Source organism: Enterococcus larvae (assembly GCF_017830045.1).
GTDB classification, from domain to species: Bacteria; Bacillota; Bacilli; order Lactobacillales; family Enterococcaceae; genus Enterococcus_L; species Enterococcus_L larvae.
In genome coordinates, this window is sequence record NZ_JAEDXU010000009.1 from 115,343 (window position 1) to 173,013 (window position 57,671).

Annotated in this window: 58 protein-coding genes and 2 other annotated features (2 of these 60 running past the window's edge); of the genes, 47 read left to right on the forward strand and 11 right to left on the reverse strand. The window is 39.6% G+C overall.

Annotated features, from left to right (window positions below):
• A protein-coding gene (locus tag I6N96_RS15725) for a dihydrolipoyl dehydrogenase family protein (protein ID WP_209558519.1) crosses the window boundary here: on the forward strand, nt 1–91 show its end. Its footprint begins 1,244 nt before the window's first position; 91 of the gene's 1,335 nt are visible here — the last part of the coding sequence; the start codon falls outside the window, past its left edge; its stop codon occupies nt 89–91.
• 53 nt (nt 92–144) lie between these two features.
• On the opposite strand, the gene I6N96_RS15730 is transcribed toward I6N96_RS15725, so the two are convergent.
• The gene (locus tag I6N96_RS15730; RefSeq protein ID WP_209558520.1) at nt 145–573 is read right to left on the reverse strand and encodes a GNAT family N-acetyltransferase; all 429 of its coding nucleotides are present in this window, start codon (nt 571–573) and stop codon (nt 145–147) included.
• A 203-nt stretch (nt 574–776) separates the two neighbouring features.
• Here I6N96_RS15730 and I6N96_RS15735 point away from each other — a divergent pair, with 203 nt between their 5' ends.
• Both I6N96_RS15735 and recD2 read left to right on the forward strand, forming a co-directional pair.
• A complete protein-coding gene (locus I6N96_RS15735) occupies nt 777–1,403 on the forward strand; it encodes a histidine phosphatase family protein (protein ID WP_209558591.1) in 627 nt (208 codons plus the stop codon).
• A gap of 36 nt (nt 1,404–1,439) precedes the next feature.
• On the forward strand, nt 1,440–4,052 hold the full coding sequence (gene recD2, locus I6N96_RS15740) for an SF1B family DNA helicase RecD2 (RefSeq protein WP_430650168.1): 2,613 nt from the start codon (nt 1,440–1,442) through the stop codon (nt 4,050–4,052).
• Between the two features lie 85 nt (nt 4,053–4,137).
• Here the strand turns inward: recD2 and I6N96_RS15745 are convergent, their stop codons facing one another.
• A complete protein-coding gene (locus tag I6N96_RS15745) occupies nt 4,138–5,106 on the reverse strand; it encodes a diacylglycerol/lipid kinase family protein (protein ID WP_209558521.1) in 969 nt (322 codons plus the stop codon).
• A 97-nt stretch (nt 5,107–5,203) separates the two neighbouring features.
• On the opposite strand from I6N96_RS15745, the gene I6N96_RS15750 reads away from it, so the two are divergent.
• The 11 genes from I6N96_RS15750 to I6N96_RS15800 all read left to right on the forward strand — a co-directional run bounded on the left by I6N96_RS15750 (nt 5,204) and on the right by I6N96_RS15800 (nt 14,358).
• Nucleotides 5,204–5,686, forward strand: coding sequence for a GNAT family N-acetyltransferase (locus I6N96_RS15750; protein ID WP_209558522.1), 483 nt, complete (start codon nt 5,204–5,206; stop codon nt 5,684–5,686).
• Between the two features lie 16 nt (nt 5,687–5,702).
• Nucleotides 5,703–6,098, forward strand: coding sequence for a GNAT family N-acetyltransferase (locus I6N96_RS15755; RefSeq protein WP_209558523.1), 396 nt, complete (start codon nt 5,703–5,705; stop codon nt 6,096–6,098).
• A 145-nt stretch (nt 6,099–6,243) separates the two neighbouring features.
• Nucleotides 6,244–6,444 (forward strand): PLDc N-terminal domain-containing protein, encoded by a 201-nt coding sequence (locus I6N96_RS15760; protein ID WP_209558524.1) that lies wholly within the window; start codon nt 6,244–6,246, stop codon nt 6,442–6,444.
• Nucleotides 6,444–7,355 (forward strand): ABC transporter ATP-binding protein, encoded by a 912-nt coding sequence (locus I6N96_RS15765; protein WP_209558525.1) that lies wholly within the window; start codon nt 6,444–6,446, stop codon nt 7,353–7,355. The genes I6N96_RS15760 and I6N96_RS15765 overlap by 1 nt, the downstream gene beginning before the upstream one ends.
• Complete coding sequence (locus tag I6N96_RS15770) at nt 7,352–8,119, forward strand: RNA-binding protein (RefSeq protein WP_209558526.1); 768 nt, start codon at nt 7,352–7,354, stop codon at nt 8,117–8,119. The genes I6N96_RS15765 and I6N96_RS15770 overlap by 4 nt, the downstream gene beginning before the upstream one ends.
• 189 nt (nt 8,120–8,308) lie before the next feature.
• On the forward strand, nt 8,309–8,896 hold the full coding sequence (locus I6N96_RS15775; RefSeq protein ID WP_209558527.1) for a helix-turn-helix domain-containing protein: 588 nt from the start codon (nt 8,309–8,311) through the stop codon (nt 8,894–8,896).
• Nucleotides 8,897–9,042: 146 nt separating this feature from the next.
• On the forward strand, nt 9,043–10,011 hold the full coding sequence (locus I6N96_RS15780; protein ID WP_209558528.1) for a sugar-binding transcriptional regulator: 969 nt from the start codon (nt 9,043–9,045) through the stop codon (nt 10,009–10,011).
• Nucleotides 10,012–10,421: 410 nt separating this feature from the next.
• Complete coding sequence (locus I6N96_RS15785) at nt 10,422–12,407, forward strand: BglG family transcription antiterminator (protein WP_209558529.1); 1,986 nt, start codon at nt 10,422–10,424, stop codon at nt 12,405–12,407.
• On the forward strand, nt 12,376–12,846 hold the full coding sequence (locus tag I6N96_RS15790; RefSeq protein ID WP_209558530.1) for a PTS sugar transporter subunit IIA: 471 nt from the start codon (nt 12,376–12,378) through the stop codon (nt 12,844–12,846). Before I6N96_RS15785 ends, I6N96_RS15790 begins: the two co-directional genes overlap by 32 nt.
• A gap of 84 nt (nt 12,847–12,930) precedes the next feature.
• The gene (locus I6N96_RS15795; protein WP_209558531.1) at nt 12,931–13,239 is read left to right on the forward strand and encodes a PTS fructose-like transporter subunit IIB; all 309 of its coding nucleotides are present in this window, start codon (nt 12,931–12,933) and stop codon (nt 13,237–13,239) included.
• Nucleotides 13,240–13,254: 15 nt separating this feature from the next.
• Nucleotides 13,255–14,358: a PTS fructose transporter subunit EIIC gene (locus I6N96_RS15800; RefSeq protein WP_209558532.1), complete on the forward strand. Its 1,104-nt coding sequence runs from the start codon at nt 13,255–13,257 to the stop codon at nt 14,356–14,358.
• A 201-nt stretch (nt 14,359–14,559) separates the two neighbouring features.
• On the opposite strand, the gene I6N96_RS15805 is transcribed toward I6N96_RS15800, so the two are convergent.
• Nucleotides 14,560–15,324 (reverse strand): DeoR/GlpR family DNA-binding transcription regulator, encoded by a 765-nt coding sequence (locus I6N96_RS15805; RefSeq protein ID WP_209558533.1) that lies wholly within the window; start codon nt 15,322–15,324, stop codon nt 14,560–14,562.
• 258 nt (nt 15,325–15,582) lie between these two features.
• On the opposite strand from I6N96_RS15805, the gene I6N96_RS15810 reads away from it, so the two are divergent.
• The 5 genes from I6N96_RS15810 to I6N96_RS15830 all read left to right on the forward strand — a co-directional run bounded on the left by I6N96_RS15810 (nt 15,583) and on the right by I6N96_RS15830 (nt 21,498).
• Nucleotides 15,583–17,928 (forward strand): formate C-acetyltransferase, encoded by a 2,346-nt coding sequence (locus tag I6N96_RS15810; protein WP_209558534.1) that lies wholly within the window; start codon nt 15,583–15,585, stop codon nt 17,926–17,928.
• Between the two features lie 15 nt (nt 17,929–17,943).
• The gene (locus tag I6N96_RS15815; RefSeq protein ID WP_209558535.1) at nt 17,944–18,726 is read left to right on the forward strand and encodes a glycyl-radical enzyme activating protein; all 783 of its coding nucleotides are present in this window, start codon (nt 17,944–17,946) and stop codon (nt 18,724–18,726) included.
• 218 nt (nt 18,727–18,944) lie between these two features.
• Nucleotides 18,945–19,625, forward strand: a complete 681-nt coding sequence (locus tag I6N96_RS15820) for a fructose-6-phosphate aldolase (RefSeq protein WP_209558536.1) — start codon at nt 18,945–18,947, stop codon at nt 19,623–19,625.
• A gap of 79 nt (nt 19,626–19,704) precedes the next feature.
• Nucleotides 19,705–20,802 carry a glycerol dehydrogenase gene (locus tag I6N96_RS15825; RefSeq protein ID WP_209558537.1) on the forward strand — a complete coding sequence of 366 codons (1,098 nt, stop codon included), beginning with the start codon at nt 19,705–19,707 and terminating at the stop codon, nt 20,800–20,802.
• A gap of 129 nt (nt 20,803–20,931) precedes the next feature.
• A complete protein-coding gene (locus I6N96_RS15830) occupies nt 20,932–21,498 on the forward strand; it encodes a hypothetical protein (protein ID WP_209558538.1) in 567 nt (188 codons plus the stop codon).
• Between the two features lie 391 nt (nt 21,499–21,889).
• Here the strand turns inward: I6N96_RS15830 and I6N96_RS15835 are convergent, their stop codons facing one another.
• Nucleotides 21,890–23,425, reverse strand: coding sequence for an AcpB/EbpR/MafR family transcriptional regulator (locus I6N96_RS15835; RefSeq protein WP_245187004.1), 1,536 nt, complete (start codon nt 23,423–23,425; stop codon nt 21,890–21,892).
• A gap of 334 nt (nt 23,426–23,759) precedes the next feature.
• Nucleotides 23,760–23,996 (forward strand) — a binding site (T-box leader).
• Nucleotides 23,997–24,066: 70 nt separating this feature from the next.
• Nucleotides 24,067–24,322 (forward strand) — a binding site (T-box leader).
• 118 nt (nt 24,323–24,440) lie between these two features.
• Here I6N96_RS15835 and I6N96_RS15840 point away from each other — a divergent pair.
• The 4 genes from I6N96_RS15840 (at nt 24,441) to I6N96_RS15855 (ending at nt 28,329) form a co-directional block, all read left to right on the forward strand.
• Complete coding sequence (locus I6N96_RS15840; RefSeq protein WP_209558540.1) at nt 24,441–25,511, forward strand: methionine ABC transporter ATP-binding protein; 1,071 nt, start codon at nt 24,441–24,443, stop codon at nt 25,509–25,511.
• 66 nt (nt 25,512–25,577) lie between these two features.
• Nucleotides 25,578–26,258, forward strand: coding sequence for a methionine ABC transporter permease (locus tag I6N96_RS15845; RefSeq protein WP_209558541.1), 681 nt, complete (start codon nt 25,578–25,580; stop codon nt 26,256–26,258).
• 22 nt (nt 26,259–26,280) lie between these two features.
• Complete coding sequence (locus tag I6N96_RS15850) at nt 26,281–27,114, forward strand: MetQ/NlpA family ABC transporter substrate-binding protein (RefSeq protein WP_209558542.1); 834 nt, start codon at nt 26,281–26,283, stop codon at nt 27,112–27,114.
• Between the two features lie 24 nt (nt 27,115–27,138).
• Entirely contained in the window at nt 27,139–28,329 is a 1,191-nt protein-coding gene (locus I6N96_RS15855; RefSeq protein ID WP_209558543.1) for an amidohydrolase, read from the forward strand.
• A gap of 214 nt (nt 28,330–28,543) precedes the next feature.
• On the opposite strand, the gene I6N96_RS15860 is transcribed toward I6N96_RS15855, so the two are convergent.
• On the reverse strand, nt 28,544–28,978 hold the full coding sequence (locus I6N96_RS15860; RefSeq protein WP_209558544.1) for a universal stress protein: 435 nt from the start codon (nt 28,976–28,978) through the stop codon (nt 28,544–28,546).
• A 403-nt stretch (nt 28,979–29,381) separates the two neighbouring features.
• On the opposite strand from I6N96_RS15860, the gene I6N96_RS15865 reads away from it, so the two are divergent.
• The 4 genes from I6N96_RS15865 (at nt 29,382) to I6N96_RS15880 (ending at nt 33,024) form a co-directional block, all read left to right on the forward strand.
• Nucleotides 29,382–30,215 carry a helix-turn-helix domain-containing protein gene (locus I6N96_RS15865; protein WP_209558545.1) on the forward strand — a complete coding sequence of 278 codons (834 nt, stop codon included), beginning with the start codon at nt 29,382–29,384 and terminating at the stop codon, nt 30,213–30,215.
• Between the two features lie 36 nt (nt 30,216–30,251).
• A complete protein-coding gene (locus I6N96_RS15870; RefSeq protein WP_209558546.1) occupies nt 30,252–30,707 on the forward strand; it encodes a VOC family protein in 456 nt (151 codons plus the stop codon).
• 321 nt (nt 30,708–31,028) lie between these two features.
• Complete coding sequence (locus I6N96_RS15875; RefSeq protein WP_209558547.1) at nt 31,029–31,541, forward strand: QueT transporter family protein; 513 nt, start codon at nt 31,029–31,031, stop codon at nt 31,539–31,541.
• A gap of 280 nt (nt 31,542–31,821) precedes the next feature.
• The gene (locus tag I6N96_RS15880) at nt 31,822–33,024 is read left to right on the forward strand and encodes an aminoacyltransferase (protein ID WP_209558548.1); all 1,203 of its coding nucleotides are present in this window, start codon (nt 31,822–31,824) and stop codon (nt 33,022–33,024) included.
• A gap of 140 nt (nt 33,025–33,164) precedes the next feature.
• Here I6N96_RS15880 and I6N96_RS15885 read toward each other — a convergent pair whose 3' ends face one another.
• From I6N96_RS15885 to I6N96_RS15900, 4 genes are read right to left on the reverse strand one after another with little or no spacing between them, the layout of a single operon-like run.
• Nucleotides 33,165–33,809, reverse strand: coding sequence for an ECF transporter S component (locus tag I6N96_RS15885; RefSeq protein ID WP_209558549.1), 645 nt, complete (start codon nt 33,807–33,809; stop codon nt 33,165–33,167).
• 11 nt (nt 33,810–33,820) lie between these two features.
• A complete protein-coding gene (gene coaC / locus I6N96_RS15890; protein WP_209558550.1) occupies nt 33,821–34,366 on the reverse strand; it encodes a phosphopantothenoylcysteine decarboxylase in 546 nt (181 codons plus the stop codon).
• Complete coding sequence (gene coaB, locus I6N96_RS15895) at nt 34,363–35,133, reverse strand: phosphopantothenate--cysteine ligase (RefSeq protein ID WP_209558551.1); 771 nt, start codon at nt 35,131–35,133, stop codon at nt 34,363–34,365. Before coaB ends, coaC begins: the two co-directional genes overlap by 4 nt.
• Before the next feature lie 23 nt (nt 35,134–35,156).
• Complete coding sequence (locus I6N96_RS15900) at nt 35,157–36,146, reverse strand: YhdH/YhfP family quinone oxidoreductase (protein WP_209558552.1); 990 nt, start codon at nt 36,144–36,146, stop codon at nt 35,157–35,159.
• Nucleotides 36,147–36,393: 247 nt separating this feature from the next.
• Between I6N96_RS15900 and I6N96_RS15905 the strand changes: the two genes are divergently transcribed.
• The 5 genes from I6N96_RS15905 to I6N96_RS15925 are packed head-to-tail and all read left to right on the forward strand — an operon-like array spanning nt 36,394 to nt 40,765.
• Entirely contained in the window at nt 36,394–36,936 is a 543-nt protein-coding gene (locus I6N96_RS15905) for a helix-turn-helix domain-containing protein (protein WP_209558553.1), read from the forward strand.
• A gap of 17 nt (nt 36,937–36,953) precedes the next feature.
• Nucleotides 36,954–38,042: an ABC transporter ATP-binding protein gene (locus I6N96_RS15910; RefSeq protein WP_209558554.1), complete on the forward strand. Its 1,089-nt coding sequence runs from the start codon at nt 36,954–36,956 to the stop codon at nt 38,040–38,042.
• A gap of 10 nt (nt 38,043–38,052) precedes the next feature.
• The gene (locus I6N96_RS15915) at nt 38,053–38,862 is read left to right on the forward strand and encodes an ABC transporter permease (protein WP_209558555.1); all 810 of its coding nucleotides are present in this window, start codon (nt 38,053–38,055) and stop codon (nt 38,860–38,862) included.
• Nucleotides 38,859–39,695 (forward strand): ABC transporter permease, encoded by an 837-nt coding sequence (locus I6N96_RS15920; RefSeq protein WP_209558556.1) that lies wholly within the window; start codon nt 38,859–38,861, stop codon nt 39,693–39,695. Before I6N96_RS15915 ends, I6N96_RS15920 begins: the two co-directional genes overlap by 4 nt.
• On the forward strand, nt 39,692–40,765 hold the full coding sequence (locus I6N96_RS15925; protein ID WP_209558557.1) for an ABC transporter substrate-binding protein: 1,074 nt from the start codon (nt 39,692–39,694) through the stop codon (nt 40,763–40,765). Before I6N96_RS15920 ends, I6N96_RS15925 begins: the two co-directional genes overlap by 4 nt.
• Before the next feature lie 316 nt (nt 40,766–41,081).
• Here I6N96_RS15925 and I6N96_RS15930 read toward each other — a convergent pair whose 3' ends face one another.
• Nucleotides 41,082–41,882 (reverse strand): MBL fold metallo-hydrolase, encoded by an 801-nt coding sequence (locus tag I6N96_RS15930; RefSeq protein WP_209558558.1) that lies wholly within the window; start codon nt 41,880–41,882, stop codon nt 41,082–41,084.
• Between the two features lie 337 nt (nt 41,883–42,219).
• On the opposite strand from I6N96_RS15930, the gene I6N96_RS15935 reads away from it, so the two are divergent.
• A complete protein-coding gene (locus I6N96_RS15935) occupies nt 42,220–43,113 on the forward strand; it encodes a MurR/RpiR family transcriptional regulator (protein WP_209558559.1) in 894 nt (297 codons plus the stop codon).
• A gap of 29 nt (nt 43,114–43,142) precedes the next feature.
• On the opposite strand, the gene I6N96_RS15940 is transcribed toward I6N96_RS15935, so the two are convergent.
• A complete protein-coding gene (locus tag I6N96_RS15940) occupies nt 43,143–43,736 on the reverse strand; it encodes a histidine phosphatase family protein (RefSeq protein ID WP_209558560.1) in 594 nt (197 codons plus the stop codon).
• A gap of 242 nt (nt 43,737–43,978) precedes the next feature.
• On the opposite strand from I6N96_RS15940, the gene I6N96_RS15945 reads away from it, so the two are divergent.
• The 14 genes from I6N96_RS15945 to I6N96_RS16010 form a co-directional block, all read left to right on the forward strand.
• Nucleotides 43,979–45,826 carry a beta-glucoside-specific PTS transporter subunit IIABC gene (locus I6N96_RS15945; protein WP_209558561.1) on the forward strand — a complete coding sequence of 616 codons (1,848 nt, stop codon included), beginning with the start codon at nt 43,979–43,981 and terminating at the stop codon, nt 45,824–45,826.
• A 62-nt stretch (nt 45,827–45,888) separates the two neighbouring features.
• Nucleotides 45,889–47,316 carry a 6-phospho-beta-glucosidase gene (locus tag I6N96_RS15950; protein ID WP_209558562.1) on the forward strand — a complete coding sequence of 476 codons (1,428 nt, stop codon included), beginning with the start codon at nt 45,889–45,891 and terminating at the stop codon, nt 47,314–47,316.
• A 106-nt stretch (nt 47,317–47,422) separates the two neighbouring features.
• Entirely contained in the window at nt 47,423–48,022 is a 600-nt protein-coding gene (locus I6N96_RS15955; RefSeq protein ID WP_209558563.1) for a histidine phosphatase family protein, read from the forward strand.
• Nucleotides 48,023–48,127: 105 nt separating this feature from the next.
• Entirely contained in the window at nt 48,128–48,982 is an 855-nt protein-coding gene (locus tag I6N96_RS15960; RefSeq protein ID WP_209558564.1) for a DUF3737 family protein, read from the forward strand.
• Between the two features lie 18 nt (nt 48,983–49,000).
• The gene (locus I6N96_RS15965) at nt 49,001–50,176 is read left to right on the forward strand and encodes a MalY/PatB family protein (RefSeq protein ID WP_209558565.1); all 1,176 of its coding nucleotides are present in this window, start codon (nt 49,001–49,003) and stop codon (nt 50,174–50,176) included.
• Nucleotides 50,177–50,315: 139 nt separating this feature from the next.
• Nucleotides 50,316–51,299 (forward strand): aldo/keto reductase, encoded by a 984-nt coding sequence (locus I6N96_RS15970; protein ID WP_209558566.1) that lies wholly within the window; start codon nt 50,316–50,318, stop codon nt 51,297–51,299.
• Nucleotides 51,300–51,573: 274 nt separating this feature from the next.
• A complete protein-coding gene (locus I6N96_RS15975) occupies nt 51,574–52,431 on the forward strand; it encodes an aldo/keto reductase (protein ID WP_209558567.1) in 858 nt (285 codons plus the stop codon).
• A gap of 312 nt (nt 52,432–52,743) precedes the next feature.
• Entirely contained in the window at nt 52,744–53,661 is a 918-nt protein-coding gene (locus tag I6N96_RS15980) for an ATP-binding cassette domain-containing protein (protein ID WP_209558568.1), read from the forward strand.
• 1 nt (nt 53,662) lies between these two features.
• Complete coding sequence (locus tag I6N96_RS15985; RefSeq protein ID WP_209558569.1) at nt 53,663–54,421, forward strand: ABC transporter permease; 759 nt, start codon at nt 53,663–53,665, stop codon at nt 54,419–54,421.
• Nucleotides 54,422–54,483: 62 nt separating this feature from the next.
• Nucleotides 54,484–54,819, forward strand: a complete 336-nt coding sequence (locus tag I6N96_RS15990) for a PadR family transcriptional regulator (RefSeq protein WP_209558570.1) — start codon at nt 54,484–54,486, stop codon at nt 54,817–54,819.
• Nucleotides 54,809–55,165, forward strand: coding sequence for a DUF1048 domain-containing protein (locus I6N96_RS15995; protein WP_209558571.1), 357 nt, complete (start codon nt 54,809–54,811; stop codon nt 55,163–55,165). Before I6N96_RS15990 ends, I6N96_RS15995 begins: the two co-directional genes overlap by 11 nt.
• Nucleotides 55,166–55,652: 487 nt before the next feature.
• A complete protein-coding gene (locus I6N96_RS16000) occupies nt 55,653–56,435 on the forward strand; it encodes an SDR family NAD(P)-dependent oxidoreductase (protein WP_209558572.1) in 783 nt (260 codons plus the stop codon).
• 3 nt (nt 56,436–56,438) lie between these two features.
• A complete protein-coding gene (locus I6N96_RS16005; protein WP_209558573.1) occupies nt 56,439–57,590 on the forward strand; it encodes a glycosyltransferase in 1,152 nt (383 codons plus the stop codon).
• Nucleotides 57,583–57,671 carry the start of a hypothetical protein gene (locus I6N96_RS16010; protein WP_209558574.1) on the forward strand. Its footprint extends 544 nt past the window's final position, so the window shows 89 of its 633 coding nt (coding positions 1–89); the start codon lies at nt 57,583–57,585; its stop codon lies beyond the right edge, outside the window. Before I6N96_RS16005 ends, I6N96_RS16010 begins: the two co-directional genes overlap by 8 nt.

A 57,671-nucleotide genomic window follows, 5' to 3' on the forward strand; every position in this document is an offset into this window, starting at 1 on the left:
GATGATCAATGATAAGGTGCAAGCGGATCGTCTGTCAGAGCAAATCCTGCTGTATCCGACAGTTGCCAGTGATATCGGTTATTTGTACTAAAGAAAAAAACGTGTTTGGAAGCTGATATCATTCCTGCTTCCAAACACATTTTTTTATTTATCATGATTCAACCGTTTTTCCAAATAGTATTTTGTAGTCCCTTTAAATGGGGAATCGGCTAATTGACCAAACACTGTGTATCCATGCTTCTCATAAAAATCTTTTGCTTGATAGTCCTGTGTGCTGATTGTAATGATTTCAGCTTTTTGCTCCTGAGCAAATTGTTCCGCTTGAAGCAGCAGCTTCGAACCTAAGCCGTGCTTTCGATAATTTTTATCTACTGCCAATAGCGAGACATGGGTTGTGTTCATCCAGTTAGTGGCAGTGACGCCTCCAATATAGGCACCAGCTTCATAAGCTACAAGCGAAAAATCAGTAGGCTTGTGCTGAGCGACACCTGTAACTTCTATCTGGTGCGCATCCAAAAGTGAAATCAGCTTTTTTTCATTGGTTTCTATAGCAAGTTTCTCAAATTCAATCATTTAACCACCTCCGCCTTTAGTATAAAGGATTTATATGGAAATAGAAACACTGTCTAGTGCTCTGTTGAAGAGAAGTACAACATCTTTATGATTTTGATGGAAAGTGTGTTTCAGGAGCTAACGCGCATGGATATTTTTGAGTGAAAATGATACACTGGATAGTATTGAACATGGAAACAATGACAGTGGGGGAATACAGAAAAATGGACTTATACTTTACTAGACATGGCAAGACAGAATGGAATCAGGAACTACGCTTTCAAGGAATGACCGGCGATTCGCCATTACTTCCTTCAAGCTATGAGGAAATAAAAAAACTAGGGAATGAAATCAAGGATGTTCCCTTTAAAAAAATATATTCAAGTACTTCTTTACGGGCAAGAACGACAGCTGAGGGATTGCAGGCGGAGTTGAGCAATCCGGTTGAGATCATTTATACAGATGACTTGAGAGAACTGGGACTTGGACAGTTGGAGGGACAGCTGATCAAGGAAATGCGTACCCGTCATACGGAACAGTTGGGAAATATGCGATATAATCTAGCGGAATATGACCCTAAAGGGTTTGAGGGTGAACGAATTGAATCAGCAATTGCCCGTATTTCAGATGTCGTAAAAGAGGCTGTGAAAACTGGTGAAGGTCCTTACCTATTTGTTGGGCATGGTGCTTCTTTGACAGCAGGAATTCAACATTTATCAGGAAAAAAACTGGCTGAGTTAAGGGAAATGGGTGGACTGAACAATAACAGTCTAACGATTTTAAAAACTGCTGAGCCGAAAAATGAGCTCCCATTTGAAATGATTCTATGGAACGATGATTCTTTCTTATGATCGGATAATCCCAGAGATAAGTAGGAGGTGACAGAAATGCTGATGGATGAACACGAGGAACAAAAATACATTGCGGGGAAGCTGGAGGCAATCTTTTTTCAAAACCCCAGTAATTTTTACAAGGTACTTTTAGTGACTGTGACGGATACCAATACAGATTTCTTAGAGAAGGAAATCGTCGTTACAGGAAGCTTTGGTGATATTCAGGAAGAGGAGCCGTATCGTTTTTTTGGCGAATTTATCGATCACCCTCGGTATGGCCGACAATTTCAAGTAGACAGCTATAGACAGGAGCGTCCAACTTCAGCAAACGGTGTCGTTGCCTATCTTTCCAGTGATAAATTTCCCGGGATCGGGAAAAAGACTGCTGAAAAAATCGTTGAAGTATTGGGAGAGGAGGCTATCGATCGAATCATCGAAGAGCCTGCTCTTCTTGAACAAATCCCTCAATTGAATGCAAAAAAACAGGCGTTGATTCTCGATACAATTCGTTTGAATCATGGAATGGAGCAGGTAATTGTTGGGTTGAGTCGCTATGGCTTTGGCAGTCAGCTGGCATTCAATATCTATCAAACCTATAAGGAAGAGGCAATGACGATTGTTCAGGAGAACCCTTATCAGCTAGTTGAGGATATCGAAGGTATCGGCTTCAAGCGTGCAGATGGGTTGGCAGAGCAGATCGGGATTCGGGCAGATTCGGATCAGCGTGTTCGAGCAGCTATTGCCCATGAGATTTTTCAGCATTCTGCCCGTTCTGGAAATACATATGTAGAAGCGGAAGTCTTACTGCAAGAGGTTATCCAGCTTTTGGAAGCTAGTAGACCTGTAGAAATCTCTCCAGATCAGGTTGCGAGTCAGATCATTGCTTTGGTGGAAGAGGGGAAAATTCAACAGGAAGAGACGAAGCTGTTTGAAAACAGTCTTTATTTTTCTGAATGGGGCATAGGAACTTCGATTCAACGACTACTGACAAGGAAAAAAGAAATATCTTATGAAACGGAAGAAGTGCAAAAAACGATCCGTATGATTGAAAAGCAGCTAGGTATTGTTTACGGAGAATCCCAGCAGGCAGCAATCGAAGACGCGATCAAATCACCGCTCTTTATTTTGACTGGAGGGCCGGGCACGGGGAAGACAACCGTTATTAACGGGATTGTCAATTTATTTGCAGAGCTGAATGGTCTATCTTTAGACATCAAGGATTATACACAGGATATGTTTCCTATACACTTAGCTGCGCCAACAGGGCGAGCTGCCAAACGAATGAACGAGACGACTGGACTGAATGCAAGTACGATTCATCGTTTGCTTGGGCTGACTGGTAGAGAAAAGAATCCAAGTATGAGTGCGAAGGAGCTTGAAGGGGGACTTTTAATCGTCGATGAGCTGTCGATGGTTGATACTTGGTTAGCCAATACCCTATTCAAGGCAATTCCGACAAATATGCAGGTCATTCTTGTAGGAGACAAGGACCAGCTGCCTTCTGTTGGACCGGGACAGGTGCTGCATGATCTCTTGGAAATTGAAGAAATTCCAAGTGTGGAACTGACGGAAATCTATCGACAGGGAGACGGCTCAAGCATCATCCCTCTTGCTCATGAAATCAGGCAGGGGTATTTGCCTTCAGACTTTACACAGAATCAAAAGGATCGCTCTTTCTTTCCTAGCGATGCCTATCATATTGAGACTTACGTACGGCAGATTGTGACGAAGGCAAAGCTGAAGGGGTTCACTGCGCAGGATATTCAACTACTGGCACCTATGTATCGAGGGGCAGCAGGCATTGATGCACTGAACAAAATGATGCAGGAAATCTTTAACCCGAATGATGGAACAAAGAAGGAAGTTGCCTGGAATGATACGGTTTATCGAATCGGTGATAAGGTACTTCAGCTGGTCAACTCCCCTGAGCTAAATGTATTTAATGGCGATATGGGAGAAATCGTTGGGATCATCACAGCGAAAGAGTCTGAGGATAAGGTCGATGAGCTCGTACTTCAATTCGATAATACAGAAATCAGTTATAAAAGAAACGAGTGGAATAAGATCACCCTTTCTTACTGCTGCTCGATCCATAAATCTCAAGGCAGCGAATTCAAGATGGTCATTTTGCCAATGGTCAGACAATATCACCGCATGCTGCAGAGAAATCTTTTATACACGGCTGTGACTAGAAGTAAGGATATTTTGATTCTTTTAGGGGAAGTCAGTGCTTTTCAGGAATGCGTGAAAAGAGAATCTGCCAGTCGCAAAACCGTTTTAAAGGAACGAATCGTTGAAGCAGGAAACATGTCTTTAACAATCAGAACACAGCTTGAGGCCTATGAAGAAGGTCTTGCAAGTGATTCGCCGTTTTCTGATGTTGGCGATACAGTTCATGAGGCTTCTGCTGCACCGAAACCAAAGGCAGTGATCAATCATGTGGTTGAAGAGGAATCGGCAGACTATGATTCTGCACCAGCTAAGAAAAGAGTACCGGAAAAACCAGCTGCACAGGAGATTTCCCTATTTGATGAGGCTCAAGCGACAGTTGAGGAGAAAATCGATACGGAGCTGGACTGGCTGCTTACAGAGCAGAATGTCAACCAGCAGACGATCGATCCAATGATTGGTATGGACGGTGTTACACCGATGGATTTCATGAATTGAATAAGGTCTAAGAAGAATAGCTATTAAATATAAAAGACCATTGGAAGAATAGGACATTTCCAATGGTCTTTTATAAATGATTTACTTAGCTGTTTGTGAACCAAAACAGGCCTTCATGAATAGTGAAGGTAATGTCCAGATTTTGATTACCCAGAATCTCACCATCTGCATGAACGAATTCCGGAATAGTAGAAACGATTCGCAGCTTGCTTGTCTGGTAATGATGAAAATACTTTGATTCCATATGTTTTTTTCGTGAAAGTAAAAAAATCAACCAGAAAATTTTAAAAATGTTTATCCGTTCCACTAATACAAGATCAATTATTGGTTTTCTTGGATCAGCAGTAGGCGCAATTGCTACTCCACCGCCAAAATAGGGATGGTTGGTAACTGTACATAAAAATGCTCGGCTGAAGTTCATACTTTTTCCATTCATGTCGATCAGGACAGGGAAGCCTTTTTGCGCAAATAAAACCTTTAGAATGGCTACAAGATAAGAAAGCGAGCCCATATTGAATTTATTCAATGTCTTTTTAGTTTTTGATGTGTTTGCTGCTTGAACAATCGCAGCGTCCAAGCCCACGCCTACGTTATTTACAGCGAAGCCCTTTTCTTCCTGAATCGCATCGTTATATTGAATGATTTGAATGGGTTGAGGCCCTTGCGCTCTAAGTATTTGAGATAAGCCTTTCTCCAACTGACGCTCGATTCCTGTTCCTCGTGCAAAGTCATTTCCTGAGCCGCAGGGCAGATAACCTACTGGAATGTTTGGATTGATTTCATAGAGAGCATTCACTGCACTATGAAGCGTACCGTCGCCGCCCATGATGACCAATAAGGGGAACTGTTCGTATTCCTGATCTTTTTTCCAGGGAATCAGTGTGTCTTCCGCAAGCTGCTGTACGATCAGCCGTTCATGTCCGGCGTATTCTGTATAAAAAATGGTATGTGTAACTGACAATAATTTTAATTGTTTTTTTAATTTATCCGCAACCTTTTTACCGTTCCCACTGCCGGCTTGCTGGTTGATGATGAGATATAGATGCTTCTCCATAACTACCTCCTGTACAAATGTTTATTATAACAGACTGAAGGAAGATTGTAAGTAAAAGGTGCTTGTTTATAAGGTTTGAAATAGTAAGGAGGAACAAATGAAGACGATTTTATTTGATAAATTTACAACAAATGATTTTTCCGATTATTACTGTCTGGTTTCTGATGAAAGAGTGATGGCTCAAATCACAGAAAGAGCAATTCCTGAGGTAGAAGCAAAGGAGAACTATGAAAAGCTGCTCATTAGAAATCAGGAAACAATTGATTTCGGTTCATTTAGGGTACTGGATAATGAAACAAACGAATTCATTGGTTTAGCCCATCTGACTCCTAAAGGAAACGATGAGGCTGAAATAGGTTATATGTTTTTGCCGAAGTATTGGCGGCAAGGGTATGGGAAAGTAGTAGTGAAGGAGCTTCTTCGGCTGGCTGCGACCTCTGATTTTACGGTGCTTACAGCGATGATCGACCCTGAAAACACAGCATCGAAAAGATTGTTGGAAACAAATGGATTTCAAACAGAATTTTTGGGTGTGATGGATGAATTATCGACAGAGATATTGAAAAAACGACTACACTAAAAAGGAGGGAACATTGATGACTGAAATTCGAAACTATCAGGAAGCTGATTGGCAAAAGCTGCTGCAGCTGATTTTGAGTGAAGGGGATGAATGGAGCGATTATTCATCTGAAGGAACAAGAGAAAGCTATCGTTTAGCAGTAAAGGAATCCTCAACTTTTGTTGCATTTGCTGAAGATGTTCTGGTCGGTTATTGTCGTTGTAGGATTGACGGGTCATTTGGTGTTTATATTTGTGACCTGTTGGTAAATCAACAGTTTCGCGGTAGAAAAATTGCGCAGCAGCTGATGGAGCAGGTGTGTAAAGAATATCCGGAGCAAATCATTTATGTCATGTCGGATGTTGACGGTTTCTATGAGAGCAAGGGATATCGAAAAGAAGGCAGTATTTTTGAAGTGAAAATAGTAGAATAAAAGTTTTTTTACTTTTATCCCATGACAGATAAGTTGATAATACGATTTTAAGAGAGTGCTTGCCTAAAGTGCTCTTTTTTGTTGCTATTTTATATTATTTGTATTAGTATTGATAATACAAATAATATAAAAGAAGGTGCGAACGATGAATGAACTTATCCAATATTTACCATATCTTATTCCTTATTTCCTTGTTTCTTTTAGTTTATCGATCATTGCTTTAATAAATGTGTTGAAGAATAGGCGCTTTCGCTTTGGAAATGTTTGGCTGTGGGTTTTGATTGTCTTATTATTACAGATCATTGGGCCGATCATCTACTTTTTAGTTGGAAAAGAGGACGAATAATGAATATTTTGGAAGTTAAAAATATCAGAAAAAGCTTTGGAAAGGAAGATATCCTTAAAGGGATCAGTATCGAAGTTCCTGAGCATTCTATTTATGGATTTGTCGGAGAAAACGGTGCAGGTAAAACGACAACGATGAATATTATTTTAGGCTTGCTGCAGGCAACTTCAGGAGAGGTGATCGTGGATGATAAGAAGGTGAACTATAATGATCAAATAACAAATAAGGAAATCGGCTACTTGCCAGATGTGCCGTCTTTTTATTCTTATTATTCAGCGAGAGAGTATCTCTATCTGATTGGTCAGCTTACAGGAATCGAAAAGAATGTGTTGAATCAACGGGTAGATGAACTGTTGCAGCTTGTGAATTTGAAAAGCGGAAAGCGACGGATCGGTAAGTTTTCCAGAGGAATGAAGCAACGACTTGGTTTGGCGCAAGCATTGTTGAATCGGCCGAAGCTGATTATTTGCGATGAGCCGACATCAGCATTAGATCCTATTGGAAGAAAAGAAGTATTGGAGCTGATGAAGTCATTGAAGCATGAGACAACGATTTTATTTTCCAGCCATATTCTTGAGGATGTGGAAAAAATCAGTGACCAAATAGCGATTTTACATGAAGGAAAAATTCAATGTGCCGGAAGTATGCTGGAATTGAAGCAGGACTATCCGATGAATGGTTTCATGATCAGCTTTGAATCGGAGAGAGAAACAGCTGCATTTATGGATATGTTCAACAATGAGTTTGATATTCAAGCAGAAAACGGGATGCTGACGCTTCTTACAGCTCCTGATCAGGAAACGGGCCTTAGACTGATGGCATTTTTGAATGAAGAGCAAATCGTTCCAAAAACTTTTACACGATTAGAACCTACGTTAGAATCGATTTTTATGGAGGTGACAGGGGCATGATGTATTTTACTTTAATCAAAAAGGAAGCTGTTGAAGCTTTTCGAACCTATCGTTTCCTGATCATTATCAGTATTTTTGTTCTGTTTGGACTAATCAGTTCCATCACTGCAAAGCTGCTGCCCGAGATCATCCAAAGCTTAGGCAGCGGGATTGAAATCAATTTACCGGAGCCTAATGTTTATGATAGCTGGCTGCAGTTTTTCAGCAATCATAGTCAGATGACGTTAATCATTTTTCTGATCACATTTGGGAACGCCTTAGGAAAAGAACTGACAAATGGGACATTGGTTCTTCTTGTGACAAAAGGAGTCAACAGAAATACAGCGATGCTTGCAAAGGTGATTTATCAGTCTGTTTTATGGTTAGGCGGTCTGCTTTTGTCCTTTACTATTACCTATTTGTACAATCTACTATTGTTTCCAGGAGAACAGCAGGCAATTTCTACTTTGCTTTTCTACCTATTTCAGCTGTGGCTGTTTGGTTTTTTGTTTCTGTGTATTATCAATTTTGGTCAGGTGCTTTTACCCAAGTCACAGGGGGGCTTGCTGTTAGGATTTACCTTTTTAGTTCTCTTTTTTATAAGCAATATATCATCAGCCTTGGCTAAGCTCAATCCGCTGAAGCTGATCGAGGTAAGCATGGAAGGGCTAAAAACTAGTGTAGATTTCAGTAATAGTCAATGGCCAATTCTTTTGGCAGTCGGCTTGAGTTTACTTCTACTCATTGGCGCTGTGTTACGTTTCAAACGTGTTTCGATTTATTAGATTTTCAAGATTCTCTGTTCATATTTTTTGTAGATCGTTGATTATTATCAACGATCTTTTTTTAGCTGCAATCCTTGCTATAATAGGATGCTTGAGATTCGAGCTTGCATATTTTACCCACTGCAAGTAAGATTAGCTTGAAAATAAAGTGTTATTTATTTAAGTTTGTGTTGAGAGGGGATCATAACAATGTCATTAGGTGCACAATTGAAAAATCGCAGAGAGCAGTTGAACCTGACCCAACAGGAGGTAGCAGACCAAATCCATGTTTCCAGACAAACTGTTTCAAATTGGGAGGTAGGAAGAAATTATCCGGATATCCCAACGATCATTCAGCTCAGTGACTATTATGATGTCTCTTTAGATGCATTACTTAAAGGAGATGAACATCTAATGAAAAAAATGAATGAAGATGCAGAGATATTGAGGAGGGTAAAAAAGCGCAAGGTTCTGGATGGTCTGTTGATAGGAGTCATTGCGCTGCTATTCTTACTGGGAGTGATTGATAAAATCAACTTTACAGCAAATTGGATACCGGTCATCTTGATCGCCGTTTTATATCTGCTGACAGTCATTCGCTATTTTATTATTATTCCCAAGGATTCTTTGAACAGCGGGTGGCATTCTCCAATTGTTGTCCCTAAATCACTTGGTGCCGGCTGGGCGTTCAATCCTCGGAATCCCATCGGTTTGTTTCTCTACATCGTGATTTTTATCGGTATTCTTTGGTTGATGATCAGCAGCTGGGCAGATCGAGGCTTATTTACAGGTAGATGATTTTTCTGACTGATAAAATGGTAAAGCAGATATGTAAGCAGTTGCTTATGTATCTGTTTTTATGTTTATTAGGATGTAACGGTGTTTAATCTCGCCATTGATTTTATGGTATAGTATAGGCGAAAGAATAGCAGGTGGTGACTAGGATGAGGGAAGAAAAGAAAAAGCTGTTGGCAAAAGCTGCATATCTATATTATGTCGAGGAAAAGACACAGAATGAAATTGCTGAGGAATTAAATATTTATCGGACAACAATCAGCAGAATGCTGAAGCAGGCTCAAAAGGAAGGAATTGTAAAGATTCATATAGAAGGAATCGATTCAGAAATCTTTTCTTTGGAGCAGCATGTAAAACAGAAGTACGGCTTGAAGCAGATAGAAATCGTTTCAGTGGGTAAAGAAGAAACCGAAGCTGAAAAGGATGAGCAGTTGTCGCAGACAGCAGCTTATTTTATCAAGCGCAATATAGAGCCGAACATGACTGTGGGTGTATCCTGGGGAGCAACACTAGGGAAAGCGATCAGCCGAATCGAAAATAAGCGAATTGGCAACACAACGATTGTCCCTATCGTCGGTGGTCCAAGCCATGTCAACTCTCAGTATCATGTGAATACACTGGTTTATGAGTTGGCGCGTAAGCTGAACGGACAAAGTATTTTTGTAAATGCCACTGTTATTCAAGAGACTAAAAAGCTGAAAACGGGTATCTTTGAGTCTAAATATTTCGGCGAATTGAAGGAGCATTGGCAGCGTTTAGATATGGCAATTGTTGGAATCGGCGGATCACTTAGCTTTAAAAAAAGTCAGTGGCGAGATTTACTGACAGAGGAGGATTATGAAGCCCTTCGATTAAGAGAGGCTGTCGGCGATTGCTGCTGCCGATTTTTTGATCAGGACGGTAAGCTTTTGACAGGCGATCTATACGACCGAACCATTGGACTGGATTTGAAGGAATTGTCAAAAATCCCTCATGCCGTTGGTATTGCCAGAGGAAAGGTCAAAGCAAAAGCAATACTGGCGATGATCAAAAGAGGTTATATCCATTCACTTGTCACTGATCAAGAAACGATACTTGAAGTACTGCGTTTAGATAAAGATTCAACCTTTCAAGTATAGAAAAGGGCTGTCGTTGCTTGAAAATCTAAAGACCCGAATACAGCTAATTAGTAAAAAAGTCGACAACTAGACAAAAAATGCTGACAAAAACAAACTGCACATTTGTGCAGTTTGTTTTTTTAGTTTAGGAACAATTCAAAAAAAGTGAGAGATAACTGGGGATGTATCCATGTGTGGAAAATAGGATTTCTCCAATGTTGAAGGATTTATTTTGGGTGCTTATGATGGAATAGAAGGGGATAGCGCTGGATGACAGAAAATAAATCAATAGTAAGTTGAAGGCTTTCATTGTGAAAAAATGTGCAATATCTTTTTTTGCAGAAAGCAATGCGCAAGAGGATGTGTTATATGACAGAAAAAAGCTGTGCTATATTTTGCTTAGAATAAAACGTTTACAAGGAGGGAGTGAGATGAAACAGCTAATTGGAAGACAGAAGAAAATAGTCACTATTTTAGCTTGGTCGTCGGAGTATATAACAATAGATGAATTGTCCGTGAAGATAAATCGCTCAATTCGAACCGTATACGATGACTTAAAGGCAATCAATCAATGGATCGAGCTTAACGAGCTGCCTGTAACACTTGAAAAAAAGAGAAGCCTAGGTATTCGCCTCACCGGCTCAGTAGGAAGCTTCAGAAATCTGGAGAACTATGAGGAATTCAAGGAAAAAGAAGAACGCTCTCCTGAAAATCGACAATACGAGATTGCACAAGTTTTATTGGTAGAAGGGAAAACGATCACCTATCAAGGGCTGATGGATAAATACTATGTCAGCTCTACTTCAATCAAAAATGATTTGGAAAAGATACAGAAGAACTATCAAATCAAGCTGTCCAGTACAAAGCAAGGAACAACGCTATCAGAAAATGAAGAAGGGGTTCGAAAGGGATTGTTCCTATTATCAGAGCAATTGCTTGAAAAAAATGATCTTGAATCGATCGATGCATTTGAAACTAAAGGTCCGGAGCTGTTTGGACAGATTTTTGGTGAAGAGCTTACTTACTATGTATTCCAAAAAATTGCAGAAATACAATATAGTGAAGAATTTACCTTACCATTTCAGTATCTAAAATCAGCTACATTGAACGTATTGATTTACCTGTATAGATTATCAAAGGGTTACTCATTGGAAAGAGAGAGCGATTTTCTTTTCGAACAAATTCAATCAATAGAAAGCTATTATTTTTCCAGTGAAGTTTTGCAGGAAGCATCGGATCTTGTTTCATCATTGCGTTATGGAAAGACAGAAATCGAAGCGTTGAATACGTTGCTGATTTCCCAAGGCTTGAAGGTGAAGGATGCAGCGACACAAACAAATAAACAATTGAATGAAGCGATCGATCAGCTGATCAAAAATATGAGTGAAATATTTGAAGTTGATTTTACAAAGGATCAGACTTTGCGAACACGCTTAACTGTTCATTTTATCCCTATGGTTTATCGTCTTCAGGCTGGAATCACTATCAACAATCCGTTGCTGGAAGAGATAAAGAGACAATACGCTTTGACCTTCAATTCAGTCTGTTATGCATTGGCTGATATCGAAAATCAACTTCAACTGACCTTTAATGAAGACGAGGTATCTTTCTTAGCGGTTTACTTTCAGGTAGTACTTGAAAAAATGGATTTTGGCAAGCGCATATTGATCGTTTGTCCAACAGGGATCGGTACCTCTGAATTGATTTTAAATAAGGTAAGAAAAATGCTGCCTCAGAAGGATTCTCTGGAAATCACGACTCTTCGTCAGTTGAAGAAAAATGATTTATCAAAAGTTGACTTTGTTATTTCTTCGGTGGAGCTGGGACAAATAGAGAAGCCGGTTGTTCAGGTCTCTCCATTGATCAGTGCTGAGGATATGAGGAATATTTCAAGGTTATATTCAGAGGTGTTTTTGGAGGAGCCGGAGTTTACGACTGAAGTATTTGATGCATCAGCTGCCTACCTCTCAGGTATTTTGAAGCAGGACTATCTATTTCTGGATAAATGTTTCCAAAATAAAAGTGACTGTCTGACATTTTTGATCGATCATTTAGAAAAACAGGGCGATGTAACGAAGGATTTTCGTGTGGATGTGTTTGAACGTGAAAAAATGGGGGCAACTTCTTTGGAATCGGGCGTAGCGATCCCTCATGCATCTCCAAAAAATGTTCGGAAATCAAGAATTTGTGTATTGGCTTTGGACAAGGGGATTGTATGGGATAAATATAAGGTAAACATGATCATCTTGATTTGCATTGCTGAAAAGGATCGTAAGCAGATTAGAGGGATACTATCAGAGATCTATCAGATCGTGGTGACGAAAGAAAAGGTATCGGGCTTTTTAGACAAGATAAGAACATATTCGATGGAAGGAAGGAACGGAAATGACGCAAGTAATCAATACAGAATTAGTTGATTTAACTGTTGAAGGCTTATCAAGAGACGCAGTGATTCAACAATTGGCAGAAAGAATTGAACAGGACAATCGGTTGGAGAGCCTTGATGGCTATATTGACAGTGTGATGGAGCGGGAAACCTTAACCTCAACAGGGATTGGATTTGGGATTGCGATTCCTCATGGAAAAAGCAGCCATGTAAAAGAAACGACTGTCGCATTCGGACGACTGAAAAACAGTGTAGATTGGAATAGCTTGGATGATCAGCCGGTCTCAATTGTATTTTTGCTGGCAGTGCCGGAAGAATGCAAAGGCGATCAGCATTTACGAATCATTGCCGGTTTGTCCCGCAAGTTAATCCATGATGACTTTAGAGAAAAATTGGCAACAGCAGTTGAAGAAGAAGAAATTGTTGCTCTGATCAGTGAAAGTCTGGAAGCTGTTGTAAATCCAGTCTAGCTTTGAGAAGAGCCTGAAAGAACAAGGATAAACAGATCAGTTTTGATCTAGATAATAGAAAAGCAGAATGAAGGAGAGATAAAAATGAAATTAGTCGCAGTGACCGCATGTCCATCAGGGGTGGCCCATACGTATTTAGCAGCTGAAAGTCTGGCTGTTGCCGCCAAAAACAATGGTGTGGAAATCAATGTAGAAACACAAGGTTCTATTGGTATTGAGAACGAGATCACTAACGAACAGGTTGCAGCTGCTTCAGCTGTTATTCTGACAAACAATATCGGAATAAAAAATGAAGAACGCTTCAAAGGAAAACCAGTTGTCCGTGTCAGTGCAGGAGACTGTATCAATAAGGCAGATGCAATCATCAAAAAATTACAAGAAAAATTAGGCTAAGAAAGAGGGAGAAAAATGAATGAACTTATTTCTTTATTGAAGGATGCACGGAAGCATATGATGACTGGTGTTTCTTATATGATTCCTTTCGTTGTTGCCGGAGGAATCATGTTGGCAGTCAGTGTGCTCTTATCAGGAAATGCTTCTGTTCCCAGTGAGGGAATTCTGGCAGATATAGCCAATATAGGGATTACAGGCCTAGGCTTAATGGTACCGATCCTTTCAGGTTACATTGCCTTTTCCATGGCTGATCGTCCGGGTTTGGCTCCGGGGATCATCGGAGGAATGATTGCCAGTAATATTGGTGCCGGCTTTATCGGCGGGATACTTTCCGGGATTTTGGCTGGGATCGTTGTTACCTATCTGAAGAAAATCAAGCTATCATCTTCTCTTCGTTCACTGATGCCGATATTTGTGATTCCACTGCTAGGCACAATGATTGTTGGCGGATTGATGTATTGGGTCATTGGACAGCCGATAGCAGCAGCCATGGCTGGAATGACTAGCTGGCTGGAATCATTAGGCACGGGAAATTTAGTTATTCTTGGACTGGTACTAGGGGCAATGATTGCTTCTGATATGGGTGGTCCTATTAACAAGGTCGCATTCAGCTTTGGGTCTGCAATGGTTGGTACGATCGATCCTGTTACAGGAGTACCTAGTGATACAGCTCTAGCTATCATGGCTGGGATCGGTGTTGCTATCTGTGTACCGCCGTTGGCAATGGGTGCTGCAACGATTATCGCACCTAAAAAATTTACTGTGGAAGAGAAAAACTCGGGAAAAGCTGCTTTAGTCATGGGTTTAGTCGGTATTTCTGAGGGAGCGATCCCTTTTGCAGCAGCCGATCCGATTCGAGTGATCCCGGCAAATATCATCGGTGGGGCTGTCGGTTCTGCTGCCGCAATGGCACTTGGTGCCGGAAATCCTGCACCATGGGGGGGCTGGATCGTTGCACCTGTCGCGTCCAATCCATTGATGTATATTGCTGCTACATTGATTGGAACAGCGGTTGCAGCAGTAATTGTTGTTTTATTGAAGAAGGAAATTGCGGTGGAGGATACTGATAAGCTGGTTGATATGGATGAAGAATTTGACTTGGATATCACAATCATGTAAGGCATAGGAGTAAGTGATTGTAGTGAGTAAATATGTCTGATTTTCTTGCTGAAACGATGAATGCTTTCATAGGATGAACCAGCTGTAGTTGGAACACTTGAGGTTATCTCTAAAGAATAGCGAGTTGAACGTACTTAGGCACAGCCTGTTGCTAATAACAGGCTGTGTCTAAAGATTTTACATATTTAGATAGTGTATTATTCAAACGGTAATTAAGGTGGTTTCTGCGGCAATCATCCTTCTATACTCATCAGGGAGTGATTGGTTAGTGACCACAAGATCAACTTCCTTCCAGGGAGCCACCTGTACAAGAGAGCTTTTTTTGAATTTTGTGCTATCCAGCAGCACAATTTTTTTCGTGGATTTTTTCATTAGTCTTCGTTTTAGTTCAGCATCAACCAGAGAGGAAGTACAAAATCCTTCTCGCCCTTGAACACCACTGGAACCAAAGAAGCAAATGTCCAGCTGGATGTCTGGATACAGTTCAATTGAGGTATCATTTTGGAAGGCCATGTCGTTAGCAGTATAGCGACCGCCAAAGCAATAGATTTGATGATCACTGTTGGCTAATTCCAAGATTGCAGCAAGTGATCCGGTAAACAGCTGTTTTTCAGGTAGCTGTCGAAGCTTGGCTGCCAAAAGTGCGATGGTACTGCCTTGATCCAGTCCGATGCTGCAGGAGTTCTCAGGGATATACTCCACTGCCTTTAAGATAATCGGCGTCTTTTCATCCAGATACAACGGTGTCCGGTTGCTGACAGGGGCTAATTTTTCTTGCTTGACTAGCTCAGCACCTCCATATTTCTTTTTTAAGATGCCTTCATGCTCTAGATGAGCCAAATCTTTTCTGACGGTTTCATCAGAAACATTGAATTTTTTTACCAGTTCAGTTACCTTCACTGTTTTGTTTTGATAAAGCAATTCAGTGATTTCTTGTCTACGGGCATTGATTTCAGAAGCTTTCAAAAAGTACAGCTCCTTTCTTTGTAGTTAGTATGGATTGAAGCGCAGCCAGAGGTAAAGGCGAGCTTGCAAAGCTGAAAGACTCGTTTAGGTAGTAATTCTATTTTACACTAACTTTTTCTTGAATCCAAATTAATCATATAGAAAAATTGGATTTTCTCTTTTTTTGTATCGTTTTGATGGTTTAAACCCAATTATTTTGTGGAGTTGGTGGTTGAGATAATTTATACTGTAAGTGAAATAAGGAAAGGGTGATCATAAATGGCAAGTGGTGTAATAAAAAAGGAAGAAAATATAATTAATGTCGTTTCGACAGGGAATGATCGTATCCAACGAATGAAGGACAACTTATTTAAAGAAGAAAGGCAGATTTCTCTAGAACGAGCACTTCTTTATACGGAGAGCTACAAGGAAACAACTGAATTGCCGGTAATTCTTCGACGTGCAAAAGCAGTTGAGCACATCATGAATCATGTAGAAATAAGCATTCGAGAAGGGGAGCTTTTGGTTGGAAACCGAACAATCAGGCCAAGATCAGGCATTCTTTCTCCGGAAATGGACCCATATTGGATCATGAAGGAAATCGATACGATCGACTCACGTCCACAGGACCAATTTGTTTTTACCGAAGATGACAAGAAAATTTATTGCGAGGAGCTGTTTCCATTTTGGGAAAGCAACTCAATGAAGGATTTTATTACTGGTCAGATCACCGAGGATATCAGTGATGCCCTGAAGGACGAAGTATTCAAATTAAACCAGACGGATAAGGGACAGGGCCATATCATTATGGATTTTCCATCTATTTTAGAACATGGTATTCAGTATTACATTGACGTTCTTGAGGAGAAAATCAATGCTCAACCTGAAAATGATTTTTTTAAAGCAGGACGCATTGTTTTCTCTGCAATGAAAAATCACTTTTTGAGATACAGCGAGCTGGCGCAGCAAATGGCAGCTGATGCACAAGAGGAGCGGGCAGTAGAGCTGCAGACTATTTCTGATTTATGTATCAAACTAAGTACAGACAAGCCGGAATCCTTTTATGAAGCACTACAGCTGTTGTGGATGGTCAGTATTGTCGGACAGTATGAATCCAATGCTTCATCTCTTTCGTTAGGCAGAATGGATCAGTATATGTATCCTTTTTATAAAAGATCCTTGGAGGAGGGCATTTCAGAGACATTTCTTTATGAAGTGCTGGGTGATTTCTATGTGAAAACAAATGATGTCGTTTTACTCCGTAGTGAAAGCAGCGCAAAATGCTTTGCCGGCTTTCCAACAGGCTACACGGTTGTTCTTGGCGGTCTGGACGAATATGGACATGCGTCTGTGAATCCATTATCCTATATCATGCTGGATATATACCATGAAATATTACTACCGCAGCCGAATCTTTCAGTAAGAATGAATGAATTGATTCCAAGAAAATTCCTACTAAAAACCTGTGAGACGATCCGCCTTGGTACGGGGATTCCTCAATTATTCAATGACGAGGTTTGTATTCCCGGCTTTTTAAGTAAGGGTGTTTCTTTAGATGACGCAAGAGACTATGCGACAGTTGGCTGTGTGGAAATCAGTATTCCCGGTAAAACCTACGGCCTACATGACATTGCATTATTCAATTTGCTGAGGATCATGGAGTTGAGCATGTATAAGCTAAAAGATAAAGCAGATATAACCTATGAACAGTTGATGAAAGATATTGAAGAGAGTATCTCTTATTATGTTGAACTAGTCGCGAAGGGCTCGGATATTGTAGATTTAGGGCATCGGCATTATGCACCGACCCCATTTTTATCTGTTCTTATCAGTGATTGTTTGACGAATGGTAAGGATGTGACAGAAGGTGGTGCGCGTTATAATTTCTCCGGTGTACAAGGAATTGGCGAGGCAAATTTAAGTGATTCCATGTACGTGATCAAGAAAATGGTGTTTGAAAATGAAGAGATGACTTTCAGTGAACTAGTTGATGCGATGGCGGCCAACTATGAAGGAGAATATACAGCGCTGCAAAAGCACGTGATTCAAGATTTTGACAAGTACGGCAATGATAATGATGAAATCGATGAAATCGCAGCAAAGATTTTCCGGTACTATGCAAAGGAACTAGAGAAGTATACGAATATTAGGGGCGGGCAGTTCATTCCCGGAGCGTATACTGTATCTGCACATATTCCATTAGGTGAGGCTGTTGGTGCCACACCGGATGGACGAAAAGCTCAGGAGCAGTTGGCAGATGGCGGGTTATCCCCGATGGTCGGACGTGACCGCTTGGGACCTACGGCAGTGCTGAAATCCGTTAGTAAGCTGGATAATTATTTAACAGTCAACGGCAGCTTGTTGAACTTGAAGTTTCAACCGAATACCCTGAAGGGAAAACAAGGATTGAATAAATTTGCCGATTTTCTGATGGCGTACACTAAGTTAAAAATTCAGCATGTTCAATTCAACGTTCAATCTAAGGAAACTCTGCTGGCGGCACAGAAGCATCCTGAAAAGTATGCCGGTTTGTTAGTAAGAGTAGCTGGGTATAGTGCATTCTTTGTCGATTTGAACAAGAAAATTCAGGATGATATCATCGCTCGAGTAGAGCATGAGCTGTGAAAAGAGGCGGAGGCAATGAATAAGGGCTTAGTGTTCAATATTCAGCGATACTCGATCCATGATGGTGGAGGGATTCGAACCATCATCTTCCTAAAGGGCTGTCCCTTGGCATGTCCTTGGTGTTCAAATCCGGAATCCAGAAAAGGTGTTCAGCCGAGCAGCTGGCGAAAGAACGGTCAGCTGGAAGTCATTGGCGAATGGTATGATCTTGATTCTTTGGTAGAGGAAGCATTGAAGGATGAGATATTCTACAGAACATCAGGCGGTGGTGTGACATTATCTGGTGGAGAAGTGTTGATGCAGGCTGATTTTGCTGCTGAATTATTACGTGAGCTGTCTGATTTAGGTATCCACACAGCAATTGAAACTACGGGCTGTTTTCCAGTGGAGCGATTATCAAAGCTGCTGCCGTATGTGGATCAGGTGCTATTCGATTTGAAAATCATGGATGAGAGTATTTCTCGAAAAGTGATTGGACTAGATGTGCCAACAGTGAAGGAAAATTTTGAAGCTGCATTGATGAACAAGAATATTGAGGTAATCCCTAGAGTTCCGTTGATCCCCGGATATACAGACAGTCGCAGTAATTTACAGGCAATCATTGATTATCTTAAGAGCCAAGATGTATTCGATGTTCATCTGCTGCCATTTCATCAATATGGGGGCAGCAAGTATGATTACTTAGGCTGGGGATATGAAATGAAGGATGCGGTCACCCTGACTGGACAGGAAATAATTAAGATAAAGACTCTATTTGAAGAAGAAGGAATCAGGGCCAATATCGATGGCTTGGAGTAGTTGAAAACAGCTGAAGCAAAGTGATTGTTTCAGCTGTTTCTCTATATCAAAATGGATATGTGCGAGAAATTGAAAAAAGCACAAATGTGCATTTGTAGTCAGGAAGGAGTGCTTAATCCTTGAAATCATAGGGTTTCTAAATTTGAACGTTGATTTTTATCCGTTTTGTTGTCGACATTGCTACACTTAGTATAAGAATAAAGAAGGAGCTGTTTATTATGGAATTTATGCTGGATACAGCAAATTTAGCTGATATAAAAAAATACGCTGAAATTATCCCTTTGGCCGGAGTGACGTCAAACCCGTCAATCGTCAAAAATGAAGGGAAAATCGTATTTTTCGAACACATGAAGAAAATACGAGAAATCATTGGCAAAGACTGTTCTCTTCATGTTCAGGTTGTTGCTCAGGATTTTGATGGCATGATGGCTGATGCCAGGGCAATATTAGCAAATATTGATCAGAAGGTCTATATCAAGGTACCCGTCAATGAAGAAGGGCTGAAGGTGATCAAGGCGTTGAAGCAGGAGAAAATCCATGTGACGGCAACTGCAATTTACACTAAGTTTCAAGCCTACTTAGCCATAGCAGCCGGAGCAGACTATATTGCTCCTTACTTTAATCGGATGGAAAACTTGAATATCGATCCCCGTGAGGCAATCAAAGAGATGGCGCTGGAAATTGCTCGAACCAATAGTTCAACGAAAATACTGGCAGCGAGCTTTAAGAATGTCGCACAGGTCAATGGTGCATTGGAAAATGGCGCACAGGCGGCAACAATGGGCACGGATATCATCAGTCAGGCATTCAGTATGCCGTCGATTCAAAAAGCTGTGGAGGACTTTACCGCTGATTGGGAACAGATTTTCGAACCGGGAACAAAAATTTCTGATTTATAATCTTCTGTTTTTTGTCGGGTGACTGAGTGGAATATAAAGGTTGTGTAATCTGGGATAAGAAAAAGGTAGGAGGAAGTATATGGAAAAAGTATTTGCAAGTCCATCACGTTATGTACAAGGAAAAGATGTATTGAAAACGGGTTTGACCTATATTGAAGATTTAGGGAAAAAAACATTATTGTTATGTGATGATGTTGTTTGGGGAATAGTTGGCGAGCAATTATATGAGAATTTGAAGAAAGCTGATTTTGAAGTTACTCATGTCCCATTCAATGGAGAGGCTTCATCAAAGGAAATCGACCGTGTGTCAGAAATTGGCAAAGAGCATTCCTGTGATGTTGTTCTGGGGCTTGGCGGTGGTAAAACAATTGACGCTGCTAAAGCAATTAGTGACCAGCTGGGAATCGCTGTTGCAGTTCTGCCGACAGTTGCCTCGACAGATGCTCCGACTTCCGCACTTTCAGTTATTTATTCAGAGGATGGTGTGTTTGAGAAGTACCGTTTTTATGCAAAGAATCCAGAGCTGGTTTTAGTAGATACAAAAGTGATCAGTCAAGCCCCAACACGTCTACTTGCTTCGGGGATTGCCGATGCATTGGCAACTTGGGTAGAGGTAAGCGCAGTGATTAAAGCCAAAGGGACAACAATGGCAAAAGGGTATTCAACATTGGCAGCTGCCGCAATTGCCGAAAAATGTGAAGCTACCCTCTTCTCCTTTGGCTTACAAGCAATTGAAGCAAATCGTTCAAAGGTGGTCACCGAAGCGTTAGAAGCTGTCGTTGAGGCAAATACCTTGCTGAGCGGCATCGGTTTTGAGAGTGGCGGTTTAGCAGCAGCCCACGCGATTCATAATGGTTTTACAGCATTAGAGGGTCCTGTTCATGAGAAAACCCATGGCGAAAAAGTTGCTTACGGCACCTTGACGCAGCTGGTGTTAGAAAACAAACCAAAAGAGCTGTTGGATAAATACATCTATTTCTATCAGGTGCTAGGGCTTCCAACAACATTAGCGGATCTGGAACTGTCGGGAATCACATATGAAGAGTTGTTAATGGTTGGTAAACAGGCAACGATCGAGAGTGAAACGATTCATCAGATGGCAGGTACGTATACTGCTGAGGATGTTACAGATGCACTGTTTGCTGTGGATGCTTATGTTAATTCTTTAAAAAAATAATTATCTATTTTATGCTTCCGAAGCTACGTTCATTGCGTTGATTTTCGGAGGCTTTTTTATATTTAACCAGTTGGAAGAAGGGAACTGTAGAAATGGTATAATGGGTAAAAAATAGGAGGTGTGTTTGCTTTGGGAATGAAGGTATATGTAGTTGGAGAAGGTTTACCATACGATGTTAGGTTCGATGTGCGTAAGATCTTAGCAGATGATACGATTCGTCTGCTTCCTGATGTAAAGCTGTTTCCGATATATTGCCCTGCTTGCGGCAGAACACAATCGAATTTCTTTGTCCATCTGGGCTCTCGGTATGGTCAGGTAGGTGAGCTGAATTGTGACAGCTGCGGGCGCCTGATCAGTGTAACGGATCACGATAATCGGGTAGACAGTATTCGTTTTAATCAGACGGAATTTTTCTTTCCAGAGCTTTATAAAACGGATTGGCTGTATTTGAAACAGCTTGAGGAGCAGCAGGATATATCGCTGAATGCTGTGTTTGAACAATATGAAGGATTACATGCCCTATCGATGGATGAAGCAAGACACTTGATTGAACAAGCGATTGGGATGAGGACATCCGGCAATCAAGAATTTATCACAGATACTCGAATAACAAAGCTTCCAATAACTGTTAATCGATGGATAGAGCTGCTTTCAAAATGCGGTGTGAAAAACAGCTATTTAGAGCGGCTTCAATAATAATGTGTAAAAAGCAAACATGAACCGCTGAAACAACAAAGGGGCCTTCCTTCCTTTTCGTTTCAGCGGTTCATCTTTATTGTAACAACCCTTTTATTTATCTAAAATAAACTATTCATCTCTCCTGTTTTCAGATGAACTCCTTTTAATCAACTTGTTGAAAAAAACAGAAAAAAGTTTATTTTATTCAGAATAATAGTAAGTACCCATTGGATATGAAATCTAAAATACATCGATCATTTATCAACAATTAGAAATTATTGATTGGTGAAAGTTAGCAGATATCCTTACAAGAAAAGTATATCTTTTAGAAAACTAAAAAAATAGGTCAATTTTTTCCGGAAAATAGGAAAAATTGACCAATGATAGACTGTGTCTGATTTAGAGAGAATCACTCAAATTCATCATCAGACAAAATGCCGGCCAGAAATCTTCTGACCTTTTGCCAATCCTCCATTGTTGGGATAGGCTTAAGCACATATTGGGAGATGGAGTGTCTTGGATTTTCTATGTATATGGGGTAGTTGCTGATAATTATGTCAGCTTGGCTTTTTGCAAGAAAGTCAGAATTGATCGTTTTATTCAATAAAAACAGTGTGTGTATACCAGAGAAGGTTCTATTTATGATCAATAATAGATAGTCTAAAAATACGTTGTCGCCGTTTAAAGCGAATAAGACTTTTTTAGTCTCTGTTTTTTCTTCGTAAAGATAAATGACTGTATAGATGGTTAAGTTAGCGCAGATATCTTCAAAGTATTCGATTTCTAAGCTATGAAATGCTGCGGAGGTACTTAGCAGATACATCCATTTACCGAAGGTTGCCGAATGCTCGTGACGAATAAAATGAATCATCTGACTATCATTTTTTTGAAATAAAGGAGTTACTTTGTTCAAAAATAAATGAACAGCGAAATAGTTCTGCAAAGCTTTAAAAAAGGCGGGGGCTTCTTGAACGTTCGTGCTGAGATGCTTAGCAACTTCCGATGTAATCTTACTCAAATTTTCTTGAAGCATTTGACTCTTAAAGGAAAAATCTGGATTACCAAAGAGGTAGTCTTTATAAACAATACAGTCAAGACTGGTGGCATAAGAAAAAATCAGTTCATTTTCAGAGAATCCGATACTTTCAGGATAGAAACGCTTTTGAATATCCAGATAAATTATTTTGAATAATCGGTATTTTTTCGGGAAAAAGATTTCTTCTGCTTGTATACGTGCCGCTTCATAATGAAAACCATTCTTGATTCGTATTTTTTGAACCATTTGCCAGTAGCTCAATCGTTTGTGATCCAATAAAATTTTCAAATGCAGCTTTTCTTCCAGACACATGGATAAATAAGCGACAGATTTTTGATGAGCTATCTCCGGACGGAAGGATACTCGAATCGTTTCAGAATGGTAAAAATACTGAAAATAGAAGTAGCGAATATTTTCCTCCGTTCCAACGAGTTGAACAGGTGAAGTTGTTAGTGTCAGTGAATATTTTTTTAATGATTTTTTCAACTTCAAGAGATGCCTTTTTAAGGTTGCCTCGGATACGAAGCACAGGTCTTCCAGCTCATCCAACGTGACAGCGGGTCTGATAAACAATAAATCTAACACTTTGAAGCTCAATACTTCAGTATTTAACGTATTGAACAGCAGTTGGATAGTCGAAGAATCAACAGGCTGTATGAATGTGCCGATAGTAGTTTCTTCAAATAGTTCTTGTTGGGAAGGAATAAGGGCAAGAAGCTGTTCTACGTCTTGTCGAATGGTTTTGCTGTTCACTTGAAACTCTTCAGCGAGTTCCTCAAAGGAAATTGGGTAATGGGACTGTCTTAGTGTGGCTAAGAGTTTTAGCTGGCGCTGAAGTTTATTTTCTGTAACCAGCTGTAAGAGTGACGATTGAATGAATATCAGTCCTTTTTCCAGCAATAGGATCATTATAAGTAGAATGATAATAAAATAACAAACGTCTATTTTTATTATACTTTATTCCTACTCGTTTTATGTCTCTATTACAGGTTAATATAGAATAACAAGCGAAAATAATTTTAACACAGCCCTTTTTTTATAACATTAAAATATCATGGGGTTCTTCTTTTTTTTCACAGTGATTTTCCTGAAATCTGCGGCTGTTTTTTCATTGAAATAAACAAGAGGGTAGGTACACTGGTCGGAAGCTTGAGTAAGAAGAAAAGTATACTTCAGAAATTTTTTTGGAAAAACATTTGACAATCTTAAAAAATTCCTATAGAATGCTAATCAACACTTAATAAAACATCTGTTGAAGAGAAGAGTAAGTTTGGTTTATCTTTTTAGAGAGTCTCTGTTTGGTGAAAGGAGATAAGATAGAAAAGCTGAAGATGGTCTCTGAGGAAAAGTTGTTGATAGGTAAGCAACTTCGGGCAGCACCCGTTATCAATGCAGCAAGTTAGAAGATGACTTGAGAAGAGAGAAGCAAAATGAATTTGCTTCAAAATAAAGGTGGTACCGCGACTATTTCGCCCTTTTACTGATTGATCAGTAAAAGGGCTTTTTGTTTATCTGCATAAGATGAACACAAGAAAAATAATTTGATAATAAAGAAAGCGTAGAAATGGAAAGTACATATGGAGATTCATCAGACAGAGAGCCTGTGAAAGCTGAGAGCAGGCGGTGAAGGAAGTATGGAAAATGGCCATTGAGCAGCGCTCCGAGTGGAGAAATCCATAAGGCAGCGACGGATGCACCCGTTATAGTGCTGGAGTATAAGCAGTGATCTTGCTGCCGTACTTGAAGAGGGTATTTATGTGAGTAGATACTGAAACGAGGTGGTAACACGCAAAAGGCGTCCTCAAGTGCACAAATTTTTGTGCATTTGAGGATGCCTTTTTCTTTTGAAAAAAGGTACGGCCAAATGGTTAACAGTGAACCTTATAAACGGTAGGTTCTTGAATAAATAGTGAGGTGAAGGATTGTGATTGAGTTAAGAAATGTAAGTGTGACTTTTCAGGAAAAACAGAAAAAAATAGATGCAGTGAAGGATGTCTCTTTGACCATCGAAAAAGGAGATGTATTCGGTATTGTTGGCTATTCAGGCGCTGGAAAAAGTACCTTGGTCCGAGTGATCAATCTACTGCAGCGTCCAAGTGCAGGAGAAGTGATCATCAATGAAGAAAGGCTGCAGGCCTTTTCAGCCAAGAGGCTGAGAGAGCAGCGCAAGAAAATCGGGATGATCTTTCAACACTTTAACCTGATGAATGAACGAACGGTCTTTGATAATGTCGATTTTTCCCTGAAATATTCCGGGTTGAAGAAAGAAGAACGGAAAGGAAAAATCGAGAAGCTGCTGCAGCTGGTTGGATTAGAGGAAAAACAGGAAGCCTATCCCAGCCAGCTGTCCGGTGGTCAGAAACAACGTGTGGCGATTGCCCGAGCATTAGCGAACGATCCGGAGATTTTGTTGTGTGATGAAGCGACAAGTGCGCTTGATCCAAAAACAACGAACCAAATATTAGATTTACTAAAAAAGCTTAATCGAGAGCTGGGACTTACGATTGTCTTGATCACACACGAAATGCAGGTGGTAAAAGAGGTCTGCAATCGTGTAGCGGTGATGGAGGATGGGAAGGTTATTGAAGAAAATAATATTGTTGCAGTCTTCAGCGACCCCAAAGAGGCTTTGACCAAAGACTTTATACGTACAGCTGCTCATATCGATCAAGCATTGGAAACAATTTTTGAGCATCCGACATTGACAAATCTGACAGAACACGAAGAGCTGGTAGAGCTGTCTTATGTTGGAGAACAAACAAGCGAGCCGTTGATTGCTCAGTTATTCAGTAAATATCATGTCGTGACGAATATCCTTTATGGAAATGTGGAAATCGTCCAGCAGGTGCCGATAGGACGGCTGATTGTCGTTCTTTCCGGAGAAGAAAAACAGCGGGAAAAGGCGAGAGCCTATTTACTTGATCAGAAGGTGAAAGTAAATATCTTGAAACAGCTTCATGAGCATAGAGAAGACAGAGTCCTGCATGTGGTTTAAATCGAGTAGTCATCATAGAATCGTGAACAAAGAAAAATTAGAGCGAGTAAAGGGGTAGAATGAACGATGCAGAATTTTTTAGAAACGACCTTTCCCAATGTGATTCAATTGAAACAAGAATTTATCGATAGCACGTTAGAAACCCTCTACATGGTTTTCTGGACAGCGCTGGGAGCAGGGGTCCTAGGTATTATTTTAGGAGTGATCCTTGTAACAACAGCTCCAAGAGGGATATTTTCCAATCAAGTGATCTATAGTATTTTAGAGAAAATCATCAATGTTTGTCGGTCGATTCCTTTTATCATCATGCTGGCATTGATCCAGCCAATCACACGTCTTCTAGCTGGAACGACGATTGGGACAACAGCAGCTTTAGTTCCACTGATTGTGGGCGTTACACCATTTTTTGCCAGACAAATCGAGAATGCACTTCTGGAAGTTGATCAGGGGATCATTGAAGCTGCTGAAGCGATGGGCACAAGCCCATTGGGAATCGTCTTCAGAGTTTATCTCGTTGAGGGCTTACCAAGTATCATCAGAGTATCAGCAGTGACAATCATTAATTTAATTGGACTAACGGCGATGGCTGGAGCGATTGGTGCCGGAGGGCTCGGCAATTTAGCAATCACAAGAGGGTATAACCGATTTCAGACAGATGTCACAATAGCAGCAACAGCAATTATTTTGATTCTGGTCTTTTTAAGCCAATTCATTAGTAATCAATTGATCAAACGAACATCACACTAATTTTTAGAAAAGAGGAAAAAGAATGAAAAAAACAGTAAAAATATTAGCAGCAGTAGCATTAGCAGGATTGGTTTTGGCAGGTTGTTCTTCCGGAAGTGCCAAAAATAGTAAAACAGAAACGGTTAAGCTGGGTGTGGTTGGAGCAAACAACGAAGTATGGGAATCTGTAAAGGATCGCTTAAAGGACGAAGATATTGATTTAGAAATCATTGAATTCTCAGATTATACACAGCCGAATGCCGCTTTAGCTGAAAAAGAAATCGATTTGAATTCATTCCAGCATCAAATATTTTTAGATAATTACAATACAGAACATAAAACTGAGTTGGTTTCTATCGGAAATACGGTCAGTGCACCATTAGGAATTTATTCAGAGAAAATAAAGGATGTCAAAGAGCTCAAAGATGGAGCTGAAATTGCTATCCCAAATGACACGACAAACGGTGGTCGAGCGTTGCTCCTGCTTCAAAGTGCCGGACTGATCAAGGTCGATCCAACAAAACAGCAGACGCCGACAGTTAATGACGTCACAGAAAATAAGCTGAATTTGAAAATCACTGAACTAGATGCCGCACAAACAGCGAGAGCACTACAAGATGTGGATGCTTCAGTTATCAATAGCGGAATGGCTGTTGATGCAGGCTTTGTTCCGACAGAAGATGCCATTTATCTAGAACCAGTCGATGAAACGTCTAAGCCGTATGTGAATATCATCGTTGCCAGAAAAGAAGATGAAGAGAATGAGCTTTATCAAAAAATCGTGGATGCCTACCAACAGGAAGAGACGAAAAAAGTAATTGAAGAAACATCAAAAGGATCAAGTGTTCCAGCATGGGAAACATTTGGCCGTAAATAATCAAAAATCAGGAGGAATCAGACCATGAGTATAGCAGTAGAAAAAAGCATCAGAGATGAAGTATTAGAAGGAAAAGAAGAGGTTATTGCATTACGCAGACATTTTCATCGATATCCCGAAGCTAGTCTAAAAGAGTTTGAAACAATCAAGAAAATCAAAGAAGAGTTAACTGCATTAGAGATTCCTTTTGTTGCAGTAGGTGAGACGGGTGTTTTGGGAACAATTGAAGGCAAAGCGCCGGGGAAAACGATATTATTACGTGCAGATATCGATGCATTGGAGCTGGAAGATAAAACCGGAAAAGAATACCAGTCTAAGAATGCCGGCTTGAATCATGCTTGTGGGCACGATGGACATGCGGCAGCGCTACTGGGTGCTGCGAAGATATTGAAAAATCATGAAAATGATTTTGAGGGGAAAATCCTGCTGGCTTTTCAACCGGCTGAAGAAATTGGTGCAGGGGCTTGTCAGTTTGTAGATGGTGGTTTTGTAGAGAATGTTGATCGTGTGTTCGGGATTCATTTAGACTCGAGTGTAGAGGTTGGCAAGCTTGTGGCAACTAAGGGACCAACCAATGCCTCCTGTGATATTTTCAAAATCGAAGTGGAGGGCTTCAGCAGTCATGTGGCACAGCCTGATGTAGGCCGTGATGCTGCATTAGCGGCTGCCAGCATTGTTGTAGAGCTGCAGAAAATCGTGGCAAGAGAAGTCTCTCCTCTCGATACAGTGGTTGTAGGAATTGGGGTTATCAAAGCTGGAACACGGTATAACATTGTTGCAAATCATGCAGAAATCGAAGGGACTGTTCGAACCTTCAGCCATGAGACTCGTGCATTTGTTCTGAAACGAGTGAAGGAAATTGCGAACCAAATCGCTGAAGCACACCGTACAAAGATTTCTCATTTTTCAATTTACGATGCTGCCGGACCATTGATCAATGAAGAGGCAGCAACGGAGCTGGCACAACAAGTAGCTGCCGATATCGTTGGTGCTGAACATGTGATCAAGGATAATCCGAAAAGTCTGGGAGCAGATGATTTTGCTGACTTCTTGAGTAAAGCACCAGGAGTATACGGACGTGTTGGTACACGCAACCTGGAAAATAAGGATACACAGTATGGGCATCATCATGAGCAATTTGATATTGATGAAGACGGGCTGGCTTATGCAACGGAATACCATGTACAATATGCATTGAGCTATTTAGCGGAATAAAGTGAAAAGGAGAGTGGGACAATAATCTGTTGCCACTCTTTTCCATACTCTAAATCCGAATAAACGGCGAGTCAGAAGTAGCTCCTACGACAATAAGCCGGAATTCAACAAAAATTTGTGAAACAATTTTCGTGAATTCCGGCTTATTGCTTGTAGCTAAACACTTCTGTCTCAGCCTCGTTTATTCGTGTTTAGCTAGGTGTTTAGTTTTCTTTTATTCTTTTACGACTAACACATTGCAAGAAGCATTCTGAACAACATAATTTGTTGTTGAGCCAATGGTGTTTTCTGCCAGACGTCCTTTTCCTGTTGCGCCAATAACAATCAGGTCAACATTTTCTTCTTCAGGAACAGATGTAGAAATATATTCTTTCGGGTTACCAATTTCAACAATTGGTTTGACCTCTGTCAGACCTTGATCAAGAGCATAATCAATATGTTCTTCCATTTCTTGTCTGACAAGCTCTTTTTCTTCAGCCAGTACCTTTGAAAAAGCAAATGAGCTGTGGCTGATCGCATTCTCATCAATGATCGATAAGATGTATAACGCAGCATCATTTTTGACAGCTAACTCAACGGCATGCTTTAAGGCAAGCTCCGCATTCTTTGAACCATCTACTGCAACTAAAATTCTTTCGTAACTATTCATCCTGTTTCATCTCCTTCGTATCAGTTCATAACTTTCTTATAAAACAAAGTGACTACTAAAACGGCGAATCAACTAAAAGAGTATCCTAGAGAAATGATTGAATAAGGAAGTTATTGTAACTGTTCATTTCCTAAATACAAATTAAGTATAGCATGAAAAAAACAGAAAAAGAAAACGATATCAATTGATCTAAAAAAGAAAATAAATTCTTTCTTACTAGGCAGATAGAAGGCTATGTTGTCACCATCCTTGCAGAGAGAGACAGCGATGCATACTTCTTCGAAAATAAATGAGTATATAACGTTGGGAGAAATGACGGGCTAACGTGTATTGCTATTTTTAGTCTTAGCTAATCATGCTACAATTACTATATGAGATATGAAGAAAAAATTGGAGAAAACACATGATAAAACAGGATAGTCTTCATTCAATCAGCGATGAACGAGTGATTATTGATGGAAATGATAAATTTGTTTATGTATTGCCAAATGAATCTTTGAGGCATTGGATTTCAAACTTTACGCTATCATTCCCTGATGAAGAAAGCATTTCAGATAACTATACGATTGTGCCTCATGGAAGTGTGACTTTAGTCTATTATTATGATGATAACGGCCTGCACAGTCTGTTGTTTGGTGCGACAACGCAGCCAAGAGTAGTGGGAGATATTGCAAATAAATGTGAGATTATCTTCATTATTGAATTTCAGCCGGCAGGCTTCTTTCCTTTTAGCGGTGTGAAGCAAAGTGAATTACTCAATGGGGTTCACTCTCTATCTGAAATAAATCCTATGATTGATTTGAAAGTGAAGGAATTCTTCTTAAAGGAAGAAGAAGCTGAAATACTCTTTGGTAACATTGAAAAGCTCTTATCTGAGAATATTCGAACGAATTATCCAACTGCTCTTACAGCTGCAATACAGTTGATCACTCAAAGGTCAGGGATGATTTCCTCAAAAGAGGTTTCTCAAACTGTCTCATATAGTACCAGGCATCTAAATAGGTTTTTTAATGAGTATCTGGGGTTGAGCATGAAGGCTTTTGCTCGAATCGTTAGGGTCAATAATGCTTTGCGGCTGTTGAATGATCCTCAGAAATCACTAGCCGTGATTCTTGTTGAACTGGGGTATTATGACAGCTCTCATTTCATTAAAGATTTCAAGATTGTCTGTGGTATCACTCCCCGTGAATATCGAATAAATATGTCCGATTTTTACAGTGAAGTTGCCAAGTTTTAGCTCTATACTTGTCTTTAAAAGAAAGGAAGATGCGTGATGAAATTTGGCGGAACGTTACTGATTGTTGAGGATATTGAAAAATCAAAAGAATTCTATCAAGATCAGCTGGGCCTTAAAGTTACAATGGATTTGGGTGAACATGTATCATTTGAAAATGGTCTTGCTTTGCAAGTTGGCTATGAAAAAATTATTGGTCAGCACTTAAAGAAGATACAAGGTGCACATAACTTTCAGATATATTTTGAAGTGGATAATATCTGTGAATGGGAGCAGCGAATGAATGAAGCAGAATCGGTTGTTTTCCTGCATTCAATCAGAGAGTATCCGTGGGGACAGCGTTCGATCAGAATCTATGATGTGGATAAAAATATTCTCGAGATAGCAGAAAGTATGGACTCTGTTATAAAGAACTGCATCGCACAAGGCATGATCGTAGAAGATATTGCGAAGAAGACAATGTATCCAATTGAATATATTGAAACGCTGCTGTGATCTGGGAGTTGAAGCTTAAAGGCATGGGACAAAAAAGTTCCATGCTTTTTTACTTGAAGAGTAGCTAATTCAGATGAAAGAGAATGAAGCTCGTAGAGGGGATGATTGTCGTATTATTTCTCAAGTGTTTCAGCTAATTAAAACAGAGTAGATGATTGACATTCGATAAGTGCGATGATAGTATTAATGCCGTTGCAAAGGAACTGTGATACACATCTCACAGAAGAAATAGTATGCTCAAAATACTAGTACAAGCTCCTTTTGCAGCCTGGGTTCATCAACCATCCCCAGTAAAAAAACTTGGAGAAAGAAGGGGAATATATGCAAACATCTGCTACACCGAACAAAAATTTGAGAGTGCTGACACTCAATGCAATCATTATGGCGCTGTATTTGGCGCTGACACTTTTTGTCGCACCTGTTGCTTCCGGTCCAATCCAGTTCAGGATTTCCGAGAGCTTGAATCATGTAGTTGTTTTCAACCGTAAACTGATGTGGGGCGTACTTGGCGGCGTGATTTTTTACAATCTGGTATTTGGCTATGGTGTGATCGATGCGCTTTACGGCGGCGCTCAAACATTCGTATCTTTGGGGCTGACTGCCTTGATTTACAACAAAGTAAAAAATGTGAAAGTTCGTTTGGCGTTAAATACGGTGTTCTTCACTGTATCCATGGTATTTATCGCTGTTATGTTGACCAATACAGGAGGAACAGAAGAAGGCTTCTGGATCACTTATTTCTTCCTGGCATTCAGTGAATTCATTGTCATGGCGGTATCTGCACCATTGATGTATTTTCTAAACAAAGCAGTACACTTTGAATCACGTGTTTAAATAGAGAATGGACCTTATCCCTTTAAATCAAACACCGACAATGCTGAAAATTTTTTCGGCAGAGTGGGTGTTTTTTCTTGAAATATGATTTACTACTAAAATACGCGGAAAAATAAGGGTGATTTTCTCTTTTTATGTGTTGGATTGTTTACAAATCAGGTAGGAAAGATTAAAATTAAACTTTGTGGAGAACTCCATTTTGATAAATAAGAAACTGTTATTTACATTTTTGATGAATGACAGCTGAAGATAGAGTAGAGAAGTAGAAGGAGGAAAAGAAATGTACGAGTTTAAAATTGGTATAGATCCAGTAGAACATGATCGTTTTGTAGCACAGCATCCACTGTGTAATCTGCTGCAGTCATCTTCATGGGCTAAGGTCAAAGACAATTGGGGATCAGAGATAGTGGGTGTCTATCAAGAAGGTGAGCTGGTGGCATCCAGTTTAGTTCTCTTACGTCCGCTTCCGGCAGGATTCAAGCTCTTATACACTCCTAGAGGACCAATCATGGACTATACAAATAAAGAGCTAGTTCAATTCTTTATGGATCAGCTGAAGCAATTCGGTAAGAAAAAGCGCGCTGTTTTTGCCAAGATGGACCCTACTGTTATTTATAAGAATATATTGATGGATCGTGAAGAAGAAATGAATACTGAGGCACAAGTGATCATTGATAATATGACTGCTTCTGGTGCTAAATATCAAGGACTGACGATGGAAATGTCCGCAACGATCCAGCCTCGTTTTCAGGCCAATATCTACAAAGAGGATTTCAGTGAAGACAAGCTGTCAAAAAGCACAAAGAAAATGCTGAAACAGGCGCAGAAAAAGGGCGTTACCGTACGACAAGGGAATAAAGAACTAGTGCCTGAGTTTGCTGAGATGATCAAACTGACTACAGAGCGTCAGCAAATCTCACTTAGAAATGCAGATTATTTTGAAAAGCTGATGACAGTTTATCCTGATCAATCCTTCATTATGCTGGCGGAGGTTGATCTGAAGGCTCGTTACGAAGAGACACAAGCAAGACATGAGAAAAACAAGCAGGATTTGGCTAATTTAAAAGAGAATCAGGTAAAGAAAAGACATAATCTGGAAGAGTTGGAATTTTCTCTGACGCGTGAACTTGCCGAGCTTGAAGAAAGTATGGGGCACTCAGGAGATACAGCAGTTGTGGCTGGTGCCTTGGCAATCACTTTTGGTACAACAAGCGAAATTCTCTATGCCGGAATGGATGACCGTTACAAGCGTTATATGCCAGCTTACCTCACTTGGTTCGAAGCCATTAATGAATGCTTCAATCGAGGGTGTGAAAGCTGTAACATGGGTGGTTTAGAAGGCAGTTTGAATGACGGATTGATCAAGTTCAAGTCGAACTTCAATCCAAAAATCAACGAGTTTGTCGGCGAGTTCGATCTACCTGTTAATAACCTTATGTTTAAATTGAGCGAATATGCGTATAAATTGAAAAAGGGAAAATAATAAAGCAAAGCCTTGATCAGAACTTTTTGGTCAAGGTTCTTTTGTTGTGTTAATGACGATGAGAAATTGTCGCTCTCATCCTAAATAATAAGGCGTGTAAGTTTTTGATGATCATCAAAAGCTTACACGCCTTATTTTATTTATAGTTTTTGTGTTGCATTCGTTTTTGTCAGTCTAAGTAAAACAGCAGTTACTGCTGCTGTAGCGAAGCCGGCAACGATTGCTTCTACTAGTCCGCTGGTAAAGACAACGCCTAGGATAACAGAGAAGACTGTTTCAAGACCGATACCAACTGCCTCAGCATAGGAATCTTTGAAAAGCAGGAAGATCCCACCCATGACTAAGATGGTATTAGTTGCTGCACCACTGAAACCGGCAATAAAAAGACCGATAGATTTAGCGCCTGCACTTTTTTCAGCACGTTTACGAAACAGCTTGTAGACAAAATAGGGGACAATCCCTATTAAGATTCTTGGAACGATGGCGATAATGATAGCTTTCCAGCTTCCTTGATCTGTCCCTATCACCGGAATGAAGGGAGAAAAGAGAAAGGAAGTTGGTGAAATAATCACCGTCGCCCGAACCATACTGATGATACCGAATACTCCGCCGAGAAAACCGCCTAGCTTTGGACCAAGAATGATCGATGCAATAATAACGGGAATATGCATGGTCGTTGCATTGATTGGCCCAATCGGTATGAAGCCTAAAAAGGGTACAGAAGCCAGTAAAATTAGAATGGCTAAAAACATTGCCGTCAGCGTAAATTTCTTTGTATTAGTCATTGATGAACTCCTTATGAATGAGATAAAATTCGGTTTACTTCGTTGACGATTTCATCAACGTCCGCTAAAGCTCCTCTGCCGAAATCACCGCAGGCCAGTAACGCTTCCCGTGGTTCGATTTCCTGATAGCCGACTTCTTTAAGTGTGTTTAAGTTCTTTTGCATGATCGGATTTTGATACATATACGTGTTCATAGCAGGTGCAATCAGTTTAGGAACCTCTTCCTTCAACGCCATCGCAACAGTGGAAAGCATATCGTCTGCGATGCCATTCGCCAGCTTCCCAATGATATTTGCTGAAGCGGGAGCAACTAAGAATAAATCAGCCCTCTTAGCCAGCTCGATATGGTTGATCTGCTCCGGATAGATTTCCTCCATGACTTCAGTGTGTACCGGATTCTTTGATAACGCCTGCAGCGTTAGCGGGGTGATGAATTTGGTACTGTTGACAGTCATGATCACTTCCACTACATAGCCCAGTTTACCTAAACGACTGGTAATATCGGCTGCTTTGTATGCAGATATGCTTCCTGAAACACCAAGTAAAATTGTTTTCATGAGTGATTTGCTCCTTTCATTTCTACATTCCTTACAATGAGTTGAGCAATGGCTTGCTTTGTTTCAGCCGTTTCTGTCTGACCATCTGAATGGATCAGGATTCCACGATGTTTTTCACCGTGAATGGTTTCAAGATTATTTGCCAAAACAAAATCGCATTGATTCTTCTTCAAAGTAGTGGTGCCTACATTGATCAGTTCATTTTCAGAAACACCGACGAGTAATTTAAATCCAACTAAAACAGTGGTTGGTTGTTTTTCTCGAATTATAGAGATTATTTTAGGATTTTTTTTCAGGAAAAGCAAGAGACGTTCTGTATTTGACGAGATTTTTTTTTCTTTTTGTTCCTGTGTGCCTAATTGCTCCATTACTTTTTTGACTGTTTCTTCTAAAGCTGATTGTGTGAAATCCTGCTGATCTGCTAATGATTTCGCAAGAGCTGTGGTCAATGCTTCTTCAGGAATACTTGTTTCACTTGAGAAGTCACTGACAGCCATGCTATGGATGATTCCGTCGAAGACCTGCTCGGATAATAGCTGGTTCATTTTGCTCAACAAGTCTTCTGTTGTCTCAATTTGTTCTATCGTTACATGTTCAGATTGTTCTGGTTTGACAGCGTAAGGGGTGGTCAAATAGGTTACTTGATGCCCGTGTGCCAGAAATTCTTCAGAGATAGCTTTACCCAAGCGTCCAGTAGAATGATTTGTGATCGAGCGGACATTGTCTATTTTCTCTGAGGTTCCACCTGCAGTGACTAGTATATTCATTTTTCCAACTCCTTGCTTTATTCTTAAAACTTGATGATCGTTCGACCAACATGCTGTCCTTTTTGTAGGGCATCAAAAACGTTCGGTGCTTCTTCTAAAGTGATTTCATTGATCAGCGCTTGCTCGGCACTATTTAAATCAGCAGCAAGGCGCTGCCAAATTTTTTGTCGTTTGTCCATCGGTACATTGACAGAATCGATACCTAGAAGTGCAACATTTCTTAAAATAAATGGCAGGACTGTTGTGTTTAGTCCAAGTCCGCCGGCATTACCACAGGCAGTGACGCTTCCGCCGTAATTGATCAGGGGCAGTACTGCTGCTAGGGTGTCCCCACCCACAGTATCTAATGCAAAATCAAACAGCTGTTTTCCTAATGGTCGGATTTTTTCCGGCATGAATTCTTCATGTAAAAGGACTTCAGAAGCTCCTAATTGCTGCAGCTTATTAATAGTATCTTTTTTTCTGGTTAAAGCAGTGATGTTTTTATAGCCTAAGCCCTTCAACATGGCAATACTCAGTGAAGCCACACCACCAGATGCTCCAGTCACAAGGATGCGGGCTTCTTTATTTTCTGAGAGTCCGTTCCTTTCAAGGGCATCAATACACAAGGCTGCTGTAAATCCGGCAGTTCCAATGATCATTGCTGATTTTTCAGACAGCTGATCGGGAAGCGGCACGACCCATTCAGCTGGGACCCGTACGTATTCTGAGAAACCACCTGTATGACTGACGCCTAGTCCGAAGCCTGTAATCAGTACCTTATCGTTTGCTGTGAAGCGGCTATCATCTGAAGAAACGACTGTTCCACTGACATCAATTCCGGGAATCATTGGGTAGTTACGAATAACTCCGCCATTTTTCATGACTGCCAAGGAATCCTTGAAGTTGATTGAAGAGTAGCTTGTTTTGATCAATACGTTTCCTTCTGATAAATCATCAAGCGTGATCATCTGAATATCGGATGTGATCTCTCCGTCGATTTCTTGAATAAGAAGTGCAGAAAACTTTTCCATAATGAACCTCCACGTTATCATTAAATATGTTGATACTATCATATCATATTCTTGCTTTTTTCTTTCCAATTTCTTCCCTGTGTTTCTCAAGATTATTTATTGAAAAGAAATCATCATTTTTTTTAATAAAATGGTTGCTATTTTTACAAAAGTCCGTATACTGAAAAAAGGTTAAATTAAACTCCTTGTTTAGTATTAGTAAACTTTGTAGGATTTAATAAAAAAATGATCAAGATGGGGTGAGTGAATGGAGATTGGCGAGAAGCTGAAGAATCTTCGGATTCAAAAAAATCTAACACAGGAAGAGCTGGGGGAACGAACAGACCTGACAAAGGGGTATATCTCACAGCTTGAACGTGATTTAAGCTCACCTTCTATGGAGACATTTTTCAATATACTAGAGGTTCTGGGTGTGACACCGGAGGAATTTTTCAGTGAGGATAATACTGAGCAGAAGATCGTGTACGGTGAACAGGACTGTACCTATTATCAAGATGAGGATAATGGTTATCAGCTAAAATGGTTGATCCCGGAATCCAACGAAAAAGAAATGGAACCTGTTCTTTTAACGTTTGACAAGGATGGCGAATATAAGAATTTTGAACCTTCACTTTCAGAGACGTTTATTTTTGTACTGGAGGGTTCGGTATCGTTAATTCTTGGAGAAGTCAGTCATACGGCGAAAAAGGGTGAAGCAATTTACTACGAGGCGACAGAACCTCATCAACTAATAAACAAGTCAAAAGGAAAAAGCCGAGTGCTGATCGTGGCGACTGAATCTTATCTGTGATTTGGAGGAATGAAGAAGTGGGAAAGACAATTATTTCGTTTGAAGATGTTGTGAAGCAGTATGACGATGATGAGCTGGTATTGAAAAACGTCAGCTTTGAAATAGAAGAAGGAAAATTTTATACGCTGCTGGGACCTTCAGGCTGCGGCAAAACAACTATCTTAAGAATCTTAGCTGGTTTTACAGATGTCAGTGAAGGAGATGTTTATTTTGACGGTAGTCGAATCAATGATGTGCCGGCGAATAAGCGACCAGTAAATACAGTTTTTCAGGATTATGCCTTATTTCCTCATATGAATGTATTCGATAATGTTGCGTTTGGGCTGAAAATAAAAAAAATGCCAAAGCAGGAAATCGAGAAGAAGGTGATGGATGCACTGCGTATGGTACAGCTTCCCGGCTATGAAAAAAGAGAAATCAGTGAAATGTCCGGAGGTCAAAGACAGCGGGTGGCAATCGCTCGGGCAATCGTCAATGAGCCGAAGGTTCTATTGCTGGATGAGCCGTTATCGGCTCTAGATCTAAAGCTGCGTACTGCGATGCAATATGAACTGAGAGAGCTGCAGCAGCGATTAGGAATCACTTTTATTTTTGTTACCCATGATCAGGAAGAAGCGTTGGCGATGAGTGATGAGATATTTGTCATGAATAAAGGGGAAATCGTTCAAAGCGGAACACCTGTAGATATTTATGATGAGCCGATCAATCACTTTGTAGCTAATTTTGTTGGAGAAAGCAACATTGTTGCCGGTCGAATGATCGAAGATAATCTGGTTGAATTTGTCGGGAAACGATTTGAGTGTGTGGATGGCGGAATGCGTCCAAATGAAGCCGTTGAGGTTGTCTTACGTCCTGAGGACCTTACAATCACAACAAAGGATAAGGGGAAATTGATTGTAACTGTGGATACACAGCTTTTCCGTGGTGTCCATTACGAGATCGTTTGTCATGATGAGCATGAGAATGAATGGGTGGTTCATTCAACAAGAAAGGCGGTAGAAGGATCACAGGTCGGTTTGGTTTTTGAGCCGGAGGATATTCACGTGATGCGCTTCAATGAGTCTGAGGAAGACTTTGATGCTCGTCTGGAAAGCTATGAAGAGTAGGAGGTAAAAAATGAAAACAGTACGTCGAATCTATTCGGTTCCTTACGCTTTATGGCTGATGCTTTTTGTGATCGCCCCAGTTTTGATGATCGTCTATCAATCTTTTTTTGATATGAACGGGCAATTTACATTAATGAACTACCAAACATATTTTACATCAGGCACTTATTTGGCAATGACCTTCAACTCTGTTTGGTATGCGTTTTTGATCACACTTGTGACTTTGCTGATCAGCTATCCAACTGCTTATTTTCTGACAAGGCTGCAGCACAAGCAGCTATGGCTGATGTTGGTCATCTTGCCGACTTGGGTCAATCTTTTGCTAAAGGCTTACGCCTTCATCGGGATTTTCAGTATGCATGGAACAGTTAATCAGTTTTTGAACTTTATGGGGATTGGTTCACAGCAGATTCTGTTTACAGATTTCAGTTTTCTTTTTGTAGCGGCATACATAGAGCTGCCCTTCATGATCATGCCGATTTTCAATGCGTTGGAGGAAATGAATCCATCTTTGATCAGTGCTAGTCGAGATTTAGGTGCCAATAGTGCTGAGACATTTCGTCGAGTGATTTTTCCTCTGTCATTGAATGGAGTGAAAAGCGGTGTTCAAGCTGTCTTTATTCCGTCGTTGTCACTGTTCATGTTGACACGTCTGATTGGAGGGAATCGAGTGATCACTTTGGGAACTGCGATTGAACAGCATTTTCTAGTCACACAGAACTGGGGGATGGGCTCAACGATTGGTGTAGTATTGATTGTTGCGATGGTAGCGGTCATGATCTTAACAGGCGAGAAGAAAAAAGGAGGTAAGGTCAAATGATTAGAAAAAGATTCAAATGGTCGAATGTTTACCTTATCCTTGTATTTTTACTACTCTATGCACCAATTTTCTATTTGATTCTTTTTTCCTTTAATGATGGGGAAACGATGAACAAGTTTACCGGCTTTACATTGGCAAATTACTCAGCAGTGTTTGAGGACACACGCTTGCTGATCATCGTATTGAATACCTTTCTACTAGCCTTTTTATCGGCGTTGATTGCTACGATCATCGGAACCTTTGGGGCAATGGCAATTTATTACACAAAAGGCCGTCGCAGTCGGACAGCGTTACTAAGCTTCAATAATATATTATTGGTGTCGCCGGATGTTATCATCGGCGCCAGCTTTCTGATCTTTTTTACAGCAGTTGGTTTTATCAGCCTTGGTTTTACAAGTGTTCTGCTGTCCCATATTGCTTTCAGCATTCCAATCGTTGTTCTGATGGTTCTGCCGAAGCTGCAGGAGATGAACGATTCTATGGTGGACGCAGCGAGGGATCTCGGCGCTAGTAATTTTCAGGTGTTGAAAAATATCGTGCTGCCGTATCTGTCTCCGGGAATCATTGCCGGCTACTTTATGGCTTTTACGTATTCACTGGATGATTTCGCTGTAACATTCTTTGTGACAGGTAATGGCTTTACCACTCTTTCTGTTGAAATCTATTCTCGAGCAAGACAGGGGATCAGCTTGGAAATCAATGCGTTAAGTGCGCTGGTCTTTCTATTCTCAATGATTCTTGTGATCGGCTATTACTTTATCAGTAAGGACAACACATCCAAACGTATGAAGAAGCTGCGCCGTGAACAAAGAGAGGTGGCGAAGCTATCATGAAAAAATTGAATTCGCTATTTCTCGGCATTCTCTTGATTATTCTGGTTCTATTTTTGGGTGTTGGTCAACTAGAGCGTGCCAGTGGTATGGCTGGGGCAGATACGTTGACAATCTATAACTGGGGAGACTACATCGATCCGCAGCTGATCAAAGAGTTTGAGAAAGAAACTGGCTACAAGGTCAATTATGAAACTTTTGATTCCAATGAGGCGATGTTCACAAAGATTCAACAGGGTGGTACGGCTTATGATATCACGATTCCATCTGAGTATATGATTCAAAAAATGATCAGTGAGGATATGCTCTTGAAAATCGATCAGTCGAAGCTGACAGGTCTGGAAAATATTGATGAACGATTTTTGAATCTGGATTTTGATCCCAACAATAATTACTCAATTCCCTATTTCTGGGGCACCTTGGGGATCATCTATAATGACAAGTTTATTGACGGAGAAAAAATTCAAGAATGGGATGATTTATGGCGTCCGGAGTTGAAAGATAATCTGATGCTGATCGATGGCGCTCGCGAGGTTATGGGCTTGTCATTGAACAGCCTCGGGTATTCTCTCAATAGTAAGAATGGAAAAGAGCTGGCAGAGGCTTCTGATAAGCTGAACAAGCTGACTGATAATGTTAAGGCAATTGTTGCCGATGAAATCAAGATGTACATGATCAACGAAGAAAGTGCTGTTGCAGTATCCTTTTCAGGAGAAGCCGCAGAAATGCTGGATGGCAATGAGCATTTACACTATGTGATTCCGTCTCAAGGCTCGAACTTATGGTTCGATAATATCGTTATTCCAAAAACGGCGAAGAACATTGATGGCGCATATGCATTTATCAACTTCATGCTGCGTCCGGAAATTGCAGCCCAAAATGCAGAATATATTGGGTACTCTACGCCGAACAAGAAAGCAGAAGCCTTATTGCCAAAGGAAATCTCTGAGGACGAACAATTTTATCCAGATGACGAAACGATTTCCCGCTTGGAAGTCTACGAAGACCTCGGCTCAGAATACTTGGAAATCTATAATGATCTGTTTTTGGAATTTAAGATGTATAGGAGGTAGGTGAAGACTCACTTAAAATGAGGTTCATTCAATAAAAAACTGAAAGCCACTATTTTAGCTTTCAGTTTTCTACAAAAAGCGACGAGTTTGTCGCTTTTTTTGCAATTTTTATTAGGAAAATCTGTTATAAATCAGATTTTGTAGTGACAAAGCTATATTGATTATAAAAGAAATCAAAACATTACTAGTGGCACTTTAAGGATGAATGAAAAGAAGTGCTGATTTATCAGTTTCCAATCAGTGTTTACTCACAGCGAACACTGATTAAAACCAGTTGAGGATAACGAATCAAAGCCTTCAGTTTCTCTCAGATTATTTATTTGTTTAGAGTAAATGCTTCGCCTGCTGCTAATACATGGATTCTATCTGGATTGATCACTTTACCGTAAAGATCATTCGGGTCACCATTAAAGACATTCATTGCTGGGGCATCAACTGTCCCCCAGTGGGATAGAATCAGTGCAGCATTAGGATAAGTATTCGCAAGTAAAACAGCATTATCAAATCCTATATGCCATTCATTATCAGAAAAATCGAAAAGGATTGCATCTGGTTCTGGCATCTCTAAATGACTCTGTAAAAGCTTTGAATCACTAGGCACCCAGAATGTACCATCCGGTGTTTCAATCCAAAATCCGCAATAGTCTTCACGTTTAAACTCACGGTCAAATTTTGTTGTTTCGTTTTGCCATAAATGGTTTGCAGGAGTTAATGTGATTTTGATTTGTCCATGATCAATCGTTTCATCAATATCATGTCCATGGGCGTTTCCACCAATTTTTTCTTTGAATAATTCGGCCACATATTTCGGGGCATGTATTGATTTCGTCATCGGAACAAGCCTTTTTAGTGTATCTAAACTAAAATGATCATTATCAGAATGAGTAATCAATATAGTATCTAAATGAGGGATTTCATCGGCTTTGATCGGCATGTCAATCAATAAAGGCAGATCAAATCCTTCAAGAACAGGATCAATCATCATGCAATACCCTCGGCTATTCAATAAAACACCGGAATTTCCTAGCCATCGAATGACAGTTCCATCGCTTTTTAAAAAGGCTTCAGAATCAAAAAGAACTGTTTGTGGTGGAATGGCTTGATTATATTTTGTCATTTAGAATACTCCTCTATTAAATTTTCCTGTTTTTTCTTGACTTGAAGTGCGCTGCACCATGTATTCTATTCCTGTAAGGGAAATCGTTATGAAACGGTTCTCAATTATTTAGATAGAATAGTTAGATTGTATTTTTGATAAGCGGCTACTTTCTCAAAATTATTATCAAAAAAAGGAATTGATAGCCCTCTGCCAAATACATAATGAAGCCAACACTGACTTTCTATCTAATCAAAAGACTGTTAGAATAATAAACACTAGTAAGTTTTTGATTGGAAAGATGAGGTAGCTATGACTATTTCAAAAATTTCTGATCTCATGAAAGGAGTGTTGCTGGATGTATTTATTTCAACGTATTGAAGAAGCCGCTTTTAAGCAAAATGATGCACGACGGACGATTGGAGAATTTATTCTGGAACATAGAGATCAGCTTCAAGAGCTGAGTATGGAAGAAATTGCACAACAAACGTACACGTCAAAGCCGACATTAGTGAGATTTGCTAAATACTTTGATTATTCCGGATGGATGGAGTTCATGTATGCGTTTACTCATGAAGTTGCCTACCATGATGAAAATGCTTATGCAGATGTAGACCCCAATTTCCCTTTTTCTGAGAAAGACAATTCCTTGGAGATGATCGAGAGTTTAGTAAATCTGAAGGTTCAAAGTATCAAAGACACAGTTTCATTATTAGCTTTAGATGATCTGAACAAAGCTGCTGAAATTATTAAAAATTCTGAAAATACAGTTATTTATGGAACAAGTCCAAATTATTATTATGGTGAGCTGTTTAAAAGAAACTTATTGACTATTAACAAAAAAGCGTTTATGTCAAAATCCGGTGAGAGCGGAATAATCTCGCATACACTAACGTCAAATGACTGCGCAGTGATTATCTCTTACTCCGGGAATACTCCGGATGAAAATCCAGTCAATAATGTGAAAATACTAAGAAAAAACAACGTGCCGATCATTAGTATAACGAGTGGTGGAAAAAATTACCTTCGTGACCATTCAAATGTAGTTCTAAATATTTCCAGCAAAGAGAAGCTGTACTCAAAAATTTCAAACTATGCAACACAGGAATCTATTCTGTTTATTCTCGAAGTGCTGTATTCAAAAATTTTCGCACTAGATTATGAAGAGAATAAGAATAGAAAGATCAGCAACTCAAAATTGTTGGAATCGAAGCGGACATCAAATTTTAAAGACCTGGCTGAAAAATTCTAGAAAAGCACCGATTCGGTGCTTTTTTCTGTTTATAAAATGGAAGTCATCGTTGAAGGGTCAAGGATGTCTAAGAGTAAAAAAGTATTATCATAATAGTCAAAAGAAAATATAGCACAGTTAGGAAAATGAATCGGAATTTCTTTTTTTGGATCATTCCAGATTTTTCTCAGGAAATAAAAACAAGCACCATTATGAGATACTGCTAGAACCTGTTGATGGTCCGGTGTGTTCATTACCTTTGTCAATGCTTCAACCATTCTTCCCTCAACATCCTGTGCACATTCTCCTCCGAACTGGGTATAGAAAGTTTCGAAATAGTCGGGTCCTTTTGGCTGCAGACTCGTTTGCTCACCCTCGTATAAACCAAAATTCATCTCTTTTATTTCTTTTAGTCGAGTGTAAGGTTTTCCGTTTGTGATGATTTCTAAGGTATCTGATGCACGTTCCTGTGTTGATGTGTAGAAATGGTCAAAATCAATTTGTTTCTCCTTAAAATAATCTCTCACTTGTTCTGCCTGCTGAATCCCTTTGGCAGTTAGCGGTGAATCACACGCACCTTGAACTTTTCCTAATTTGTTAAAAAGTGTTTCACCATGACGAACTAGGTATAGTTTTTTTCTCATTGTTTTCCCTCCTTACAATCAAGTATACGACTTAACCTTTACTTGAGGTCAAGCATATAAAGAAAATGTGAAATGAATTTCATAAACTTGTGCTGTTTTAGAAAAAAATATGAAATGCGTTTCGACAATGCGCCAAACTATTGGAAACGCTATCTCAGAATGGTAGAGTGCGTATATAAACAGGATTTGAATAACCGGTTAGCTCAAAAATTACTATCTTGTTCCATTGAAAGGAGAATACCATGAGTAAGAAATACGAAGGATTGGCTCATGACATTGTTGAAAAGCTAGGTGGCAAAGAAAATATTATGGAGGGCTATCACTGCCAAACTCGTCTGCGGTTTAAAGTGGCTGATGAATCCAAAATCGATGCGAAAGGGTTGGAAACCTTAGACGGTGTCACAAAATATATCGTTAATGCTGGAGTACATCAGGTCGTTATTGGCACACATGTAAAAGAGGTGTTTGAAGAAATCGAGAAGAATATTGATGTCGATCCTTCAAAAGAAGTAGCAACTGAAAAAAAGGGCATTCTCACATCGATTATTGAATTTGTAGCAGGTACATTTCAACCAGTGATTCCGGCCTTGTCTGGAGCTGGAATGGTCAAAGCGGTTTTAGCTTTATTGGTTGTCTTCCAAGTCATCTCAACAGATTCTCAGACGTATTATTTATTGAACATGTTCGCCGATGGTGTGTTCTTCTTCCTACCGGTGATTTTAGCTTTTACAGAAGCTCAGAAGCTGAGGTGTAACCCGATTCTTGCGGCTTCTGTTGCAGCGATTATGATGCACCCAAATTGGGGAGCCTTAGTCACAGCAGGAGATCCAGTGCAATTCTTTGATATTGTTCCATTTACTCTAGCAACTTATACAGGATCAGTGATTCCGATTCTCTTGGTAATCTTTGTACAATCTTATGTAGAAAAATTCTTAAATCGAGTCATCCCTAAATCTGTAGAACTTGTATTTGTTCCGATGTTGACCTTCTTGGTTATGGGAACGTTGGCCTTCTCAGTGTTGGGACCAATCGGAAGTATTATTGGCGGTTATCTTGCAGCGTTCTTTACATTCTTAAGTGTTAATGCAAGCTGGGTTCCGGCTGTTCTAATTGGTGGCTTCTTACCGATCATGGTAATGTTCGGATTGCATAATGGGGTAGCTCCACTGGGTGTTATGCAGATGGCCGAGCTTGGCTATGATAGTATTTTCGGTCCGGGTTGTGTATGCTCAAATATTGCTCAAGCGACAGCTTCTGCAGTGGTGGCATTTAGAACTAAAGACAAAAAATTGCGTCAGGTAGCAACTTCAGGTTCAATTACTGCTTATATGGGTATTACAGAGCCAGCATTATATGGAGTCAATCTGCCGAAAAAATACCCGCTGGTTTCTGCCATGATTGGTGGAGGTTTAGGCGGTTTATACGCTGGATTGACCAACACTCACCGATTTGCAACGGGTTCATCAGGGCTTCCTGCAATTTTGCTTTATATTGGCGATGACACGATGCGATTCTTTTGGAATATTGTCATTGCACTAATAATCTCAGCAGTATCAACGGCTATATTGACCTATATTTTGAGCTTCAGATTCGAAAAAGATGAGATCATTCCTGAAATGAAGGAAGTTATTTTAGAAGACACACTAGTCATCAGTCCTATCAAAGGGAAGGTTATTCCATTGAGTGAGGTTCATGATGAAGCATTCGCATCAGAGGCACTTGGAAAAGGCTTTGCGATCGATCCGACAGAAGGGAAAGTAGTAGCACCCTTTGATGGAAAAGTGGTCGCAGTTTTTCCGACGAAGCATGCGATTGGATTGGTTTCTGAAACAGGTATAGAAATTCTGATTCATGTAGGACTAAACACAGTGGAGCTGAAGGGTCAGTATTTTGATACCTTGGTTGAAGCGGGGCAAACGATAAAAAGAGGACAAGTCCTGTTAAACTTTGATATCGAAAAAATTCAAGCGGCCGGCTATGAAACACAAGTTCCAATCGTTGTAACAAATACGCCACAATATTCTTCGATTGAAACAATAGCCACTGGTCAAACAGACTGTAATGAGGATATTTTAGCAGTTAAAGTGTAAATACGATTCTCTAGCTTTTGCGGAAGAAGTAAATTAGAGAAGATTTCTAAGGAGATGAACATATGACTTTGGACAAAAACTTTTTATGGGGTGGCGCAACGGCTGCCAATCAGACAGAGGGCGGTGTTCTCGAAGGCGGAAGAAAGTTGGCGAATATTGATGTACTACCGTTTGGCGAAGATAGAAAGAAAGTTGCTTCAGGAGATTTGGAAATGATGGAATGGAAGCAGGGCTACTATTATCCGGCGAAAGAGGCAATAGATATGTACCATCATTATATGGAAGATATCCAGTTGCTAGCCGAAATGGGATTCAAAGTATATCGAATGTCCCTCTCATGGTCTAGAATTTTTCCCAATGGAGATGACAAAGAGGCTAATGAAGAAGGTCTGAAATTTTATGAAGATATTTTCAATGAATTGAAAAGGCATGGCATTCAGCCTCTTGTAACTATTACTCATTTCGATGTTCCTATTCACCTTGTCAAAGAATACGGTGGTTGGAGAAATCGTAAGCTGATCGATTTTTATACACAATACGCAGAAACAGTTCTACGTCGATACCAAGGGCTTGTAAAGTATTGGTTAACAATCAATGAAATCAATATTTTATTGCACCAGCCATTTGTTGGTGGTGGTATTGTCTTTAAAGAAGGCGAAAATAAAGAGGAAATCAAGTATCAGGCAGCGCATCATCAGTTACTTGCGAGCGCACTTGCAACGAAGATTGCACATGACATTGATCCGGAAAATAAAGTTGGCTGTATGCTAGCTGGTGGTAGCCACTATCCTTATACTTGCCGTCCGGAAGATTATCAAGAGGCAATCAAACGTGATCGTGAAGGCTACTTCTTTATTGATGTACAGGCTCGCGGAAAGTACCCGAATTATGCATTGAAGAAGTTTGAACGAGAAGAGCTCACCATTCAAATGGAACCGGAGGACAAAGAAATATTGGCGGCCTCACCGGTCGATTTTGTAACATTTTCTTACTACTGTTCAAGAACGGTTAGTGCTCATCCGGAGGATTATGAGCAAGCAACAGGAAATCTATTTGCCTCAATTAAAAACAAGAATTTGCCATCGACTGAATGGGGCTGGCAAATTGATCCACTTGGATTACGAAATTCATTAAACCAGTTATATGATCGTTATCAAAAGCCCTTATTTATTGTTGAAAATGGTTTGGGAGCGATTGACATACCGGATGAAAATGGCTACGTAGAAGATGACTATCGAATTGACTACTTGAAAAAACATATTCAAGCGTTTAAAGATGCTGTTGAAATTGATGGCGTAGAGTTACTTGGATATACGACATGGGGCTGCATTGATTTGATAGCTGCAAGCACTGGTCAAATGAGTAAGCGTTATGGCTTTGTATATGTTGATCGTGATGATGAAGGAAATGGCACGTTGAAACGCTCAAAGAAAAAATCTTTCAATTGGTACAAGCAAGTGATTGCTTCTAATGGAGAACTTCTTGATTAGAATTTATGCAGCAAGTATAGACAATGTACTTAATTGATTTTTCAACAAAAAGAATGGCTATGTCCATTCTTTTTGTTGTATTCATTAAAAGTAGGAGGAATATTACTTGGAAAAAACACTGTATTTGGTTCGGCATGGACAAACATTATTTAATGTTCAAGAAAAAATTCAAGGATGGTGTGATTCCCCGTTGACTCAACAGGGAATCGATCAAGCAAAAACAGCAAAGAAGTATTTTCAAGCAAGATCGGTTGAATTTGATCAATGCTTTACATCAACATCGGAGCGAGCAATCGATACCTTAGAGTATATTACTGATCGTCCTTATATTCGCTTAAAAGGGCTGAAAGAATGGAATTTTGGTTGTTTGGAAGGAGAAAGTGCAGTTGTTACTCCACCATTGCCATTCAGAGATTTTTTTGTAGCGTATGGAGGAGAGTCAGAAGAGACGTTTCAAAAGCGAACAGCGAAAACTTGTGAAGAGCTGCTTCAAAATAAAGGAAAAACATTTCTGGCAGTTACCCATGGTGCATTTTGCGCTAGATTCAGAGCTTATTGGAATGAATCCAGTATTCCAGAGTTGAGGCTGGTAAATTCGAAACAAACGATAGGCAATTGTTGTATCTTTAAATACAGATATAGTCAATCGACCTTTCGCTTAGTCGAAATTGTATCTCACAAGCAACAAAAAACCTTTTTATCTTGAGGAAAGACTAGCTGAAAAAAGAATACTTGCAAAATTGAGTAGAGTATCTTGACTTAGAGTTGAGTTTAAGGAGTACGATGGATATAAATGAGGGGTGGAAATAGAATGGAAAAATTTAATCAACAGTTATTTACCGGTGAGAGAGCGCTATTTAAAGCCAATCAATTAGAGATCAGTCATTCGGTCTTTGCCGACGGTGAATCACCATTAAAGGAAAGCGCCAATCTAAAATTGGACTATGATATTTTTAGATGGAAATACCCATTATGGTATTCGGACCATATTATAGCTGATAAAATTACTTTCGTTGATACGGCAAGGTCTGGTATCTGGTATACAAATGACATTACGATAACAAACAGTTTGATCCAAGCTCCGAAGACATTTAGAAGAAGCTCAAAGATTACGCTGGTGGATGTAGAACTACCCAATGCTGAAGAAACCTTGTGGAATTGTAAAGAAATAAGAATGGAGAATATTACTGTAAAGGGTGATTATTTTGGCATGAACAGTGAAGATATTGATATCAAAAATCTTACTCTTTCCGGGAACTACGCGTTTGACGGAGCTAGGGATGTCTATGTTACGGATGCCAGAATTATTTCAAAGGATGCCTTTTGGAATTGTGAGAATGTGACAATTGAAGATTCAACTATCGTTGGCGAATATTTTGGCTGGAATTCAAAAAGTGTGACATTGATCAATTGTACGATTGAGAGCAATCAAGGCTTTTGTTATATGAAGCATTTAAAAATGGTTGACTGTATATTGATAAATACTAATTTAGCATTTGAGTATTCTACTGTTGATATTAAGATCAATAGTAGAGTTGACAGCATTAAAAATCCATTATTGGGCTTGATAGAAGCAGACGAAATAAAGGAAATGATCTTTGATGATCCAGAGATTCAAAGTGAAAATACTGTGATAAACTTAAAAAAAATAAAAGAGGTCATATGATTAGAGGTGGTGTATAGTGTGAGCTACAATTTTGATGAACGATTAGATAGAAGAAATTCGAACGGCTATAAGTGGCAAGTAGGAGATGATGAGCTGCCGATGTGGGTCGCAGACATGGATTTTCGCGTAGCACCGGAAATTATCCAGACACTTGAGAAACGGATTGCTCAGGATGCATTTGGCTATAATATTGTATCTGAGGATTTTCAAGCAAGTATAGTAGACTGGTGGCAAAAAAGACATCAGTTCAAGATGAAGCAGGATTGGATTCTTTTTTGTACAGGAGTTGTTCCCGCCATTTCCTCTATTGTTAGAAAAATGACCCGACCAAATGAAAATATTGTAATATTGACACCTGTATACAACATTTTCTTTAACTCGATCATTAATAATGAGCGAAGGGTCTTGCCTTCCGAAATGAATTATCAAAATAATCGTTATGAAGTAAATTTTGTTGACTTGGAAGAAAAGTTAGCTAGAGCTGAAACAACAATGCTCATTTTTTGTAATCCACATAACCCGATTGGGAAGGTATGGGATCTGGAAACGTTAATACTCATAGGAGAGATGTGTATCAAATATGGGGTTTTATTACTTAGCGATGAAATACATTGTGACCTCACTCATGACTTAACAACGTATATTCCTTTTGCTTCTGTATCTGAAAAAATCGCTCAGAATACAATTACCTGTATTTCTGCTACAAAAGCGTTTAACCTCGCTGGCATACAAACATCTGCAATCATTGTTCCAGATCCTGAGCTGAGAAAAAGAGTTGAACGGGGAATTAATACAGATGAAGTTGCAGAACCTAATAGTTTTGCAATCCAAGCAACTGTTTCTGCTTTCAGCAATGGTGAAGGTTGGCTTGAAGAGTTGAATCTCTACTTAAAGAACAATAGAAATTTTTTAGAAAATTTTATTCAAAAAGATTTAAGCGAAATTGTTGTTGTTCATTCTGAAGCCACATATTTGGCTTGGTTGGATTGTAGCTCTATCACAAATAATACGAAGGTCTTGTGCCAATTCATTCGGGAAAAGACCGGCTTGTATCTTTCAGAAGGAGATCTATTTGGGGGAAACGGTCATCAATTTGTCAGGTTGAACTATGCTTGTCCTCTGTCTTTGCTGAAGGATGGTCTACAACGCTTAAAAAAAGGAATTCATATGTATGCTGAGGCAAAAGGAGATTGAAAAAAACTTAGGGTAATAGGAAGTTAGTGTGTATCCAAGCAATTGATTTATATTGTTTATTGAGAACAGAAAGGTTGATTGACACAGTTCAATAAGCTCTAAAGAAGTACTTAAATAATAAGCAAGGGATTGAAATAGAATGAAGCAACGTAAACTAGGCAAAACGGGATTATTGACATCTGAAATCGGCTTTGGCTGTATGGGCTTAAATCATCATAGGGGATTGGCAAAGGACCCAAAAGAAATGATCAAGGTTGTTCATTCAGCTATTGATGCAGGAATTACTATGTTTGATACAGCTGAGGTTTATGACCCCTTCACAAATGAAGAATTAGTAGGTAAGGCTTTAGATGGGAGGAGAGAAAACGTTCAATTAGCGACTAAAGGCGGATTTAAAATCGATGGCTTGAAGAATGAGGTAGATAGTAGTCCTGAAATAATCAGAGCTTCTGTAGAGGGCTCGTTGAAACGATTGAAAACTGAGTATATTGATTTGTACTATATTCATCGCGTGGATCCTAAAATTCCTATTGAGGAAGTAGCACAAACGATTCAAGGGCTAAAAAAGGAAGGTAAGATCTTGAATTGGGGCTTATCAGAAGCTGGGGCAGAAACGATTCGAAGAGCACACACAGTTGAACCGTTGACCGCAGTTGAAAGTGAATATTCCATTTGGTGGCGCGAAGCAGAAAAAGAAGTTTTTCCGGTACTTGAGGAACTAGAAATTGGATTAGTAGCCTACAGTCCTTTAGGAAGAGGTTATTTAACAGGAACATTGGATCGAAATACTGATTTTAGTGAAAATGATAACCGTGGTAAATTGCCGAGGTTTACCAAGGAAGCAATGGAAGCAAATCAAGTGCTGCTTGACTTTATGGGGGAAATTGCAGTGGAAAAAGAGGCTACGCTTGCACAATTGGCGCTTGCATGGGTTTTAGATCAACGTCCATGGATTGTTCCAATTCCTGGTACGACAAGAGAATCGAGAGTTTTAGAAAATATTGACTCAACAAAAATTGAATTCTCTCCAGATGAAAGAAGGATGATTTCAGAAGCCTTGAATCAGATAAACATTGTTGGTGGTCGATATCCTGAGGCTGAACAAAAACGTGTTGGAAACTAGATTTTCAATAAATAGCTTTTACGAATATTCGGGAAAAAATTTTATAATCTATTTTAGCTGTGAACTGCCAGCAATCCTATTTGTGTGGCCGAAAAGAAACTGAATAGGGCTTTGAACTTCCTCAGAAAAGTCAAAAAAATTATTATCGAACCAAGAATCAAATTGGATGAATGAAACGTATGATTTGAAATAGCGTTTACGCACATGTTAGCTAATTAATAAGGAAATCGTCATCAATTATTATGCGATTAATATTTGAAAGGAGAATATACAAATGATTTTACAAGAAAATTATACATTAAATAATGATATCAAAATTCCTAAAGTAGGATTTGGTACATGGATGATCGATGATGAAGCAGTTGCTCAAGCTGTCAAGGAGGCATTGGAAATCGGCTATCGTCATATTGATACTGCACAGGCGTATGGGAATGAACGTGGGGTTGGAGAAGCCATTCGATCATCTGAACTTGAAAGATCAGAAATCTTTTTGACCAGTAAAATAGCCGCTGAACACAAAACCTATGAATCAGCTGCGCAATCAATTGATGAGTCCTTGGAAAAATTAGGATTGGATGTCATTGATTTGATGATCATTCACGCACCACAGCCGTGGCATGAATTCAGAGAAGCAGATTATGATAGCGGAAATGTTACAGTATGGCATGCTTTAGAAGACGCATATAAAGCAGGAAAAGTTCGAGCAATCGGACTTTCAAACTTCAATCAGCATGATATAGAAAATATTTTGCAACATGCTACGATAAAACCAGCAGTCAATCAGATTTTAGCACATATTTCAAATACACCTTTCGAGTTGATTGAGTATTGCAAGGAAAATGATATCTTGGTCGAGGCTTATTCACCCATGGGGCACGGAGAGCTACTAAAAAATCAGGAAATAAAGAAGATAGCGGAGAAATATCAAGTCAGCATTCCTCAGTTAGCGATTCGTTATTGTTTAGAGCTTGGACTACTACCGTTACCAAAATCAGCTAACAAAGCCCACATTCAAACTAACGGAGAGTTGGATTTTAAGATTTCAAAAGAAGATGTTGATACCTTGAGTGCTATTGATGTTATTGAGAACTATGGGGAATCTAGCGGTTTTCCGGTTTACAATAAAAAATAGCGGCTTTCACAACACTATTTTAGTATTATTTCTCCTATGAAATACTTTGGCGTGTCTTTCATTATCTGGCTTAGATTCTAGCTATCAGTAACAATGAAAACTTGAAGTAAAAGTAGAACATATGAGGTAAGAATTTTTCCGTCGCATAATCGATTTTAAGGGGTCTGGTGCTAGCGTGTCAGATCCTTTTTGTATGTTATGGAAAGAGGTTGGGGTCAACTACTTAGCGAAACAAAGTAGTTGATTTTCTCGGTACTTCGTATTATTATATAGTGGTACTAGATAATACTAAGTAGAGAGAAGTGAAATCGAATGAATTATGCAGTGGAAGTCAATCATTTAGAGAAATCATTTGCTGATTTTTCAGTGATCAAAGATGTTAGTTTCAGTGTCCCTTTTGGAAAGGTCTTTGCTTTATTAGGAACAAATGGCGCTGGTAAGACGACTATCATTAGAATGTTGACGACTTTATTGAAAGCAGATAGCGGACAAATCAAAGTTGCCGGATACGATAGTACAAATGAGAGCAAGGAAGTACGCAATGCGATCAGTCTAACCGGACAAACTGCATCTGTAGATGAAATACTGACAGGAAGAGAAAATCTGATACTGATTGGAAACTTACGGCATCAAAATGAAGCACAAAAGATTCAGGAGCTATTAGAACGGTTTGATTTGATCGATGCAGCAGACCGTCCAGTCCAAACTTATTCAGGCGGGATGAAGCGAAAACTCGATTTGGCTATGAGCTTATTGGGGAATCCCAAAATCCTTTTTCTGGATGAACCCACAACGGGATTAGACCCTCAGGCAAGAGCAACAATGTGGCAAGTCATTCAAGAAATAAAAGCAACTGGTGTAACCATTTTTTTGACGACTCAATATTTGGAAGAAGCGGATCAACTAGCAGATCAAGTAGCTATCTTGAATCATGGAAAAATAGCTGTTCAGGGAAGTCTGGCTGAGGTGAAGACGCACCTGCCTCAAGGACAGTTGGAATTGACATTTTTGCATAAAGAAGACTTGCAAAAGGCACTGACGCTGATCGGCGGTGTGGCAAATGAAGAAGCATTGACGCTGACAGTCGTCACTGATAATCAAGTAGCAGAAACTACTAAGCTATTGAATGAGCTGCAGCAGGCACAAATTATTATCAGTCAGTTTGAGCAGAAGCAGCCAACATTAAATGATGTATTTTTTGATATCATCGAAAAAGAAAGAGGGAAGTAACATGACAATCTTACAAGATTCATGGTTTTTGACTGGGAGAATGATGAAGCATATGACCCGAAGTGTTGATACGATTATTTCGGTTGTTGTGATGCCAATCATGGTCATGCTGGCATTTGTTTACATTTTTGGTGGCGCAATGTCCATCCCACAAGAATCGTATAAAGGATTCATTTTGCCGGCAATCTTATTGTTTACAATTGCCAGTGGTGTTGGCTATACAGCTTTTCGATTAAATGATGATGTAAAGAATGGTGTCTTTGATCGATTTAATTCAATGCCAATTTCGAGAGTGGCGGTATTGAATGGTCATGTGTTCACAAGTGTGCTATTCAATTTCATTTCAACAATCTTTGTTTTGCTAGTGGGTATCTTGATTGGATTTCGTCCTCAAGCTGATTTGTTGGAATGGTTAGCAGTGATCGTCCTGATTTTACTGACAAATTATGCCTTATCCTGGATTGCTGTATTTTTCGGTTTGATTGCTAAAAGCAATGAGTCAGCCAGTGTTTTTTCCTACCTGTTATTAGGCTTACTATTCATCAGCTCAGGATTTGTACCTACAGAAACATTACCAAAGGTATTACGTGGATTCGCAGATCACCAGCCAATGACCTCGATTATTAATAGCTTGCGAATGCTTTTGACTGATGGCACATTTTCTCAAGAGTTTATCATAGCGCTAATCTGGTTAATAGGGATCACAGTGATTTTTCAATATTTAGCTCTACGCTTTTACTACAAAAAAATGCTTAAATGATTGATTTAGAACGAGTTTCTTGAGAGAATTGGTAAAACAGCGAAGAAAGGTGATTAATCAACGTGGACGGTATTACAGAAATGCTCAAAGGTGTTTTGGAGGGCATGATTTTAGAAATCATCGATCAGAAGGAAACCTATGGCTATGAAATAACGAAGAACTTACAGAGCTATGGGTTTGATGATATTGCAGAAGGAACGGTTTATACGATTTTACTAAGACTGGAAAAGAAAGGGCTTGTTGATGTGACTAAAAAGAAATCAAGTGTTGGCCCATTAAGAAAATTTTATACATTAAATGAGGAAGGTCGAACGGAGCTTGTACTTTTTTGGAAGCGTTGGGCATTTGTTTCACAGCAAATTGAAAAATTAAAGGAGACCAAACGAAATGAATCTTAACTTTATGGACTATTTCAAACAAGTCAAAATAGATAAAAAGAAATACAGAGAAAAAATGGAAGAAATGAAGCAACTGCCGAAGGACTACCAAGTCGTTTATGATGAAATTCAAAAATTTGTTTGGCAATTTTCAGCAGGAGATGGAATGGACATGTTGAATGCTCTGTATAATTTAATTGAGTTCTTTGAAGAAGGAGCAGAAAACAATGTTCCTGCTTTAGAGCTGGTTGGAAATGATGTCGGAGAATTCGCGGAAACCATGTTACGAGAAGTGCAGGCAAAAACGCAGATGAATGAATTGAAGAGAAAAGTCAACGAGCGGGTGAAAAGACGACTTGCTGAATAGAAGACCCTGATTTAGAATCGGAAAATAGGTGTTTGATTTTCAGAAAGGATAGCTTTCTTTCCGCGGTTTATTCGAATTTATGTGCAATACGAGTCTGGGAATTTGCTTATGTCCTAGACTCGTTTTTTTATACTCTAATCTGGAGAGAAACGGTAAACACTCAACGAGTTCTCTCTAGCTATCTTGCTTTTTTTGTTAGTTTCTCTGACGATTCCTGCATTTAGAGTCTCTTAACATTATTTCACTCAAAAACACATGTTAGCTTGAAAACTGATCAGAGTTTGAAAAGCGGATGGGGATGTAGTAAGTAAAATTACGACCATGATAGGAAGGAGGAAGTCTGTTCTACTGAAATTGACACTCGCTCACAAGTTAAGCGAGTACAATCCATTTTTCTCATTGAATGCTTCAGTATTTTTATAATATTGTGCTTCACTGAAAATATTGAGATAATGGGAACTACTTAATGACTGGAGGGAGAGAAGGCATGGGTAAAAAAGTTTTGATTACCGGAGCGACTTCAGGAATCGGTCGTTCGCTGGCGTATACCTTGGCAGAGGAAGGCTACGAGTTGTATATCGTTGGTCGATCCGATGAAAAATTGGCGGAACTAAAAGCAGACTTGGAGTCTCGCTATACTCAGACTTGTGTCTGCTATCGTGTCGATTTTAGTAGGAGTGAAGAAGTTAGATCCTTCCTTGCTCAAAAGCTTCAAGTCGACATCCTGATTCATTGTGCAGGGATCGGTAAAGTTGGGGATTTCAAGACCATCTCTGTTGAGGAAGAGCAAGAGATACTACAGGTAAATATCAATGCTTCTGTGTTGTTATTGAAATCTTTTGCGCAGCGTTTTGTGGCGCAAGGACATGGAACGATTATCGTGGTATGCTCAACAGCAGCGTTTTATCCCCATCCTTTTATGAATACCTATGCTTCATCCAAAGCCTTCCTTCATCACTATAGTTTGGGTCTTGGAGAAGAGGTCAGAAGGTACAGCAAACAAGTCAAAGTAATTGCTGTGTCTCCTGGGCCAACAAGGACGTCCTTTTTTAACCCGCAGACGAAGACAAAGATGGTGCAAAGTCAGACAGAAACTAAATTTGAGATGAGTGCCGAGCAGGTTGGGGAAAGTATTGCCAAAGCGCTTTATTCCAACCGCTCTTCTGTAACAATCGGTAGAAGGAATCAGCTGATGACTCTATTCCTTAAGTGTCTACCACTTAAATTACGAATCAGATTAGTTGGCAATTATATTGCTAAAGGAGTGTGAAGAATGACTCAGCTGTTTTTTTGTGTCCTATCTCTGACCGGTCTGTTGTTCTTTTTACGACTAAGGTTAGCTGTGTTGAACATTAAAAGCAAACGAAATATAGAAAGAAAAGTGATCGATGAAGCGAGCTATACGATTATTCAGCCTATTCTTTCAGGTGATCCAAGGCTGAAACAAGATCTTGAAAAAAATCTAGCAAGGACGAAAACTATGCGCTTTATCTGGTTGGTGGATAAAAGTGATGCAATTGCTCAAGCCGTGACTGCTGAAATTTTGGAAGAACCCTCTTATCATGAACGAACGATTTGCCTATTGTTAGAAGATGTACCGGAAAAAATCAATCCTAAAAGCTTTAAATTATTGCAAGGAATAGAAAAAATCCAAACAGAGTATGCCATTATTTTAGATGATGATAGTGTGATTGATTTTCAGAGATTCGATGAGATGACAAGCTGCGAACAACGATCCGATGAATTTTTGGTGACAGGTATACCCTATAACCATGGACAAACAGGGTTCTGGTCGCAATTGGTTGCAAGCTTCGTGAATAGCAATTCTTTACTGACCTATTTCCCGATGGCTCATGTGAAGGAAACAAATACGGTCAATGGGATGTTTTATATTGTAAAAACAGAAATATTAAGAAAATACCATGTGTTTGAGCGTATCCAAGAGGAGCTGTGTGATGATCTGGCTATTGCTGACTATTTGTCTGAACGAGGGGTTCAGCTGATTCAAAGTAGTATTCCCTGTAATGTTCGAACGACGATAAAAGAGCCGATGCAATATCTGCGCTTGATGAAACGCTGGCTTTTATTTGCAACGATCTATATGAAACGGCATTATTCGCTTAGGCTGTTCTTTCTAGTCGTACTGCCAAGTATCTTGCCAATCATCTTATTGATATGGGGGCTTTGGCTAGGCGTTGTACCAACATTGTTAGTGGTTGGCGGATTAGGTGCTAAGGCAATTATTTTGAAGAGCTGTCGAAATCGAATTTTTGCGATTCGTGAGAATCGTTCAGTCATTCTTTATGAAGTTTTGAATGATTTTTTATTGCCGGTATTATATTTATATACGTTAGTCACTCCGCCAGTGATTTTATGGAGAAATAAAAAAATCAGAGTATCAGATGGGAAGATTCGCTATGAGTGATTTTCAACAATACTTGAGTAAATTGCAGTGTTTAGATGAGCGAGAGACGATGGCAACGAGAAAGAAAGTTGTTCTTTTTAT

Coding starts and splice junctions, on each gene's coding strand:
- I6N96_RS15730 (WP_209558520.1), bottom strand. CDS start 573: ATGATTGAATTTGAGAAACTTGCTATAGAAACCAATGAAAAAAAGCTG.
- I6N96_RS15735 (WP_209558591.1), top strand. CDS start 777: ATGGACTTATACTTTACTAGACATGGCAAGACAGAATGGAATCAGGAA.
- recD2 (WP_430650168.1), top strand. CDS start 1,440: ATGCTGATGGATGAACACGAGGAACAAAAATACATTGCGGGGAAGCTG.
- I6N96_RS15745 (WP_209558521.1), bottom strand. CDS start 5,106: ATGGAGAAGCATCTATATCTCATCATCAACCAGCAAGCCGGCAGTGGG.
- I6N96_RS15750 (WP_209558522.1), top strand. CDS start 5,204: ATGAAGACGATTTTATTTGATAAATTTACAACAAATGATTTTTCCGAT.
- I6N96_RS15755 (WP_209558523.1), top strand. CDS start 5,703: ATGACTGAAATTCGAAACTATCAGGAAGCTGATTGGCAAAAGCTGCTG.
- I6N96_RS15760 (WP_209558524.1), top strand. CDS start 6,244: ATGAATGAACTTATCCAATATTTACCATATCTTATTCCTTATTTCCTT.
- I6N96_RS15765 (WP_209558525.1), top strand. CDS start 6,444: ATGAATATTTTGGAAGTTAAAAATATCAGAAAAAGCTTTGGAAAGGAA.
- I6N96_RS15770 (WP_209558526.1), top strand. CDS start 7,352: ATGATGTATTTTACTTTAATCAAAAAGGAAGCTGTTGAAGCTTTTCGA.
- I6N96_RS15775 (WP_209558527.1), top strand. CDS start 8,309: ATGTCATTAGGTGCACAATTGAAAAATCGCAGAGAGCAGTTGAACCTG.
- I6N96_RS15780 (WP_209558528.1), top strand. CDS start 9,043: ATGAGGGAAGAAAAGAAAAAGCTGTTGGCAAAAGCTGCATATCTATAT.
- I6N96_RS15785 (WP_209558529.1), top strand. CDS start 10,422: ATGAAACAGCTAATTGGAAGACAGAAGAAAATAGTCACTATTTTAGCT.
- I6N96_RS15790 (WP_209558530.1), top strand. CDS start 12,376: ATGACGCAAGTAATCAATACAGAATTAGTTGATTTAACTGTTGAAGGC.
- I6N96_RS15795 (WP_209558531.1), top strand. CDS start 12,931: ATGAAATTAGTCGCAGTGACCGCATGTCCATCAGGGGTGGCCCATACG.
- I6N96_RS15800 (WP_209558532.1), top strand. CDS start 13,255: ATGAATGAACTTATTTCTTTATTGAAGGATGCACGGAAGCATATGATG.
- I6N96_RS15810 (WP_209558534.1), top strand. CDS start 15,583: ATGGCAAGTGGTGTAATAAAAAAGGAAGAAAATATAATTAATGTCGTT.
- I6N96_RS15815 (WP_209558535.1), top strand. CDS start 17,944: ATGAATAAGGGCTTAGTGTTCAATATTCAGCGATACTCGATCCATGAT.
- I6N96_RS15820 (WP_209558536.1), top strand. CDS start 18,945: ATGGAATTTATGCTGGATACAGCAAATTTAGCTGATATAAAAAAATAC.
- I6N96_RS15825 (WP_209558537.1), top strand. CDS start 19,705: ATGGAAAAAGTATTTGCAAGTCCATCACGTTATGTACAAGGAAAAGAT.
- I6N96_RS15835 (WP_245187004.1), bottom strand. CDS start 23,425: ATGATCCTATTGCTGGAAAAAGGACTGATATTCATTCAATCGTCACTC.
- I6N96_RS15845 (WP_209558541.1), top strand. CDS start 25,578: ATGCAGAATTTTTTAGAAACGACCTTTCCCAATGTGATTCAATTGAAA.
- I6N96_RS15850 (WP_209558542.1), top strand. CDS start 26,281: ATGAAAAAAACAGTAAAAATATTAGCAGCAGTAGCATTAGCAGGATTG.
- I6N96_RS15855 (WP_209558543.1), top strand. CDS start 27,139: ATGAGTATAGCAGTAGAAAAAAGCATCAGAGATGAAGTATTAGAAGGA.
- I6N96_RS15860 (WP_209558544.1), bottom strand. CDS start 28,978: ATGAATAGTTACGAAAGAATTTTAGTTGCAGTAGATGGTTCAAAGAAT.
- I6N96_RS15865 (WP_209558545.1), top strand. CDS start 29,382: ATGATAAAACAGGATAGTCTTCATTCAATCAGCGATGAACGAGTGATT.
- I6N96_RS15870 (WP_209558546.1), top strand. CDS start 30,252: ATGAAATTTGGCGGAACGTTACTGATTGTTGAGGATATTGAAAAATCA.
- I6N96_RS15875 (WP_209558547.1), top strand. CDS start 31,029: ATGCAAACATCTGCTACACCGAACAAAAATTTGAGAGTGCTGACACTC.
- I6N96_RS15880 (WP_209558548.1), top strand. CDS start 31,822: ATGTACGAGTTTAAAATTGGTATAGATCCAGTAGAACATGATCGTTTT.
- I6N96_RS15885 (WP_209558549.1), bottom strand. CDS start 33,809: ATGACTAATACAAAGAAATTTACGCTGACGGCAATGTTTTTAGCCATT.
- coaC (WP_209558550.1), bottom strand. CDS start 34,366: ATGAAAACAATTTTACTTGGTGTTTCAGGAAGCATATCTGCATACAAA.
- coaB (WP_209558551.1), bottom strand. CDS start 35,133: ATGAATATACTAGTCACTGCAGGTGGAACCTCAGAGAAAATAGACAAT.
- I6N96_RS15900 (WP_209558552.1), bottom strand. CDS start 36,146: ATGGAAAAGTTTTCTGCACTTCTTATTCAAGAAATCGACGGAGAGATC.
- I6N96_RS15905 (WP_209558553.1), top strand. CDS start 36,394: ATGGAGATTGGCGAGAAGCTGAAGAATCTTCGGATTCAAAAAAATCTA.
- I6N96_RS15915 (WP_209558555.1), top strand. CDS start 38,053: ATGAAAACAGTACGTCGAATCTATTCGGTTCCTTACGCTTTATGGCTG.
- I6N96_RS15920 (WP_209558556.1), top strand. CDS start 38,859: ATGATTAGAAAAAGATTCAAATGGTCGAATGTTTACCTTATCCTTGTA.
- I6N96_RS15925 (WP_209558557.1), top strand. CDS start 39,692: ATGAAAAAATTGAATTCGCTATTTCTCGGCATTCTCTTGATTATTCTG.
- I6N96_RS15930 (WP_209558558.1), bottom strand. CDS start 41,882: ATGACAAAATATAATCAAGCCATTCCACCACAAACAGTTCTTTTTGAT.
- I6N96_RS15935 (WP_209558559.1), top strand. CDS start 42,220: ATGTATTTATTTCAACGTATTGAAGAAGCCGCTTTTAAGCAAAATGAT.
- I6N96_RS15940 (WP_209558560.1), bottom strand. CDS start 43,736: ATGAGAAAAAAACTATACCTAGTTCGTCATGGTGAAACACTTTTTAAC.
- I6N96_RS15945 (WP_209558561.1), top strand. CDS start 43,979: ATGAGTAAGAAATACGAAGGATTGGCTCATGACATTGTTGAAAAGCTA.
- I6N96_RS15950 (WP_209558562.1), top strand. CDS start 45,889: ATGACTTTGGACAAAAACTTTTTATGGGGTGGCGCAACGGCTGCCAAT.
- I6N96_RS15960 (WP_209558564.1), top strand. CDS start 48,128: ATGGAAAAATTTAATCAACAGTTATTTACCGGTGAGAGAGCGCTATTT.
- I6N96_RS15970 (WP_209558566.1), top strand. CDS start 50,316: ATGAAGCAACGTAAACTAGGCAAAACGGGATTATTGACATCTGAAATC.
- I6N96_RS15975 (WP_209558567.1), top strand. CDS start 51,574: ATGATTTTACAAGAAAATTATACATTAAATAATGATATCAAAATTCCT.
- I6N96_RS15980 (WP_209558568.1), top strand. CDS start 52,744: ATGAATTATGCAGTGGAAGTCAATCATTTAGAGAAATCATTTGCTGAT.
- I6N96_RS15985 (WP_209558569.1), top strand. CDS start 53,663: ATGACAATCTTACAAGATTCATGGTTTTTGACTGGGAGAATGATGAAG.
- I6N96_RS15995 (WP_209558571.1), top strand. CDS start 54,809: ATGAATCTTAACTTTATGGACTATTTCAAACAAGTCAAAATAGATAAA.
- I6N96_RS16000 (WP_209558572.1), top strand. CDS start 55,653: ATGGGTAAAAAAGTTTTGATTACCGGAGCGACTTCAGGAATCGGTCGT.
- I6N96_RS16005 (WP_209558573.1), top strand. CDS start 56,439: ATGACTCAGCTGTTTTTTTGTGTCCTATCTCTGACCGGTCTGTTGTTC.